At 45.0% G+C, this 57,671-nt stretch carries 29 protein-coding genes and 2 pseudogenes (1 of these 31 cut by a window edge); 15 read left to right on the top strand and 16 right to left on the bottom strand.

Going from position 1 to position 57,671, the window contains the following annotated elements:
• Window positions 1-817: 817 nt before the first annotated feature.
• Entirely contained in the window at window positions 818-3,406 is a 2,589-nt protein-coding gene (mutS, locus tag NXV01_RS04275) for a DNA mismatch repair protein MutS (RefSeq protein WP_217721022.1), read from the top strand.
• A 68-nt stretch (window positions 3,407-3,474) separates the two neighbouring features.
• Here mutS and NXV01_RS04270 read toward each other — a convergent pair.
• From NXV01_RS04270 to NXV01_RS04210, 13 genes and pseudogenes are all read right to left on the bottom strand, one after another.
• Window positions 3,475-3,576, bottom strand: a pseudogene (locus NXV01_RS04270) (chloramphenicol acetyltransferase); the annotation flags it as partial.
• Between the two features lie 57 nt (window positions 3,577-3,633).
• Window positions 3,634-4,467: a prolipoprotein diacylglyceryl transferase gene (gene lgt, locus NXV01_RS04265; protein WP_148367680.1), complete on the bottom strand. Its 834-nt coding sequence runs from the start codon at window positions 4,465-4,467 to the stop codon at window positions 3,634-3,636.
• A 49-nt stretch (window positions 4,468-4,516) separates the two neighbouring features.
• On the bottom strand, window positions 4,517-5,425 hold the full coding sequence (locus NXV01_RS04260) for a ketopantoate reductase family protein (protein ID WP_259021783.1): 909 nt from the start codon (window positions 5,423-5,425) through the stop codon (window positions 4,517-4,519).
• A gap of 47 nt (window positions 5,426-5,472) precedes the next feature.
• Window positions 5,473-6,576, bottom strand: coding sequence for a redox-regulated ATPase YchF (gene ychF, locus NXV01_RS04255; RefSeq protein WP_195648712.1), 1,104 nt, complete (start codon window positions 6,574-6,576; stop codon window positions 5,473-5,475).
• A gap of 65 nt (window positions 6,577-6,641) precedes the next feature.
• Window positions 6,642-7,784, bottom strand: a complete 1,143-nt coding sequence (araJ, locus tag NXV01_RS04250) for an MFS transporter AraJ (protein ID WP_148367677.1) — start codon at window positions 7,782-7,784, stop codon at window positions 6,642-6,644.
• 186 nt (window positions 7,785-7,970) lie between these two features.
• Window positions 7,971-9,386, bottom strand: coding sequence for an alpha/beta fold hydrolase (locus NXV01_RS04245; protein ID WP_259021782.1), 1,416 nt, complete (start codon window positions 9,384-9,386; stop codon window positions 7,971-7,973).
• A gap of 174 nt (window positions 9,387-9,560) precedes the next feature.
• Entirely contained in the window at window positions 9,561-10,772 is a 1,212-nt protein-coding gene (locus NXV01_RS04240; protein ID WP_148367675.1) for an alginate lyase family protein, read from the bottom strand.
• 60 nt (window positions 10,773-10,832) lie between these two features.
• Entirely contained in the window at window positions 10,833-12,083 is a 1,251-nt protein-coding gene (locus tag NXV01_RS04235; protein WP_259021781.1) for a glycoside hydrolase family 88 protein, read from the bottom strand.
• 8 nt (window positions 12,084-12,091) lie between these two features.
• A complete protein-coding gene (locus tag NXV01_RS04230) occupies window positions 12,092-14,473 on the bottom strand; it encodes a glycoside hydrolase family 95 protein (protein ID WP_259021780.1) in 2,382 nt (793 codons plus the stop codon).
• Window positions 14,474-14,478: 5 nt separating this feature from the next.
• Window positions 14,479-17,319: a beta-glucosidase gene (locus NXV01_RS04225; protein ID WP_259021779.1), complete on the bottom strand. Its 2,841-nt coding sequence runs from the start codon at window positions 17,317-17,319 to the stop codon at window positions 14,479-14,481.
• A 47-nt stretch (window positions 17,320-17,366) separates the two neighbouring features.
• Entirely contained in the window at window positions 17,367-18,977 is a 1,611-nt protein-coding gene (locus tag NXV01_RS04220; RefSeq protein ID WP_148367671.1) for a RagB/SusD family nutrient uptake outer membrane protein, read from the bottom strand.
• A gap of 12 nt (window positions 18,978-18,989) precedes the next feature.
• The gene (locus tag NXV01_RS04215) at window positions 18,990-22,139 is read right to left on the bottom strand and encodes a TonB-dependent receptor (protein ID WP_148367670.1); all 3,150 of its coding nucleotides are present in this window, start codon (window positions 22,137-22,139) and stop codon (window positions 18,990-18,992) included.
• 565 nt (window positions 22,140-22,704) lie between these two features.
• Window positions 22,705-26,781, bottom strand: a complete 4,077-nt coding sequence (locus NXV01_RS04210; RefSeq protein WP_259021778.1) for a hybrid sensor histidine kinase/response regulator transcription factor — start codon at window positions 26,779-26,781, stop codon at window positions 22,705-22,707.
• 261 nt (window positions 26,782-27,042) lie between these two features.
• Between NXV01_RS04210 and NXV01_RS04205 the strand changes: the two genes are divergently transcribed.
• Window positions 27,043-28,491, top strand: a complete 1,449-nt coding sequence (locus tag NXV01_RS04205; protein WP_259021777.1) for a hypothetical protein — start codon at window positions 27,043-27,045, stop codon at window positions 28,489-28,491.
• A 30-nt stretch (window positions 28,492-28,521) separates the two neighbouring features.
• Window positions 28,522-29,292 carry a hypothetical protein gene (locus NXV01_RS04200; protein ID WP_217720797.1) on the top strand — a complete coding sequence of 257 codons (771 nt, stop codon included), beginning with the start codon at window positions 28,522-28,524 and terminating at the stop codon, window positions 29,290-29,292.
• 134 nt (window positions 29,293-29,426) lie between these two features.
• Here the strand turns inward: NXV01_RS04200 and NXV01_RS04195 are convergent, their stop codons facing one another.
• Window positions 29,427-31,283 carry a BACON domain-containing protein gene (locus tag NXV01_RS04195; protein ID WP_259021776.1) on the bottom strand — a complete coding sequence of 619 codons (1,857 nt, stop codon included), beginning with the start codon at window positions 31,281-31,283 and terminating at the stop codon, window positions 29,427-29,429.
• Between the two features lie 308 nt (window positions 31,284-31,591).
• Here NXV01_RS04195 and NXV01_RS04190 point away from each other — a divergent pair, with 308 nt between their 5' ends.
• The 10 genes and pseudogenes from NXV01_RS04190 (at window position 31,592) to NXV01_RS04145 (ending at window position 49,086) form a co-directional block, all read left to right on the top strand.
• Entirely contained in the window at window positions 31,592-33,118 is a 1,527-nt protein-coding gene (locus NXV01_RS04190) for a sulfatase-like hydrolase/transferase (RefSeq protein WP_148367802.1), read from the top strand.
• 113 nt (window positions 33,119-33,231) lie between these two features.
• Window positions 33,232-34,890: a hypothetical protein gene (locus NXV01_RS04185; RefSeq protein ID WP_148367794.1), complete on the top strand. Its 1,659-nt coding sequence runs from the start codon at window positions 33,232-33,234 to the stop codon at window positions 34,888-34,890.
• A gap of 21 nt (window positions 34,891-34,911) precedes the next feature.
• Window positions 34,912-35,316 (top strand): hypothetical protein, encoded by a 405-nt coding sequence (locus NXV01_RS04180; RefSeq protein ID WP_148367793.1) that lies wholly within the window; start codon window positions 34,912-34,914, stop codon window positions 35,314-35,316.
• 21 nt (window positions 35,317-35,337) lie between these two features.
• Entirely contained in the window at window positions 35,338-36,969 is a 1,632-nt protein-coding gene (locus NXV01_RS04175) for a DUF1735 domain-containing protein (RefSeq protein ID WP_217720799.1), read from the top strand.
• Window positions 36,970-37,002: 33 nt separating this feature from the next.
• On the top strand, window positions 37,003-37,989 hold the full coding sequence (locus tag NXV01_RS04170) for a glycoside hydrolase family 43 protein (protein WP_195648723.1): 987 nt from the start codon (window positions 37,003-37,005) through the stop codon (window positions 37,987-37,989).
• 140 nt (window positions 37,990-38,129) lie between these two features.
• Window positions 38,130-41,315, top strand: a complete 3,186-nt coding sequence (locus NXV01_RS04165; protein ID WP_259021775.1) for a TonB-dependent receptor — start codon at window positions 38,130-38,132, stop codon at window positions 41,313-41,315.
• A 20-nt stretch (window positions 41,316-41,335) separates the two neighbouring features.
• Window positions 41,336-43,222, top strand: coding sequence for a RagB/SusD family nutrient uptake outer membrane protein (locus tag NXV01_RS04160; protein WP_148367789.1), 1,887 nt, complete (start codon window positions 41,336-41,338; stop codon window positions 43,220-43,222).
• Window positions 43,223-43,244: 22 nt separating this feature from the next.
• Window positions 43,245-46,332: pseudogene (locus NXV01_RS04155) on the top strand (SusC/RagA family TonB-linked outer membrane protein).
• Between the two features lie 25 nt (window positions 46,333-46,357).
• Window positions 46,358-48,154, top strand: a complete 1,797-nt coding sequence (locus NXV01_RS04150) for a RagB/SusD family nutrient uptake outer membrane protein (RefSeq protein ID WP_148367787.1) — start codon at window positions 46,358-46,360, stop codon at window positions 48,152-48,154.
• 29 nt (window positions 48,155-48,183) lie between these two features.
• On the top strand, window positions 48,184-49,086 hold the full coding sequence (locus NXV01_RS04145) for a BT_3987 domain-containing protein (RefSeq protein WP_148367786.1): 903 nt from the start codon (window positions 48,184-48,186) through the stop codon (window positions 49,084-49,086).
• 132 nt (window positions 49,087-49,218) lie between these two features.
• Here NXV01_RS04145 and NXV01_RS04140 read toward each other — a convergent pair whose 3' ends face one another.
• Window positions 49,219-50,595 (bottom strand): ATP-binding protein, encoded by a 1,377-nt coding sequence (locus NXV01_RS04140; RefSeq protein ID WP_148367785.1) that lies wholly within the window; start codon window positions 50,593-50,595, stop codon window positions 49,219-49,221.
• A gap of 76 nt (window positions 50,596-50,671) precedes the next feature.
• Window positions 50,672-54,682, bottom strand: a complete 4,011-nt coding sequence (locus tag NXV01_RS04135; RefSeq protein ID WP_195648728.1) for a hybrid sensor histidine kinase/response regulator transcription factor — start codon at window positions 54,680-54,682, stop codon at window positions 50,672-50,674.
• Between the two features lie 358 nt (window positions 54,683-55,040).
• Here NXV01_RS04135 and NXV01_RS04130 point away from each other — a divergent pair, with 358 nt between their 5' ends.
• Together NXV01_RS04130 and NXV01_RS04125 are read left to right on the top strand one after the other, a co-directional pair.
• Window positions 55,041-56,588 carry a sulfatase gene (locus tag NXV01_RS04130; RefSeq protein WP_259021774.1) on the top strand — a complete coding sequence of 516 codons (1,548 nt, stop codon included), beginning with the start codon at window positions 55,041-55,043 and terminating at the stop codon, window positions 56,586-56,588.
• 30 nt (window positions 56,589-56,618) lie between these two features.
• A protein-coding gene (locus NXV01_RS04125) for a family 43 glycosylhydrolase (RefSeq protein WP_148367782.1) crosses the window boundary here: on the top strand, window positions 56,619-57,671 show its 5' portion. 78 nt of this gene lie beyond the right edge of the window; the window shows 1,053 of its 1,131 coding nt (coding positions 1-1,053); it begins with the start codon at window positions 56,619-56,621; its stop codon lies beyond the right edge, outside the window.

The raw sequence follows: 57,671 nt of genomic DNA, 5'->3' as shown, positions 1-57,671 counted from the left end.
ATAGGTCGATGCGTTTTCTCCCTTTTCTTGGTTGAAGATAAACAGCAATTTGGGTTGTCCCATATATTGCGGGAAAGGATTCCCTCATTTTGTGGGAACAAATTCTCATAATATTAGGGAATACTTTCCCACAATATATGGGACAAAGAGAATATGTACTTCCCTGATAATGGTTGACTAGTTGTTTCTTTATTCTTGTTATAGGTTGACTGGAAAGATACTATGAGAAATGAATCCAACAAGTATGAGAAACAAGGTAAAAACCGGGGTATTTGGCGGAAAAACTATGAGAAATGCTGCTTTAGAAATCATTTCTCATAGTCTATTCTATTAGTTTTCTGCCACTTATGATTAATGAATGAGAATATGAGAAATGAAAATTAAAAATACACTCTAGAGGAGCTGAGACTGCGCCAAAAGCATCTCATGATTGAGAAAAGAGAGTCTGTTAGTTTATATCAAATAGGAACGAAGCATACGGGCATAAAAAAAGGAGCAACGCCTTGCTCCAACCTTTGTTAACCTTAAATCTAATACTATGAAAAACACATTGCAAAGATACGGACTCTTGGGAAATTAGCAAATTATCCAAGAAAAATAGCATGTTTTATAACACGTTTTAATAGTTTTCTCCTACTTATTAAGAAATAAACTCTCCTTTTTTCAAGGTATGCAACATTTATTTTGAAAATTGAATCGGAGCATACCGTTGATTCTCTGCCGAAAAACCGCTATCTTTGCAAGGATAATTCATTATATACTCAACAAAAAAGAAAAGGAGACACCCGTGAACGAAGAAGAGATTGTCCTCACCCCGATGATGAAACAGTTTCTGGATTTGAAGGCAAAACATCCGGATGCAGTGATGCTGTTTCGTTGCGGTGACTTTTATGAAACATATTCTACGGATGCTATCGTTGCAGCCGAAATTTTAGGAATCACACTGACAAAACGTGCCAATGGGAAAGGAAAAACTATCGAGATGGCAGGTTTTCCTCATCATGCCCTTGATACATATCTTCCGAAATTGGTTCGCGCCGGAAAGCGTGTCGCTATCTGTGACCAGCTGGAAGATCCGAAAATGACGAAAAAATTGGTGAAACGTGGCATTACCGAACTGGTGACTCCCGGTGTTTCTATCAATGATAATGTTCTGAACTATAAAGAGAATAACTTCCTGGCTGCCGTTCATTTCGGAAAGGCTTCTTGTGGAGTTGCTTTTCTCGATATTTCTACCGGTGAATTCCTTACCGCAGAAGGTCCTTTTGATTATATAGACAAGCTGTTGAATAACTTTGCCCCTAAGGAAATTCTTTTTGAACGTGGCAAACGTTTGATGTTTGAAGGTAATTTCGGCAGTAAGTTTTTCACGTTTGAGCTGGACGACTGGGTATTTACAGAAACGACTGCCCGTGAGAAGCTGCTGAAACACTTTGAAACGAAGAATCTGAAAGGCTTCGGAGTGGAGCATTTGAAGAATGGCATCATTGCTTCCGGTGCTATTTTGCAGTATTTGACAATGACGCAGCATACGCAAATTGGTCACATCACTTCATTGGCGCGTATTGAAGAAGATAAATACGTCCGTCTGGATAAGTTCACTGTGCGCAGTCTTGAGTTGATTGGCAATATGAATGATGGTGGGAGCAGTTTGCTCAATGTGATTGACAGAACGATCAGTCCGATGGGAGCACGTCTGCTGAAACGTTGGATGGTTTTTCCGTTGAAGGATGAGAAGCCGATCAATGAACGCTTGAACGTAGTTGAATATTTCTTCCGTCAACCGGAATTCAAAGAACTGATTGAAGAGCAGTTGCATTTGATAGGGGACTTGGAGCGTATTATTTCCAAAGTGGCTGTAGGTCGTGTGTCGCCTCGTGAGGTCGTTCAGTTGAAAGTTGCCTTGCAAGCAATTGAGCCCATAAAAGAGGCATGTATGGAAGCTGATAATGCCAGCTTGAATCGTATTGGTGAACAGTTGAATCTTTGTCTTTCTATTCGTGACCGGATTGCTAAAGAGATAAATAATGATCCTCCTTTATTGATAAATAAGGGCGGAGTAATTAAAGATGGTGTGAATGCAGACCTGGATGAATTGCGCCAAATCTCTTATTCAGGGAAAGATTATTTGCTGAAGATACAACAGCGTGAAAGTGAGTCGACGGGTATTCCGAGCTTGAAAGTAGCTTATAATAACGTATTCGGTTATTATATCGAAGTTCGTAATGTCCACAAAGATAAAGTTCCGAAAGAATGGATTCGTAAACAGACGTTGGTCAACGCAGAGCGTTATATCACGCAGGAATTGAAAGAATATGAAGAGAAGATTTTAGGGGCGGAAGATAAGATTCTGGTGCTGGAAACGCAGCTATATACGGATTTGGTACAGGCATTGACGGAGTTTATTCCCCAGATACAGATTAATGCGAATCAGATTGCCCGTCTGGATTGTCTGTTGTCATTCGCCAATGTGGCTCGTGAGAATCGTTATATCCGTCCGATTATTGAAGATAATGATGTATTGGATATCCGCCAGGGGCGTCACCCGGTGATTGAGAAACAGCTTCCTATCGGCGAGAAGTATATTGCTAATGATGTAATGCTGGACAATACTACGCAGCAGATTATTATTATTACAGGTCCAAACATGGCCGGTAAGTCTGCGCTTTTACGTCAGACGGCATTAATTACGCTATTGGCTCAAATCGGTTCCTTTGTTCCTGCGGAGAGTGCGCACATCGGTTTGGTAGACAAGATATTCACTCGTGTAGGAGCGAGTGATAATATATCGGTCGGAGAATCAACATTCATGGTAGAGATGAATGAAGCGGCAGATATTCTAAATAATGTTTCTTCCCGAAGTCTGGTGTTGTTTGATGAGTTGGGTCGTGGTACGTCTACTTATGACGGTATTTCCATTGCTTGGGCAATCGTAGAGCATATCCATGAGCATCCGAAAGCTAAAGCACGTACCTTATTTGCTACGCATTATCATGAGTTGAATGAGATGGAGAAATCCTTCAAACGTATCAAGAATTATAATGTATCGGTGAAAGAAGTTGATAATAAGGTAATCTTCCTTCGTAAGCTGGAGCGGGGTGGTAGTGAGCACTCTTTCGGTATTCACGTGGCAAAGATGGCCGGTATGCCGAAAAGTATTGTGAAACGTGCCAATGAGATACTGAAGCAGCTCGAATCTGACAATCGCCAACAAGGAATTTCCGGTAAACCGTTGACGGAAGTGAGCGAGAACCGTGGAGGGATGCAGTTAAGTTTCTTCCAACTGGATGATCCGATTCTCTGCCAGATTCGTGATGAGATTCTGAATTTGGATGTGAATAATCTCACTCCGATTGAAGCATTGAATAAGCTGAATGATATCAAGAAGATAGTCAGGGGGAAATAATTATTTCCCCTTAATTTAAAGTCTGTAATATGAAGCAATGGGGGAGAATGATAATCCTTGTTTGTGCTTTATTTTAGTAACTCTTCTACTTTCCTGTAAAACAATGAAAGATGATGCCCGTCTACAAATCCATGATGAATGGTCATAGCGATAGGCATTACTAATTTGCCTTCTTTGGTGATTGCTTTTCCTGTCCGCTCCCCAAGTTTCTATATCTATGATATGTTTCATTTCTTTTCTACTTTCTTCCGATCATAGAAGAACATGAAATAAACGCCTATGATGATAAATGGAACGCTTAACCATTGGCCCATATTGAACATCATGTGGTCTTCAAATGCTTCTTGGTTCTCTTTCAGGAACTCGATGAAGAAGCGGAAGACAAAGATGTAAGTCAAACAAAGTCCGAAGAAGAAGCCGCGGTGCAGTTTCTTACTGTAATTCTTGTACAGATAAATCATGATGAAGAATAGGATAAGATAGGCGATAGCCTCGTAAAGTTGTCCCGGATGACGGGGCTGCATATCTACACGCTCGAATATAAACGCCCAGGGTACATCAGTCGGCTTGCCGATGATTTCGGAGTTCATCAGGTTGGCAAGGCGGATGAAACAGGCTGTGATTGGAGTGGCTACGGCAATCATATCCAATACATCCATATAATGGAGCTTTGTCTTACGGCAATACAGCCAAAGTGCGACTATCAATCCTAGTGTGCCACCATGGCTGGCCAATCCCTCGTATCCGGTAAACTTCCAGTTTCCATCCGGCATAAACTTGATGGGAAGAATCATTTCCCAGAAATGTGACAGATAGTATCCCGGATCATAGAATAAACAGTGTCCCAGACGGGCGCCGATCAGAATACCAAAGAAACAGTAAAAGAAAAGCGGATCAAACTTCTTTTCTTCTATCTTTTTATCCCGGAACTGGTAGTGAACAATAACATAAGCAAAGAATATTCCTACTGCCCACAATAATCCGTAATAACGGATAGAAATACCGAACAGGTTGAATAGTTCGGGATTCGGGTTCCAGTTGATGTTGAGAAGTGAATACATAGGCTTGGTAGTATTATTTATTTAATAGGTTTCATTCTTTCTCTAGTGGCTATTCTTTGAATTTTTCTGCAACCATCCGGTAGGTCGGTATGTCAATCCCTTGTTCTTCGGCTGCTGCAATCATATCGAAAAGCAGTCCCTGTATCTCGGATTCGTGTCCGCGTGCCAGATCTTTCTGCATGGAAGCAGTGCTTTCGGGATCCAGTTTATCGATGATTTTCAGATTGTAAGTGACAGGGTCTTCCGGAAATTCCACACTTAGCTTCTTTCCTAAAGCAGCGCTCTCTGTAGTGAGTCCGATGAATGTATTCCGTATCTTTCCCGGTTTTTGAACTTCACCCATCGGAACATCGTAGTATGCCCCTGTTAAAGCCATTGCAGAAATAAACGACCATTTGATAAATGTATCCCGGTTGATATCCGGTGAAAGGTCTACTTTGATACCTGCTTCCTGCAAATCCTGTTGGATGGCTTCCAGTAATCCGGTTTTAACGATAGTGCCGCGATGAGCGCCATACACTAACCGGAATATTTTCCCCATCTGGGTGATTTCTCCTGTGCCGGATACAAACCCCACAATATAGATGCAACCATCCAGAACGGTAACTCCCGGAACAAGTTTCTGTATCCGCGGTCCTGTTCCATACACATTCAGTATGGGGATGACAACCGTGTCTTTGTGAGCGGCTCTTTGAATGAGTTCTACAATAGAATCGACCGAGTAACCTTTTACGCATACAAATATCACATCCGCTTTTCCATTGAATTCTTCAGCGGTAGTTGCCGGAATCCGGAGCGTATGTTCGCCTTTTAAATCCGACTTCAGTTTTAAACCATCCGTTTGTATTGCTTGCAAATGAGCACCACGGGCAATACAGGTTACATCTTTGCCTGCCAGCGACAAAAATCCTGCGATACTGCCGCCTACACCTCCAGTTCCTGCGATGAGATACTTCATGTTATTAGCGAATTAATAATTAATGAGTCGTTGGTGATGACTGATAATCACACATTGAAACGGAAATGCATGATGTCTCCGTCCTGCACTATATATTCTTTTCCTTCCACACCCAGCTTTCCGGCTTCTTTCACAGCTGCTTCCGATCCGTATTGAATATAGTCCTCGTATTTGATAACTTCGGCACGGATAAAACCTTTTTCAAAGTCAGTATGGATAACACCAGCACATTGAGGAGCTTTCCATCCCTTTTCGTAAGTCCAGGCGCGTACTTCCTGCACGCCGGCTGTGAAATAGGTTTCAAGATTCAATAGTTTATAAGCTGATTTGATAAGGCGTGCTACACCTGATTCTTCCAAGCCTACTTCGGCAAGGAACATCTGGCGGTCTTCGTACGTTTCCAGTTCGGCAATGTCCGCTTCTGTCTTGGCTGCAACAATCAGGATTTGAGCATCCTCGTCTTTTACAGCTTCACGCACCATATCTACGTATTTGTTGCCACCCACTGCGCTTGCTTCATCAACGTTGCAAACGTACATCACCGGTTTGCTGGTCAATAAGAACAGTTCGTGAGCAATCTTTTGTTCGTCTTTCGTTTCGAAAGTCACTGTACGTGCAGATTTACCCTGTTCCAGAGCATTTTTGTATTGGACAAGTACATCATAAGCTAACTTTGCAGCTTTGTCTCCACCCGTCTGCGCCTGTTTCTGTACTTTCTGGATACGGCTTTCAATCGTTTCCAAGTCCTTCAATTGAAGTTCGTAGTCGATGATTTCTTTGTCACGGACGGGGTTTACGCTACCGTCTACATGTGTCACGTTGTCGTCATCGAAACAACGGAGCACGTGGATGATTGCATCTGTTTCACGGATATTGGCTAGGAACTTGTTTCCCAGTCCTTCACCTTTGCTTGCGCCTTTCACCAGTCCGGCGATATCTACGATTTCTACAGTTGTAGGAACAATTCGTTGGGGATGTACCAATTCAGCCAGTGCGTTCAGACGTTCGTCAGGAACGGTAATTACACCTACATTCGGTTCAATTGTACAGAAAGGGAAGTTTGCCGCTTGTGCCTTTGCGTTCGACAAACAGTTGAAAAGAGTCGACTTACCCACGTTCGGTAGTCCGACAATACCACATTGCAATGCCATTTATCTATTTCGTTTTATTTAGTTATCGATAATCTGACTGCAAAGATAGGTATTTTGATAGAGTTTTAGTATTTTGCCTGGTATTTCTTATAAAAAATCAAGAACAAAGTGAATCCGATCAAGGCAAACGGTACACCTGTCAGGGCAGGATAACGGTATCCGCCACTAACAGCCAGTCCGCCTACATAGGCACCGATGGCGTTTCCGAGATTGAACGCAACCTGTACGCAGGCTGCTCCCAACATTTCTCCTCCTTTTGCTACACGGATAATCAATATCTGTTCCGGACTGGATACAGCAAACAGTCCAGCCGTACAAAGGCACATTAACAGGGCGGCTGCCCATTTGTATGGAGAAAGGAAGAAAATAAGCAATAACATCATGCAGATGAGTGCTTGTGCGGCAGTTCCCACCTTTCCGGGAGTGTAACGATCGGAGAGACGGCCACTAATCAGGTTTCCCATCACCATACCGAAACCGGCAAGGATCATTAAAGGCGTAATGCTTTCTGTGGAGAAGCCGGACACATGGGTAAGCAGCGGATTGATGTAGCTATACCAACAGAATACACCGCCGTTTCCTAAGGCTGTAGCACCGAGAATCAACCACGGAGCCGGAGTTTTAAGAAAACGGAACTGCCCTTTAAAGCCGGTGTCCTGCAAACCTTCTACATGGGGAACCCATCGCCAGATATAGTACATGATAACAATTCCCCAAATGCCGACTAAGAGGAAGGTGGCACGCCAGGAAAGCATGGTACTTAAAGAAGTTCCCAGAGGTACACCGAATAGGTTGGCAATGGTCATTCCCGCAATCATGATGGAGACGGCTTCCGAGCCTTTACCTTTATCGGCCAGTTTCTCGGCAACAATAGAGCCTACTCCGAAGTATGCGCCATGAGGTAAGCCGGAGATGAAACGGGCAACGAGTAGCACCCAGTAATTGGGAGCCATAGCCGCACAGATGTTACCTATCATAATCAAGGTAACTAATACCAACAGAATATGTTTTAATGGATATTTGCGGGCCAATGTCAGTACAGGGGCACCGACACAGACTCCTAATGCATAAGCAGATATGAAATGCCCTGCGGTAGGAATACTAATACCTAAATCTTTTGCCACATCGGGCAAAATTCCCATCATCACAAATTCGGCAATACCCAATCCCAGTGTACCGAACGCCAATGCAATAAGACTCTTCTTCATACCAAACTTTACCTAATACCTGTTGCTTTTTACCTTTTTACCTGCCGCTTTTTTTATTTCGGCTGCAAAGGTAAAACAAAATCTTTCAAGGTGAGTTCAGACCGGACGATTTTGATTTAAATCAATTTATACAATGCTAGTGTGTAGCAAGATGATTGCCGGGAGGTTGGAAGATGGATAAAGCGACTATTTCGTTTGCTTTAGAATCCATTCCGCGATATCTTTTAAAACTTCCGGGCTGATGGTTTCCTCCAGTTGCCCGTATTCTGCCAGTGTTCCTTTTTCGCAAGTCTGAAACAGATGGTTTAAGTTGGGATAGGCTTTGATAGTTACATTTGTATTTCCATTTCCAGTGATTCTTTCTTGGATGGCGGTCAGGTTCATGGCGGCATCCATTTGAATGTCTTTTTCTCCGTTTAGTGCCAGAACCGGACATTTTAGTTCCTTCAAGTCTTCGGCCGGATCATATCGCATAAAATGCAGATACCACGGAGAAGTCATCGAACTGATTTGTGCAGATATCTGCTGGATGGTATTTAAATCTTTCAGCTGTTCGGGAGACATTGTTTGGGTAATGTCTGCATATAATTCTTTCTGTAACTCTTCGGGAGTCTTATCCGTTTGTTGCAGTATGGCGTACCTGTTTCGTATAGACGGTTTCATCCCTTGCCAGACTGCATCCGGCATTCCCTGGGACTTAGATATTAACTCTACCTGCTTCAACATCAGACTGTCGCCTTTCACACCGGCCCCTGCCAATGAAACGACAAATGCGATCGACGGATCTTTTTTTGCAACGATGAATGCAATGATTCCGCCCGCACTATGTCCGATGATACCGATTTTCTTCGCATTAATTTCTTTTCTGCTGCGCAGATAATTGATAGCAGCCTCCGTATCTGTGGCAAAATCCTCATTGGTAGCTGTTGCATGATTACCTTGTGAAGCGGCAGTTCCCCTATCATCACACCTAAGTACGGCAATTCCGTTCCGGGTCAGATAATCGGCGATGACGAGGAAAGGTTTGTGTCCCATGATTTCTTCATCCCGGTTCTGTGCACCGCTCCCTGTCACCATAACCACTGCCGGAAACTTAGTTCCCTTTTGGGGAAGAGTCAATGTTCCGGCAAGGCTGATGCCATCCTGCTCATTCCTCACAATGACCTCTTCGCTTTTGTAAGGGAAAGGCGGTTGAGGCTCCTGTGGGCGCTTGGGGCGACCGGCTTCTCCCTTTTCCAAATTCAATGGAATAGGCATTCCCTGTGTAAACGTCCCACTGATTGTTTGATTACTATCCAATTTTCCTTTGTAAGAGGCATGGATAATGGGTATCTGGATCGTCAATATAGAATCATTGAAAGAAGTAGTCTGCGTCTTTATGCCGTTAGCTCCCTGGTCGGGGCTGTCCAATGTCGTCACATAAGTTCCCTGTTCTGTTTGACTGATATGGAATACAATAGTCAATGAACCGGTGGGAATGGAAAGTTTTCCATGCCAGGTTCCCGAAATATCCTGGGCAGAAACAGGGGATGAAAAGAACACTCCGGCTACTACTAGTCCGGTAATGAGGATAACGATGCGGGCGGCTTTAATTATTTTCATAAGAGGAAAAATTAGATTTAATCTTATTGCAAATATAAGATATAACAAAGGTAACAATTTTCCTCATTATAAAAATAAGACATTACCCAATCTTGTCAGAATCTGGTAATATCTTATTCAGAAACATCTTAATCTATTCCGATGTCGTGTAATATTTATAATATACCTATTGAATTATTCTAAACTATATAACAATCGCCTTCTGTCCGTGCTGGATGGCTTCAGATATTTTTGGCAGATCTCCTCCCAACCCGATTTATTGTCATAGAAAGAAGCACGGTGCAATATCCAACAACTTGTTTGCAACTCTTTTTCCCAATCCCTGCTTTGCTGGTATGGAAACTCACTTTGTGGCTTGCCGATAAAAGAAGCCATATACTTCAATGCTTTCGCGATGCAACGCCCGTCTTTGGAAGTGCTGTTGTAGACATCTATACCTAATGTATGGCCGATTGCACACATATCCATTATAAGAGCCAGATTGTAGTTTGTGTAACTAAGTCCGTTGGTGCGCTCCAGTTCTCTAAGTTGTCTGCCGTCGGGTTCGATTTGTGGGAACAATCGTAACTTTGCAAACTCACTGATTGTCTTCCGTGCCAGGACAGAATCTCCGGTGAAGAGCGCATACACCGTTTGTTGCACGTCGAAAGATACCCCATGATTATTTTCAGATGTCCGTGCCTCGTCGGCTACAGGACTGGTGCGAATCCATTCCAGATAATCGGTAAACCAATCTTTCAGACCGGAACGGTCTGCTGTTGTAAAGGCGGTGGAAGTATTCATCATCTCTACTGCATCCAGTAAATTGATAAACGAATAAACATCAATCATGCCGAACCCTCTGCCCTTGTTCCCATTATGACCCGGAATCATTTGTGCATAATTCATGTTGGGATTCATGCGAGTTTCAGGGTTCAGAAACCAGATGCGGGTGAGTTCAGCAGCTTTGGCTGCATATTTCTCATTGCCGGAGAAATAGTAGGCGATTCCTAAAGTCGATATATCATTAATTGTCTTTCCGATGTTCGTACAGTCACTCGTTGCATTAGGGTTGCGTACTCCGTCTTTGCGGATATAAGGCAGACCGTCGGGTTTCGTCGGATCGGGCCACCAGTAAGGTCCCATACTAATGTAGTCGTGTTTGTCCCCGCTACCCGCAACCATCGTTTTATCCATCACGGAGACAGGTTTACTTTTCAGGGCTTTGTCCGCCTCATTCATCAATTTAGTGATGGCAGATGCATATTCTTTTGACTCCATACGGGCTTTTACCTTAGCCAGTTTCTCTCCGTCGTATATTCTGGTAGATGGAATTTGAGCAGTTACCCTTCCTGCTCCGGTGAATAGGAAGAGAATGACCATCCATAATTTAGTAGATTTCTTCATGGTTTTATCTGTTAGTTTAAACAATTAAATACTCCGTTTTCTTACCGACATGATTTAATATTAAAACAGTTTACCCGTTTTTTCTAATTTGTTTTTACGCATCAACGCTTCTATGAAATAATAGTCGGCATAGACAATAGGTACGTCCACTTCCGTATTAGTCGGTTTGGTACCCGTGCTGTGCAATAACAGGAAACCGTTGTCTTTCTTTAGCGTAGCGCGATAATGCTTCGTCAGGTTCTCTATGATCTTATCCGCATTGCTCCTGTAGCGTTCCCCCTTTTCAAGATCATACAGGCTAAGTTCATAAAGTGCCGAAGCGATGACCGTAGCCGCTGAAACATCACGTGGCTCGTCGGGTATACCGGGCGCATCGAAATCCCAGTAAGGAATAAGATCCTCCGGCATATTGGGATGAGTAAAGAGGTACTTCTCTATGTTTTGTGCCTGCTCCAAAAACTCCGGTAACCGGGTTTCGCGATAACACATCGTATATCCGTAGAGCGCCCATGCCTGTCCGCGTGACCAGGCAGATTCATCGGCAAAGCCCTGATGAGTATTCTTTTTTAATACCTGCCCTGTAATTGTATCATAATCTATCACATGATAACTGCTGAAATCAGGCCGGAAATGATGCTTCATCGTAGTTCTTGCATGATCGACCGCTATCCGGTAAAACGTAGAGTCTTTGCTCTCCTTAGTAGCCCAGAACAGCAGTTCAAGGTTCATCATATTATCAATAATCACCGGACATAGCCATTTGGCCGTACTATGATCCCACGACCGGATAATCCCTGCCGCCGGTTTGAAGCGCATAGCGAGTGTGCGTGCTGATTGCAGCAAGACCTCTTTATAGTGTTCATCTTGCGTCAGACGGTATCCGTTGCCAAAGCTGCAATAGACTTTAAAACCCATGTCGTGAGTACTTCCGTTCATCTTTTCCTTCTCTAATATATCAGTATGTTGCTGGGCTTTCTTTTTCCAGAAATTGTTTTGGGTATATTCGTAAAGGAACCAAAGTTCTCCCGGAAAGAATCCGCTTGTCCAGTCTTTGGACGGCACCAAGTTCAGTGTCCCGTCCGGTTCCGAATTGCGGGGGTTGGTCAATTCTCCCCAACCGTTCTTTTCCCGTTTTGCGCGGCTTTCGGGTGACTCATTGACGATGGCATAATCTATCTCATCAAAAGCAAACCGGAGTTGTTGCTGTGCAAACTCCATGTTATCTTCAATGAGGTTGGTTGCCGGTTGGGGAGTGCAGCCGGCGAAACCTGCTCCCAGTGCCAGAATCGCTATTTGTTTTTTCAGTCTCATATCTTTTATTAATGGTTTAAGTAATAGGTATTTCCTTTTTGGGTGGCAAATCTGATGCGGTTCTTACTTTCCCGGATAGTTTTCACTTTCTTTCCTTTGGCGTCTTTGATTGTAAAATTGGCAATATCCTTGTATTGAATGACGCATTCGCCACCCGCTCTGGATAAGACATCCATTTGAGTCATGAGTCCCTGTTTCCAGAAAACGGAAACTACAAAGTTTCCCCGGGCTACCAAACCTTCATAACTTCCGTCTCTCCATGCAGCCGGCAGGGCGGGGAGAGGGTTGATATACCCTTCATGACTTTGAATCAACATTTCTGCTACTCCGGCAGTCCCTCCCAGGTTTCCGTCAATCTGGAAAGGCGGGTGCATATTCCACAGGTTTTCGAGGATGTATTTCTTCAATAACAGCTGGTATCGTTGGTACGCCATATCCCCGTCTTTTACCCGTGCCCATAAGTTTAAACGATGGGCGACACCCCATCCTGTCGATTTATCTCCCCGGTTGTTTAAAGTTACGGTAGCCGCCTTCAACCATTCGGGAGTCTCCGCATTAATCAGCGTACCCGGATAGAGTGCGCATAAATGCGAAATATGGCGATGGCGCGGATCTCCGATGTCACTATACTTTTTTTCTTCACGATATTCCTTTATCTGCCCCGATTCTCCGATCTGGATGGCATCCAGTTTGCCAATCTGCTCTTTTATCGTCCGGAGGAAAGGCGACTCCTCTTTCAGGATATCCGCTGCTTTCAATACATCATGAAAACTCTCCCAAATCATTCCCTGATCGAATGCACAACCTTTCGTCTGGTAGGTCGTACCGTTATGATATTGTTCAGGCGAAGAAGACGGATCAGCCAGCAAATATCCTTCCTCTGTCGGTTTCAGAGTTTTCGAAAGAAATTTGGCCATACCCAGCATGGCGGGATAAGAGTGTTTCTTCAGTATATCTTCATCCCTGGTGAAATCATAATAATCCCAGAATAATTTGGTGGTGAATCCTCCCGTTCCAGGTCCCGAATGTCCGCCGGGGCTATCTATTGAGAAAGCGTTTGCCCCTGTTCCGATGGTCCATCCGTTTTCTTCGGGGATGGCCGATAAGGCGTCAGGGTTATTCTTTTTGATATAACTTGTCGCTTTCTCGTTGGCCGATTGACGGAAAGCTTCATTGTATTCCACATAAGGAATAAATACTTCCGCCAGATTCGTGTTAAAGGCAGCCCAGTAATTCATTTGTATATTGATGTTATGCCAGTAGCCTCCGGACCAGGGCGCATATTCATACTGGCTCCATGCTCCCTGAAGGTGGGGTGGTAACGAACCCTTTCTCGACGAAGCGATTAATAAATAACGTCCGTACTGGAACAATAATTCATCCATATATAAACTTTCTTTTCCTCTCTGATAGTCGTGCAACAGGCTGTCAGTCGGTATACCGGGAGTCTCATCACAAAGACGCAAGTCCACCCGGCTGAAGAGAGACTGATAATCGGCTATATGCTCTTTGCACAATGCCTCATATCCTTTGTCGGCCGCTTTCTGTATGCATTGGCTGACAGCACGGTGCGGATGCTCGTTTCCGGTAAACTTGTTTTCCGGAGATGCCGTGAATACCGAACTTTTCAGTTGATAAGCAGTTTGTGCATTAATCAGTAACACTACGCTGTCAGCCTGTTGTATGCGGATGGTTCCGTTGTTTCCCGATTCGTCGTTCATCGCTTTTAGCTGTCCCCCACTGGGAATTACTTTAATCTGCGCTTCATACGGCAGCCGGAAAAACTGTATATCTCCGGTCAGGGTAATCAAGTCATTCTGTGCTGATACCTTGCCTGTACGTCCGGTTCCTTCGTCGTTATATTCGTGCAGGTAAGGAAGCACGGGACGAAGAGTGAACGAAATCTTTCCGGGTTGGTCCGCTTTGAGCTTTACGACGATTACATTGCTTGGGTAGTTGGCGAAATATTCCCTTGTATAGTTCACACCCTCGTATTGGTAGTTTACCGTAGAGATGGCATCGTTGAGGCGCAGTGAACGTTTGTAGTTCAATGGCTGGTCATGGTGAATACCCTCTATATATATTTCCGCAAAGTTGCCGATGCCCCCTTTCTTGTACGGTCCTTTGACGCCGAATGTTTTTTCTGTCAACTGAATACGCTCCGTATCCGTGCGTCCGAATATGCAAGCCCCCATATATCCGTTCCCTATGGGTAAAGACCATCTCTCCCAATATTTGTCATAAGGGAATCCGCGACTCTTTACAATGTTTTCAGCTCCTTCATTAGGTGCAGGCTGACTGTACCACAACGAATATTCTTTCTGTTGTGCTGATGCCGACGGCAGAATAAACAGATACATAATAAGTAAGAGGAATAGTCTGGTTTTCATATATCTTATTTTTTAATTTGAGGTAATTTGATTTCTGTAATGCCCACTCTGTCACTGCCTAACACGATACGCAGGTCGCTGGCAGTAGTTCCTTTAAAAGGAAAGTTCAACAGCTTATGATACTCTTTCACTGTGCCGGAGTACACCGTCAGGAACTGTCCGCCACCACTGGAAAGCTGTATTTCAAAATCGGTTTCCAGTCCGTTATCGCGATGAAAGGCAATGGAAATGCCATCCACTTTCGCTTCGTTCTGTAAGGCAAAGGTGATGTAATCCCCTTTGTTTCCCTCCCAGAAAGTGGTAGGGTTGTTATCCACCACGTTATTCACCGTTTCCTGATTCGTACTTGCACTTATCGGAGCTTCGTTTTCCTTGTTTTGCGGAGTAGAGTCGTTTATGCAGTCAACCACCGTTAACGTGCCGTTCAGACGAATATCCGTAGAAGAAGCCCCTACCATCAGTGTGAAATCACCGGGCTCTACTACCCAATGCATATCCGCGTTCAGCAATTCCAATGCCTTCCGGTCAATGGGAAAAGAAACTTCCTTTGTTTCGCCCGGCTTCAGATGGATTCGTTCAAATCCGGTCAGGTTCTTCTCGTACGTAGTGACGCTGCTCAACACATCGCGCACATAGAGCTGTACTACTTCATCTCCTGCCCGTTTGCCTGTATTCGTCACTTTGCAGGTGACATACGTCTTTTGATTAGGAGTGATAACTGCCGGAGTTATTTTCAGGTCGGAATATTCGAAAGAGGTATAACTCAAGCCATATCCGAAAGCATACAATGCACCGTTGGCACGTGACATATTGCCATCCATTCCCGGATTCTTCCCCCCATCAATTTGAGAAGACGGTTTGCACGGGAAATTGAAAGGAATTTGTCCCACTGTTTTCGGGAAAGTGACAGTTAGTTTACCGCCCGGATTATAATCTCCGAAAAGCACGTCGGCTACCGCTTTTCCACCTTTCGCTCCCGGATACCACGTTTCGAGAATGGCGGGAACAAACTTGTCAGCCCAGTTAATAGACAAAGGTCTTCCGTTGATAAGCACCAGTACGACAGGTTTGCCCGTAGCCACTACTGCTTTCAACAGGTCAAGTTGCCTCCCCGGCAGATCGAGACTACTGCGGGATTTGTTCTCTCCGCACGTACGCTGTCCGCCTCCCAATACAACTACCGCTACATCCGCCTCTTTTGCCTGACTGACAGCTTTGTCTATTTCCTTTTGCTCTTCTTCTGTCAGCGGAAAATCAATCAATTCCGATTCCGGCCAGTTCGCATCTACCAGTTCGCATCCTTTGCTATAAAGCACTTCCGCTTTCCCGTCCGTCTTCTCTTGAATACCTTTCAGTACGGAAGTCACCTCTACCGCCAACGGCCCATAATGTCCCAATGCATAAGAACATTCATCCGCATTCGGTCCGCAAACCGCTATCTTCTTGATACCTGAAATATCCAGCGGTAACACGTCTTGATCGTTTTTCAGCAGTACGATCGATTCCCGGGAAGCCTGCAGGGCGACTTCCTCGTTTTCTGCTTTCTCCACTTCTTCATCCGCCCCTTTCAAATCTGTCTGATACGGATGATCGAACAGTCCGACTAAAAACTTGACACGCAGAATATCCCGTACCCGGTCATTGATGACCTCCTCACTCAATCCTCCCTCTTTCACTAATTCCCTCAACGGCAATACATAAGAATCGGGAGAGCGGAACGTGCAACGGACATTTAATCCGGCTTCTACGCTTTGCCTTACCGCCTCTTTCATATCCTTGGCAGTATTATGTTTGGTATAAAGATACTCCACAGCATCACTGTCGGAAACAACATACCCACGAAATCCCATCTCTCCGCGCAGGCGGGTAGTCAGCCAGTAATAGCTGCTTTGGATAGGAAACCCGTCATAATCATTGTAAGAACTCATCACTCCCAGCAATCCCGCTTCACGGATCACCCGCTTGAAAGGATAAACATGAACCATCTCAACCTCGCGCGGAGACATCTGCGGATCGACGCGGGACATACCTTCACGCCCGCCTTTGTTGTTACTGTAAGCGATGAAATGCTTTCCCGTGGCAGCCACCTGATAATCCTGCTGCATCCCCCGTACCATTTCAATGCCCAGTTCAGCTACCAGATAAGGAGACTCCCCGTACACTTCTTCATAACGTCCCCACCGCTGGTCGCGCCCCACATCGAGTATGGGCGCGTAAACATTGGTATACCCCAGCATACGGGCTTCCCGTCCGGTGATGACACCGACCTGGCGGATGAGTTCCCGATTCCAGGTATGTCCTAATCCGAGTTGAGTAGGAAAGTTCGTTGCTTTGTAACTTTCTACCCCACGAATCCCTTCGTTGGTGAAATCGGTAGGAATACCCAACCGGGTTTCTTCTATAAAGAACCGCTGCACCTCATTCAACGCCCACGCATGACGGGAAGCAGGCCAGACATATTCATTGTCCGATGGAGGAAGTCCCCATTGTTGAAATCCGTTCAGGTGCTCGTCAATGGCTCCGATACCATCTTTCCACAACTGGTTCTTCCATTCGGGAGTGGGCAGATCATCCTTTAATACCCTCTTATATCCATACAGAGTGACCATCTGACAGGTCTTTTCTTCCAGCGTCATCTGCTTGAGCAAATCCTCGATGCGTGCATCGACAGGTGCTGAAGGATCTTCATAGATGTCCTTCACCCCGTTCTTGTTAAAGTCTATCCATCCCTTTTTATACATCTCGGTACGGACAGGTTTATATATGGCAGGTGTTTTAACTGTTTTTTGTGCAGCAAGAAATCCGCAACTTCCTGACAAAAGGACTGTAATTAATAGCTGTTTCATGGTTTTTCTGTTGGGGGTATAATGTTTCTCAAAACGGGGAGATAAGACTATTCTGCTGCGTTACTCCAATAAGAGTTTTGTTTCAGAAGTAAGTTCACTCCCAATTCTTTCATCGGAATAGGCAGGAACTGATGCCTTTCTTCCGTATTGGCTGCATATTCTTTAGCTGCTTTATAATACCCGCTGGTAGTCCACCGTTTGTCGTTCGTGGCTTCAGTTAGTTTGTTATGAGCGGCATCATAATAGATTCCCCAGCGGATAAGGTCGTACTTGCGCAGACTCTCGAAACAGAGTTCGCGGGCTCTTTCATCGCGCACTTCCTGTTGGAATTCCGCGTATGACAGGTTCTCCACTTTATCGATTCCGGCACGTTCGCGTACCTCATTGATTGCATCGTAGGCCAGGTCAGTAGGAGCTTTACCGGCTTCGTTCTCGGCTTCGGCCAGCATGAGCAGCACATCGGCATAACGCAGCACCGGATAGTTGATCTGGTCGTTGTTCTTCTCTTTAGGAGAAGTAGTGGTCCATTCCCTGCGGTATTTGCCGCAACGGCGTGTCACGATTTCCGTATCTTTCCAGTATACCGCGGCGTCGCTGGCGTCGAGCTTGTAAGTAGCCATTGATAAGTCGCGACGTAAGTCACCGGGGTTTTTCTCGAACAAATCCCATAAGATCAGTGAACCGCAATAGAACCCGTAGGCATATCCCTTACCGGTGGAAGAGGTGTTTTCCTGCCAGTTTCCGATAGTGTTTCCTATGCGTGAGTAGGTAAACTTGCCGTCTACGCGGGTACCGATGAATTCCACTTCCCACATACTTTCATTGTATTCCGTATCATACTTGTCGGAAGCGATGTTTTTCCAGATCGCATAGATGTCTCCCTGATACAGTTTGTGCTTATGCGAGTCATACACAGCCTTGGCATACTTGGCCGCTTTTTCATAAAACTCCTTGCCGCCATTGGAGGGCGATCCGGCACGCCATAAGCAGACGCGTGCCAATATGCCTTGAACAGTCGTCTTTTTGACGTGTGATGGAGACAGGTCGTATTTGGAGTCATCCACCAGGTCGATGCAGTCTTCCATCTCCTTGATAATCCAGTCAATGGCTTCTGCATGCGGAGTTGCCGCAAGGGAGCTGTTATTGATGTCGGTCACGGTTTCCGTGCGGATGGGTACTTCATACCAGCTCTGTACAAGCAGAAAGTGGTAGTAGGCACGCAGGAATTTGGCTTCTCCCTTAATACGGTTCTTCACGGCTGCATCCGGAATGTTGGCTGCATCGATATTGTCCAATAATACGTTGGCGTTGTTGATACCGGAATAGAGCTGCGTCCACGTCTGGTAAATATCATTATTACTTGAATTGTGTGAGTTGGTATAAACCTGACCGCTTTGGTTCAGGCGGGCATAGTAACTCAAGTCATCGGTATTGGATAGGATATTCGAGTACCTCTCACCGTATACATGGTCGGTAGCCAGTGTCCAATAAACTCCGGCCAGTGCCATCATACAGTCACTTTCATTTTTGTAGAAGATTTCGGGAGAGACGAAATCATGCGGGTTTTTATCCAGGAAGTCTGAACAGGATGACAGTAATAAGGACATACATCCTAATGCCAGTACAGCGGTCTTTAAATTGCGATATATCTTTTTCATGTTGAATACTCTTTAAAATGTTATGTTTACGCCAAATGATGCATTGAATGAACGCGGGCAGGAAGACCAGTCGAATCCGGGAGTCAATACGCTGTTGCGGACGGAAACTTCCGGGTCTGAACCGGAATATCCCGAGAGGGTGGCTATATTTTCAGCGGAGAAGTACACTCTGGCTGCCTGAATACCCAGTTTGTAGAGTGCTTTTCTTCCTAAGTTGTATCCTAAAGAGATGGTCTTTAACTTTAGGAAAGAGCCGTCTTCCACGTACAGAGAACTGTAATGTTTGGCGTCCAGAGCTTGCGCTCTCGGCATGTCACTGGTAGGATTGGCTGCGCTCCAGCGGTTGTTGTAAGAGGCGAACATATTCGTATTGGTCCGGTTGCTCGGATTTTCGAAAACCATTCTGTTTGCATTCAGAATATCGTTTCCATAGCTCCATTGCAGGAAGATATTCAAGTCCCAGTTCTTATAGACAAAGTTGTTGGTGAATCCTCCCGTGTGTTTCGGTTGTCCGTTGCCGATAATGGTACGGTCGTCGTCGGTGATTTTGTTGGTTCCGTCGTTGGACAGTTTTTTGTATCTGGGGTCACCCGGTTGTACACTGTCGGAGATTCTGGGGATTCCGTCTTTCAGTTTGTATGATATGGAGCCGTCCGAATTAGTGGTCTGGTTAAAATCGTCGTACTTGTAAGTACCCTCGTAGATGTAACCATACAGTTTTCCGGCAGATTCACCTACGCGGCTGATATAAGCAGGCATATTGTTGTAGGCATTATCCCATCTGACGTAGCTAAGCATTTCTTTCTGTCCGGAGTTGAGGGCGATAATTTCATTATTGTTGAATGCAATGTTGAAGTTAGAGCTCCATGTGAAGTCTTTCGTTGTGATATTGGTACTTTCCAGGGTGATTTCAAAACCTTTGTTACGCAGCTTACCGATATTCAGTGTTGCTGTGGCATAACCCGAACTTGCCGGAACTTCCGCGTTCAATAACAGGTCTTTGGTCGTTTTGATATAGTAGTCCAGTGTCAGGTTGATGCGGCCTTTGAGGAAGCCCAGATCGATACCGAGGTCGAACTGTTCGGTCGTCTCCCATTTCAGGCTGGGGTTGGCCATGGAACTCAGTACATAACCGGTAGTGAAAGAGCTGTCCCACGGATATTTATAGTAGTCGCTGTGTGTAATCAGCTGCGCCATGTAATCATAATTTCCGATGCGGTTGTTACCCGTCAGACCCCAGCTTGCGCGTAATTTACCGTTTGATAGCCAGGGAAGATTCCCGCTTACAAAACTCTCACGTGAAAAAGTCCATGCCAGCGAACCGGATGGGAAGTATCCCCAGCGATTGTCCTTGGCAAACTTGGAAGAGCCGTCGGCACGTATGGTAAAGTTTGCGTAATATTTTGATTTATAATTGTAATTGAAACGGGTAAAGTAAGACATCATAGCGTTGTCGCCCAGCGATGCAGTGGTCGTCGGAGTAGCTTCACTCTTACCGATACCTGCCATGCCGAAAGATTCGTTCGTGATGTAATCCTGCGTGATACTGGTCGTATAATCGGAGTATTTCTGGAAAGTCAGACCGGCCAGTGCGTTGAAACTGTGTTTGTTCTTGTTGAACTGATAAGTCAACGTATTCTCATTCAGGTAATTTCTGGTTTCCTGTTGAGTCAGCTTGGCATTGATACCCTTGCTTTGTGTATTCTTAGGATGCGAGTTACCTGTACGGGTCTGACTGCCGTTAAACTCTTCTCTTTTGATGTCCCGTCCCGTATATCCGGCGGTAGTTTTGAATTTCAGGTTCTTGATAATTTCCCATTCCACTCCTAAGTTGGCTTGCAGGTGATTAGTCGTGTTGCGACGGTATTCATTCCGTGCGGAAAGTACCGGATTGAAACGATAGTCATCGCTCATCGACACATCTTCATCATACATGGCCGCCAACAGGTCGGAACCCGACGGAGAAACCGGACGGTATCCCCAAACACTGTATAATAAGGAATGAGACATCGACGAAGCCTGTGCCGACGGACTGACTCCGTTCTGCACGTTACTGGCGAAATTCGCATTCGCATTTACCTTTATCTTCTTATTGATTTGCTGGCTGAAATTGAAACGTCCCTGATAACGGCTCAAATCCGTATTGATAACAATACCCTGCTGGTTGCTGTAAGAGAGCGAAGCCGAATATTTCATTTTGTCGCTACCGCCGTTCAATCCCACATAGTGATTGTGGCTGACGGCTGTACGGTAGATTTCATCCTGCCAGTCATAATCTCTAAAAGTTTTGTAATCTTCCAGAGTGACGCCATTCTTCAGATAATAATTGGAGAAGTCGTCTGCCGACATGATTTCCTGTTGTAACAAAGCGAAATCATAACCGCTCATCATATCCATCGTTTTGTTGACTTTGCTTATGCTGACGCTTCCGTTATAAGTCACTTTCGCCTTGCTGGCCTGTCCCTGTTTGGTGGTGATGATGACGACACCATTGGCACCGCGCGAACCGTAAATAGCTGTGGCGGACGCATCTTTCAAGATGTCGATAGATGCGATGTCATTCGGATTGAGGGCGCTCATGCTGGAATTTTCCTGCGGGAATCCATCTATTACATAGAGAGGAGCCGTGCTTTGCGTCAGCGAACCCGCTCCGCGGATGACGATATTGAAGTTATCCCCCAAAGCTCCGTCGGTAGAAGTCACCTGTACACCGGCAATACGGCCACCCAGACTTTCCGCGATATTGTTTACCGGGGTTTTCGTCATATCACTTATATTGGCCTTGCCGATAGAACCGGTCAGGTCCCGTCTTCTGACGTCACCGTAACCCACAGCCACTACAGTTACCTCTTCCAATGTCTGGGCATCTTCTTCCATTACAATATCGAATCTTTTCTTATTGCCCACTTTCACTTCCTGGGTTTTATAACCTACAAAAGAGAATTTCAGAACGTCGCCGGATTTTACATTTCCTAATTTAAATTCGCCGTCCATGTTTGTAGTCACTCCATTTGTTGTTCCTTTTACCACCACACTGACTCCTGCGAGTTCTCCGGAGGCATCGACAACTTTACCTGTAATTTGGCTTCCCGTCTGTGCTTGAATAGCAGATGTACACCAGAACGAAATAACCAATAGCATGAAAGCTACTTTCTGTTTCATAAATATTAGTTTAATAAATTGTTAAATAAAAGATTTCTGTTCTATTTCTGATAACTACTTCGATCGCAGAGACAAAACTCCGACGATGTTTTTCTGACTCAAAAATAGGACGTTCCGACGAGAGTCGATTACACAGGCCATTCTAATGCTTGTAAAAACGGACATTCCCTGAAAAATACGTCATTTTACAAACGTATGGTGGAATATTACAAACTAACGTGCGGAAATGCAATCTATCCGTTCCGCCGATGAGGCAATATTTCCAGTCTCCCTCTTGCTTTTTACTGTTTAATTTTGTATCTTTAGAGTTTCTCATCCTTCTAAAGACAGGTAGTCATATTATAAAGTGACTAATGTCATCTTATAAGGTGATATTTATCATTCTATAAGGTGACTATTGTCACCTTACAACGGGACGACTACCCGACTGCATAAAAGTTCACTAATTCCTGCACTGAAAATCCTTAATCTCTGCACTGAAAAACCTTAGATACAATGATGAAATAATAATCTGTTACGGTGCAACAATCAAACATTTAATCGTATTGAAGGATAACAGTAGGTGTTATTTCCCCTCCGCTTTGTTCTTGAACTCGGTTGGTGAAACGCCGTACAATGCCTTGAAGCAATTGGAGAAATAGGCCAGACTGTTATAACCCACCGCACAATATACTTCTGTAATTGTCATATCTGTCTCTTTCAGCATCTTGGCAGCAGTTTCCAACCGGAAGTTACGGATAAACTCATTCGGCGAATATCCGGTGATCTGTTTTATTTTCCGGTAGAGGTTCGATTTACTTAAACCGAGTTCTCTGCAGAAAGCATCCAGGTTCAGGTCGGAATTGGCAATGTTCTGCTGCAAAGTGGCATATAGATTCTGCATAAATTTCTCGTCCACAGATGTCATATCCACTCCCAGGGATTCGAGAGAGAAGTTTTTGCTGTACAGGTCTTTCAGCCTTTCCCGGCTTTGAATGATGTTGTCCACTCTGACTTTCAATATCGAAGCGTCGAAAGGTTTGGTGATGTACTCGTCCGCTCCGGCGGCGTATCCCTCCTTAATATCGTTCGTACCCGTCTTGGCAGTGACCATGATGATAGGGATATGGCTGGTATTCATGTCTTTCTTCAGTTGCCGGATCAGTTCGATACCGTTCATTTTCGGCATCATTAGGTCGGTGATAATCAAGTTTGGCAACAGGTTGATGGCCTTGGCGAGCGCTTCTTCACCATTGGTCACTCCTATTACGTTGTATTTATCCGCCAGACAGGAACAGATATAGTTGTTCAGGTCGCGATTGTCTTCTACTATCAGAATCGTGGCCTGCTTCTTGCCCGAATGCTCGGCTTCGAAAGCAGTGTCCGGAAGTTCCACATTAAATAATACGGTTTCATTGGCGGATGATTCTACCATCGTTTCCGGGTCGAAACCGTTTTTGTCGATAGGCAGGACAAATTGGAAGACTGCGCCGGAGTCGGGAGCGTTGTCTGCCCATATCACTCCGTGGTGCATTTCTATAATGGCTTTGCTTAGGCTTAGTCCGATGCCCGTTCCCGATTTGGAATGTTCGTTTTGTGCTACCTGATAGAAAGGACGGAAGATTTTCTCCAGTTCGTCGGGATCAATGCCGACACCGTTGTCCTGAATGGATACGGTGAGGTATTTTATTTCCGGGTCCTTATACTTGTTCAGTCTGGCAGGCACGAAGATAGCAAGTTCGGAGAGTGATTTCACATTCAGTTCCACTCGTATGGAACCTCCGTCCGGTACGTTCTTGAAAGCATTGGAGAGAAAGTTGAAATAAACTTTTTCCAGCAGGTTCCAGTCGAACCACACCGGTTGCTCGTCTACGGCATGTTTGAACCTTAAATGGATGTTCCGGTACAGTGCCAGATCCTGAAAAGAGCTTACCGCTTCGTGTGTGAACTTGACGATGTCATGCTCGGAAACTTGTAGTTTCATGGTTCCGCTTTCATTCTTTTGCAGATCCATCAGGTTGTTGACGATACGGAGCAGGCGCTGCGCGTTGCGCAGCATTAGCTGGGATTTGTAGTGGACATCATCCACCAGATCCGTTCGCTTTACGAATTCCTCCAATGGAGCCATGATTAAGGTCAACGGCGTACGCAGTTCGTGTGAGAAGTTGGTGAAGAGGCGGTTTCGTTCCTGATAAAACTCTTCGTGCACTTCCGCTTCCATTTGTTTGAGCCTGATGTTGTTTTGCAGGCGTTTCTTCTCCGTAAAATAGCGGATAATGAAAGCGATCAGGGCAATGGCGACGACACTGTATATCAAGTAAGCCCACCAGGTCTTCCACAGGGGAGGCAAGACAACGATTTCCAGTGTGGCTCCCTGTTCATTCCAGATTCCGTCGTTGTTGGAGCCTTTCACGATGAAGCGGTAAGTTCCGGCCGGAATATTGGTATAGTAGGCAGTACGTCGGTTGCCGACCTTGTTCCAGTCGGAGTCGAATCCCTCCAGTTTGTAGGAATATTCGTTCTTGCTGTTGAAGATATAGTTCAGCGCACAGTATTCAATGGTTATATTGGTCTGATTATGATTGAGTACGATCTTCTTTTGGGTGGAGATGTTCTCCTGCAGTACATTTTCTTCGTCGTTGGGGCATACCAGTTTGTTGTTGATATATAGTTTGTCCAATATAATGGGAGGGACGTTGGGGTTGGTGACGATATCATTGGGGTTGAACAGGGTAAAACCGTTGTTGCCGGCAAAGAAAATCCGGTTGTCGGACAGGCGGAATCCTGCACAGGGAGAAAACTCCTGTATCTGTATTCCGCTTTCTTTGTTGTAATTGGTGATGCTCCGGGTACGGAGGTCCAATCTCGAAATGCCGTTTAGCGTGCTGATCCATAAACTGTTGTCGGCTCCCTCCACCACTTTGCAAACTTGATTGCTTTGCAAGCCGCTTTTCTCATTGTAGGTGGTGAATTGCTCGGTCGTGATGTTGAATTCACTTAGTCCGCCATCCATGCTGCTGATCCATATCCTGCCGGAACGGTCCTTTAGAATACTGCTGATATGTTTGGCGGTTAGTCCGTTGGTGTGGTTGTAGGAAAGCAGGGAGTGATTGATCTTGTCATAAAAGAATAAGCCTTTCTCTTTAGTGCCGATTAGAAACACATCGTTACTGATTTCGCATACACAGATGACACTGGCAAAACGGAAAGTGCCCTCGCCTTTTATGGCAAATTCGGTCTGCACATGGAGCGATGGGGTATCTGAAATAAACATCAGTCCCTCTTTCGGACTTGTAGAACCTACAACCAGTTCTCCGGAAATGCTTTTACTGATGTGGTAAATCGGATTCCGGTCATTATTCTGAAAGATCAGTGAGAAATGGTGATTGTGCAGGTTGAATTCATAGATTTCCCCGATGCTCGTTCCGCATAAAATCCGGTTCTTGTCGTAATAGACGGTTTTAATGACGCTTTGCATCGACTCACCGGGATTGTGCGGGAGTATGTATTGCTGGAAAGTCTGCTGTTCGAGGTCGAAAGTAATCAATCCTCCTCCTTCGGCTCCAATGTATAAAGTCCCTTCGTGTTCGATGGCAGGACCTAAGATACCCAAAGTTTTGTTTAGGGATGAGCTGGGATTGTAAAAGTCGAAGAGATGTCCGTAAGGGTTATAGTAGCTGATACCTCCTGCATACGTTCCGATCCAGATGGTTTGCATCCGGTCGAACAGAATGCTGTAGATGGAATGATGACTCAATGTGCCCTGTGTGCCGTAGCGATAGGTTTGTATCCGGTTGGTCACCGGATTGAGGATGTTCAGACCGTCGAAAGTGCCTATCCATATTTCACCCGAGGGAGACTCGTTGATGCAACGGACGTTATTGTTGGATAGTCCGTTCCGGGTATTGTAACACACCACTTCCTCCGGATCGTGTTTGATGACATAGACGCCGTGTGTGTCGTTTCCCAGCCATATATTTCCTTTTCTGTCGATGTGCACTTTTCTGATCCGGTTTGACGGGATAGGCAGTGATTCGGAATTTTGTTGGAAAGAACGGACTACTGCCTGCTGCTGTAAATCGTAGATAAGCAGTCCTCTGTTGTAGGAGGCGATGTAGAGTTTGTGGTCCCTTTCAATAATGTCATTTACCCAGTTCCCTTTCAGCTCTTTGGTGGAGATGTTTTTCAGGGAATCTCCTTGGGGAGTGTAGGCAAACAGTCCTTCGGAGGCGGCTCCTATCCATAAGGTACCCTGCTGGTCAAGACAAAGTGAGGTAATCTTGTTCTTGTCCTTGTTTTCCTGCTGGTTGATATGATACCGTTTAAACTCGTTCTTGTTCTTGTCGAGCCTGTTCAGACCGTTTTCTGTGCCTATCCACAGGTTGCCTTCTGCATCTTCCGCCATGCAATTAATGATATTGCTACTGATACTGTGCGGATCGTCGGCATGGTTCCAGTAAACCTCGAAGGAATTTCCGTTGAATTTATTGAGTCCGTTGCGTGTACCAAACCATATATATCCTAATTTGTCCTGATAGATACAGGTGACGTTCAGTTGGGATAATCCATCTTTGACAGACAAATGAGAGAAATGATAAGGCTGATTGGCAAAAAGAAACTGTACGGAAATAGCAAACAGCAATGTACAAAAAAGTCTTTTCATAAGTGGATGATTTTAAGGAAAGAGTGTTTTTACTTGCAACAAAAATAGCAAAAAACAGTAAAATACCTCCCAAAGATTCCCATTATTTTGTACCCTTTTCCCCATCAAATAGATAGTTGAACGATTCTTATAAGGTTTCGACGGAAAATTATAAGTGCGAAAAGGAATCTGCAATTCTTTGGTGCATATTAGAAAATAGATTGGAAAGGAAGTGTCTATTTTTACCATCGTAGAATTTGTTGAATTGAAAAACATATTATTATGAAAAAAAGCATTCTTTTTAATCGGACACTGCATCTGGTGTCTTATGTATTACTGTCTCTTACGTCCTGCCTGTTTGTATCCTGCGACAAGGACGATGACTGGGACAAGAACTTGGGAAATAACCTGCTGGAGGGAATTTGGACACGCGAAAGCACATCACAGAAGTTTGTAGCGACCTTCAATGCCGATCACACTTCGTACATCTGTACCTATAATATAGAGACGGAGGCACTCGAACATGTGGATTTGCAGGGCAAATATCGTGTGGTGGATGAATCGGTATTGATTTATCAGAGCGGAGACAAGCACCGGTTCAAACTAAGTGAGGACGGCAATACGGTAGAGATTACTTACGGATATGATACGGGCAGTCCGGAAACGGAGAAAACATATACCTATCAGCGGTTTGTTGAAGTGCAGGAACCGGAGTCGGAACCCGAAGAAAAGGAACTTGAGCTTGCAGACGTGAATGCTGCAAAAGCCGCTCTGGGTAGTTTGAAAGCCGGTGCTTCGGTAACGGTGGGAATGAGTAACTGGGAAGAGGTGGTGGTAACGAAAGTCAGCCTGCGTAAGCTGCTTACTATCGAAGATACTCCGATGACCAACAGTAGTCTGGCAAGTGGAAATCTGACTTTCACCGTTCCGGAGAATATGCCGGTAGGCTCTTATTCTTTGATAGTGGCTTACACGATGAATGGCAAAGCGAAAGAGGTGATGTTTGATGCGGTGACTTGCACGGTGAAAGAAGAAGTGACGCCTCCCGAACCCGGAGCCAAAGTGCTGGTGTTCAAAAATCAAATGATGGGAAGTGCGCAGAATCGTGATTTCGGCTGTCTGTTGACAGTGACCGATGCCGGCCAGTTGGATATACAGACTGCCTGCTACATGAACGACGATCCTACATTAAATGCCGACGAGAACAAGAAACGCCGTTCGGAAATAGATTTGATTGCAAACACTTATTCCGGTCCTGCTTTTGCTTTGGGTAATTTCGATAAGATTGCTCATAATCTTAGGAACTTCAGATGTAACGGGACGAATCTTTTCACAACGTCCAAAGATGATGCCAAGGATAAAGAGACTGCTGTCACGATGTTCCCGGGATATGCCGATATTCAGACTAAATTCCTCGTGCTTCAGGAAAGCATCGAAAAGGAGAAGAACATTATAGATTTAGTCAGAAACGATCAGTTGGCGGAAATTTCGGAAACGGCGACTCCGGCTTTGTTCGATGGAACTTCGAAGATAGACCGTATCACTGTGCAGAGCATCAAGCCTGGTGAGTCTGTGGGAAGAGACCGGTTCGATCTGAATGGCGTAGTTGTTTTCAAGAGTTCGAAGAACGGTAAGATCGGTATTATGCTGATTCGTCAGATCAATGAACTGGATGGCTCCAATGATGCTGCTGATGCTACCATTGTTTTCGACCTTTATTATCAGAAATAAGTGTTTTATCCAAATTAAATGAAATATCGAATGATGAAGAAAGTATGTTTATTGGTAATCATGGTTGCTGTTGCTCTGATGGGGCATGCACAATCCTTAAGGAATAATTTGTTGAAAGGGTATAAACCCGGGGATCAGTTGGAAAAGGGAGTTTATACGAGCGATCAGGATACACCGCGTTTCAATACCTGGTATGGTGCGTTCAATGCGAAAGCGGTGGAAGTGGAAGAGGGGCCTGTTATCGGTGAGCCGCTTTCTTATAAAGGTTACAATGAGGGCGGACCGTCGATTAATCTGGCGGGCGAAGGGCAGTTGAACCGGGTGAGTGTTTATCCGTTGACGAAGAGCAATAAGGAGTATGCCCGTGGTGCGTATTATCTGGCTTTTCTGGTCAATTTCGAGAAACTGGGTTCCACTAAGTTTTATGATTTTGCAGGCTTGGATATTAATCCGCTTAGCAGGGCCGTGCGCGGCAAAGTGTTTGTGGCCGGTGAAGGGAAAGACAAGATTAAATTCGGTGTGGCGGTACGTACGGATTGTACCGAGGGTACTGAAACTTACGATTATAATCAGACGCATTTATTGGTACTGAAAGTGGATTATGACAAGAAGCAGGCTGTTTTGTATGTCAATCCGGATTTGAGTCAGGGCGAACCGGCAAATGGGCTGGTTGCAAATGCCGAAGGAGATGAACTGAAAAACGGGCTGAAGTCAATCTATTACAGGTATCGCAAGAACTATAAAGGAAACATCGGTAACTTCCGTTTTGCAACGACTTGGGATGCGGTAATCGGTAAATAGACATCTCACAGGTTGAAACTCCTCTAAAGAAAATCCCCTTATTTCTCCCTTTTAATTGATAAGACAGGGTTGAAATAAGGGGATTGTTGTATGTAATTGACAGGTAATGCGTCAACTTCTTTTGCGCAACTTCTTTAATGATAAAGTCTTCCCGTCCGCTTGCGTAATTCCAGCTGTGCTTCGAAAAGAGAGGCAGGTGATACGGTGGCATTGGCCCTTACCCAAACACCGTCCGGACGAACCGGATTCTTAAAGTCTCCTGCATGTTTGGTTCCTTTAGTTCCTATACTATAATTCTTCGCCGATACCCAGGGATTCTGAACACATACTTCTTTGGCGGTGCAGTTCCAAAGTACCTGATTGGCTCCGGCCCAACCGTGTCCTGTTCCCCAGTTACTGCGATCCTGTATATTGATCGGACCGTCGCTGTTGATGTTGTCATAGAGCGTGCCTACATTCCAACGCTGGTGAGGGCCTGTGTCTCCATGTGCATTCCGTATGTTGACTCTGACAAATGCGTTAGGACCGACTCCCTTGCTGCCCGTAACACAGTCATGGCGTCCCTCGGTGGCTTCACAGTCTATCACTAAGCACTGCTGTGCCTGATTCATATTGTAAGAATAGCGTCTTCCACCGGTAATGATGGATTTTGCATCCAGGCATTTGCAGTCTTTCACTGTTACATACCGGGTTCCGGAGTTCAAACTAACCAGTCCGTTGCCGAAATACCTGGAAGTGATATTACGCACCCAGCTCTGCTCCATCTTATTGAATTCTATGGCAACCCATCCGTGGTCTTCATCGGTATCAGACGTATATTCGCTTTCTATCAGCATATTCTCAACTCCGCACCGGTTGATTCTTCCTTTGAAGCTCGATTTGAATACGGCACCTTTATTATATGGGGTTTCCATAGCCATCATGATGGGATTGTCGAAGTGCAGCGCATCGTCTATAATATGAGTGATGGTGCGTTCGTAACTTAGGTTGTAGCTTTCGGGAGTCCATTGCACAATAGGGTCTCCGGTGGTTCTTTCCGGAATCTGATTCATTTTCAGATCACTGATCCACTGGGCGGTTCCGGGACGGTAGATGGTCACTTCATCCCCTACCTGAAAAGAGGACGGATTTAAAACCCTCACCCAGAACTGTCCTACCGGAACGTAATCATCCTTTATATTGAATAGAGAAGGACTACTGGGAGAAGAAGAACCCGTACCCTCGAATTTAATGAGAGTTCTTTGTCCTTTTCCTGCGGCAATCAATACGGTTCCCGTTTTAGAATCTTCTCCTTCACCACGAAGTACGATTCCTGATGATTGGATGTTCAACGTTCCTGAAATGCTGTAACGTCCTTTTTTCAGAAGGATGGCTCCTTTGAAACCATTGGTTGCGGAAGTGATTTGAGCTACCTTGTCGATCGCATTCTGGATTAACCGGGTGGCATCTGCCCCGTTTGCGGGCGCTTCGATGGTTTCTACCACTTTTACATCGGGAATCTCCTGCTCGCTACCCATATAGCCGATATTACTGAAATCAGGCAGAATATTCCCCTGTTCATCGGTTAATGAAGAAAGAGGCAGATCTGAATCCACTTGCGGATAAGTGGTGGTGGAGGATGAGGCTGCCCTTTGGTAGATTTCCACTCTTTTTTCTGTGGAGCCGGAAGAGATGATTAACCGGGTCAGGCGTTCTTTCCCGGTTTGATTGGCGTCTGTGGATACGGACAGGACAGAGGGTGCATTTTCTTTCATCTTGTAATGACACCATTCTCCCCCTTTGGCCACTGTGACGGTCCATTCCCCTGAAGATTCTATCTGCAGTTCCTGCGTCTCTCCCGTACCGTTAAAGTAGAGCACATCCGCATTGACTTGAATGGATGCGGTTCCTTCATCGGAACAGGCCTGTAAGTTTCCCGCTAAAAAGAGTAATAGCCCCAAGAGTTTTACTTTTATACTTTGTAGTGCCAAAGTATGAATGAGTTTTTTCATGATAGTGTGTTTTTTGAGTAAATAGTATGATGATAATTCTTCTTTTCCGGACGGTGATTCGTAGGAGTTTTTGATAGAAACAAAGGTAGATAATCTTATAGAGACTGTTTTTTGATATTGAACCAAATAGTTGCAATAATATCCCAAAGAAGAACTGACACCCTCTTTTGGGTATTTTCATGAGGTAAAAGATGTATTTTTCGGGGGAATAAGTATAGGATGGACATGACTCCCCATTATTAAACATTTGTTCTATATAAATAGATAAGCGGTGGCTAAATTTGCATCGTTATTAACTGCATAATATGATGAAAAAATTAATCTATCTTGTTCCTACATTGTCTTTGGTAGGTTGTACCTCGCAGCAAGTAGAAGAGAAACCGAATGTGATTGTGATTCTTGCCGATGATCTGGGATTTGGCGATGTCAGCGCTTATGGATCGACTACCATTCATACCCCGAATATCGACAGTCTGGCTCATGGAGGAGTCTGCTTCACGAATGGATATGCCACTTCGGCGACGTCTACTCCCAGTCGTTATGCCTTGATGACCGGAATGTATCCGTGGAAAAATAAGGATGCAAAAATCCTGCCCGGCGATGCTCCTCTTATCATCAATGAGCATCAGTTCACTTTGCCGAAGATGATGCAGCAATGTGGTTATGTGACCGGAGCTATTGGAAAATGGCATTTGGGTATGGGCGACGGAAATGTCAACTGGAATGAAACCGTCAAACCGGGTGCCAGGGAAATCGGTTTCGATTACTCTTGCCTGATTGCGGCAACCAATGACCGTGTGCCGACCGTTTACGTGGAAAACGGCGATGTCGTGGGACTCGATCCGGCTGATCCCATCGAAGTGAGTTACGAGAAGAATTTTGAAGGAGAACCGACTGCCATCTCTCACCCGGAGATGTTGAAGATGCAGTGGGCACACGGACACAATAACTCCATAGTAAACGGAATACCCCGTATCGGTTATATGAAAGGCGGCCAGAAAGCCCGTTGGAAAGACGAGGACATGGCCGACTATTTTGTAGATAAGGTGAAGAATTTTGTAACCGAACACAAGGATGCTCCCTTCTTCTTGTACTACGGCCTGCACGAACCTCATGTACCCCGCGCTCCCCACCAGCGTTTTGTGGGCAAAACAACCATGGGGCCTCGTGGTGACGCTATCGTTGAGGCGGACTGGTGTGTCGGTGAATTGCTTGCTCACCTGGAGAAAGAAGGATTGTTGGAAAACACACTGATTATCTTCTCCAGCGATAACGGTCCTGTATTGAATGACGGCTACAAAGACGGTGCTCCGGAGTTGGCAGGCAATCATCTTCCTGCAGGAGGACTTCGCGGAGGCAAGTACAGTCTGTTTGATGGCGGTACGCATATTCCTTTGTTTGTTTATTGGAAAGGAAAGATTCAGCCGGTTGTATCCGATGCGCTGGTTTGCCAGGTGGATATCCTTGCTTCTTTGGGTTCAATGGTACATGCCGATTTGCCGGAAGGGCTGGATAGCCGGAATTACCTCGATGCTTTCTTCGGAAAAGCTTCAACTGCCCGCAAAGATGTAGTATTGGAAGCGCAGGGACGTATGGCTTACCGTTCGGGCGACTGGATCATGATGCCTCCTTATAAAGGTTCCGAACGCAACCTGACCGGAAATGAATTAGGCAACCTGGGTGAATACGGATTGTTCAATGTAAAAGCCGACCGGACTCAACATCAGAACGAGGCGGCCCAACACCCCGAACTTCTGGATTCTCTGAAACAAAATTTCTTTGCCGAAGTGGATGGTTATTATCGCAGTGAAGTAGAAGAAGAACCATTAAAATAAGGTCAAATGTTTATTCTGAACATAAATCCCGTTGATAAAACAATCGTTCTATTCTACCGGGATTTATTTCTCTACCTTTGTTCTGTTCGATGTCGGACAATTAACCTTGAAGTATGTATATGAAAATGAAAGCTTTTTTAATGTTTGTATTGCTGTTCTTATGTTCAATGGGAACAAAGGCGCAGGATTTGGGGGCGAACTATAATGAAAATATAGACTACCCGATTACGGAAATAGAGATGCTGAAGCAGTCGAAAGTGAATTGGGTGAGAGGGTTTGTCAATGTCCCCGCTCTGTTTCTTCAAAATGAAAACGGGAAAATTGTAGGCGTGAAAGAAGAAGCCATTAAGACACATATTCCCACACTGAAATTTATCCAGGCCAAGAAAGCGTTGGGCGACCGCGTGAAGTTCATATTAAGCCTGAAAATACCTTTTGAATTATATACCGATACGGTTCCCAAAGTAGGGACGAAGGAGATGGAGTACATATTCCGGGCAACGGAAGTGTTATTGCAAACTTATCAGATGGCGCAGAATATTGACATTTTGGTTATGGGTAACGAACCGGAGTGGGAAAATGCATTGGATACCGATCTTTGTCATGCTGACGGTGATGATTACCGGGCATTCCTGAATGAGTTTGCCAATCGGCTGACTACTTGGAAGCAGGCGAATGGCTGGACATTTGACATTTATGCAGGGGCATTGAACCGTGTGTCCGAGTTGCCGAAGAGCGAAACGGTTCCTGCGGTAGTCTCTGTGGTTAATAATAATCCTAATGTGGTGGGACTCGACCTGCATGTTCACGCATTGAATATCAATCAGGCGGAAGATGATTTCCGGATCATCCGCAATAAGTACGGTGTAACCAAAAAACTGATTTGCACGGAATTCTCTATGGTGCGTGCTTTGAATCCTCATGTGGCCGATGCGTTGGGAGAATGGGGAACCAAGAATGGTTATACAGCCGGAATGAAAATCTACGAATATCTTAATCTGATAGCTGAAAAGGCGAATGCCGGTACACCGGTTAGTGCTGCCGAGTTCAAGAGTCTTTTTGAGAGTTACTCCTGGTATCCGAAGAATTGGTATAAGACTTTTTATGAGGTATTCAAGAAATATGATACGTATGCCATTACCGGGCGTTTTAGCGTTGTTCCCGGTGGGGCGAGAGCTGTTTACGATGCGAATACTGAAATGTGGGAGCTTGGAGGAATTTATTTTTCCCGTTATTTAGGACTGGATGCAAACGGGTTCTACAATCCCAATCCATTATTATATCCTGATTTCATCGCTGCTCAAAATGGGCTGGCAATTTCCAGTCTTGTCGAAGGACAACAGGAGTTATTTATTAGTTGGGGTAACGGAGCTGATAAGACGGGAGTGTTGTCGGTGACAGACAAGGACGGGACCGAGGTAGTGCGTCAGCCGCTTGATTCGGAAAGCGATTATACGCTGGTTAAAAATCTTGTTCCCGGCACAACATACCATGTAGCGTTGCTGAAGTCGGATGACAGTGTGTTGTGGGAAGATGATGTCAAAACTAAGCTTGTGACGGGAGAGTTCCCTCTGTTGAAATATCAGCAAGTGGATGGATATGCGTTGGTGCAACTGTTGAATTTGCCGGCTGATGTCGCTTCTTACAAGCTAAAGGTGGATGGACAGGAAATCGATATAGTGAATAAGAACCTGAACGGGCAAGTGCTTACGGCCGAAGTGACTTATAAGGATGGATCGGTAGAAACATTGTCGGCAACTATTAGAAAGTAATGATCTTAAATTTATTCGCTTATGAAAGTAATATATGTATTATTGGCATACCTGTTGGTTTTCGCCTCTTGCGCAAAAACGGATTATGCTGAAAACGGCGTTGATAGAAAGGATATAACGGGATATACCGAAATAGGATTTTATAGTTTGGATGGAGTTTGTATTTTTGCAGAGCAGGAACAAGTTCAGACTGCAATCAATTCCAAGCGCCTGACCTATCGTTTACAGAATTCGGATCAAAGCCAATACATTCATGTGAAGTTTACCGGGAAACCTGCAACTATCGGTCAGAAAATAAAGGCAGCGTTCTCATTCCGGGGAGTTTCTTTCCTCAAAGAAGAGATGGAAATGGAGGTCGTTCGGATAGATGGTGGAAAAGTGTGGTTGTCAGGTGACAATGTTGGTATGGTAATCCCTGTTTTTTAATCATTAAAAAAGAATTGAATTATGAAAAGATATATTCCTATTGTAGCGTCGCTGATGGCGTTTTCATTGGTTTCCTGTGGTGAAGTCATGGATTTGACGCAGCCGGAAAAGGCGGAAGTTACTTATTCCGGTATCACTTTGTCACTTAATCAGACTGGCAAGTATGACCTATATCTGGATGAACCTGAATATGAATATACCATTATGGTAGAGAAGAGCCATTGCGAAAAGGAAGCGAGAGCGGAATTTGCAGTAGTCGATGCTCATTCGTTTGGCGAGGAATACACGCTATTGCCTGCGGCTAACTATGACCTGGATGCCAACAGTCTCGACTTTAAAGGTGACGATGTGTTGCATGCTGTGGGTCTGCGTTTCCACGATCTTACTACACTGGACAACACCAAAAAATACGTGCTTGGTCTGAAACTGAAGTCTGACGATCTTGCCGTCAATGAAGAAAAGAGTACCATGACTTTCTATCTGCAACAAAAACAAGGTGGTATCGGTAATCCGTACATCATCACTGCGGCCAAAGACTTGGCCAAGCTTGGTGAATATCTCAAAGACGGACAGACTACTTACGTACGTCTGGGTGCGGACATCGACCTGCAAGGAACGGACTGGACTCCGGTGGAAGCCACTGCTGTCAGACCTGTGGATTTCGACGGCTGCGGACACGTTATCAATAATCTGAAAATTACATCTTCTTCATCCGGTTATCAAGGCTTCTTCGGTATGTTGACAGGACGGTGTGCCAATGTGACCTTTACGAACGCGCAAGTTACCGCTGATAAGAAACTTGCGGGTATTGTTGCTGGTCAGGCGGGTAATGTTTCCGGTGCGGGTATAGTAGAGAATGTTCGGGTGTCAGGTACTATCAGTCTGACTTCGGGTAATGCCGCATGGGACGACGGTCAGGCGGGTGGTATTTGCGGACGACTTCATGGAGCAGACAGTAAGATTTATCAATGTGGTTCGGAAACGAAGATTACTGCTTTGTGGTCGGCAGGTGGTATCTGCGGTGAAGTGCGTGAGGGAGCTGCTATAGAACAGTGCTATCATATAGGTGATATCACTACCCAGTCATGCGTCGGTGGTATTGCCAGCCGGTTGCTTGGAAGCAAAATTTCCCACTGCTATTCACACGGAGTGATGAAAGCGGTTCCCATGGTGGTGGCTAATCCGGGTGGTGGTATAGCAGGATGGGTGCAACCTATGTCCGGTGCTTCTACAACCTCTACCATATCCTACTGCTGGAGCGACTGCGATGTATCTGCACAAAACCAGGTGGGAGGTATTATGGGTAATGCCAACAATACTACCGGGAGCGGTATTACTGTTCATCACTGCGTGGCATGGAATACGTATTTATTCTCTCAAGCTGCGCCCAAATCGGGTAAGGTATGCGGACGGTACAGCGAGAACGTCGCTTATTCCTGTTACGCTAATCCTGCTATGGAATGTGTGTTCCCCAATAATCCCATGTTGCCTGACCAAGCCAGCGTAAACGTGGACGCTGTCATTACGGTAGACCGTTACAATGGCCTGACTACCATCAATAACTTGATGGAAGCTGTCCGTACTCTTGACTGGGATAACTCTATATGGAACCTTGACGGTGAACAACCCCGTTTGGCATGGGAACTGGATTAATAAGAAGTGATATAATAATTAAGATATAAACTGATGAATACATTCAATAAAATCCTCTTACGAATGACACTTGCTTTGGGAGCGACATTCATATCTGTCTCCCAACTGCAGGCTGATGATTGGAAAGAAATATCTTTTGCCGACCCCACTATCTTTGTGGAAAATGGAAAGTACTACCTCACCGGTACGCGCAACCAGGAACCGTTGGGCTTTTCCATCCTCGAATCGACCGATTTGGAGCATTGGACGGTTCCCGACGGCAGTTCCCAGCAACTGATTCTTCGGAAAGGTGACCGTACGTACGGTGAAAAAGGCTTCTGGGCACCTCAATATTTTAAGGAGAAAGGAACCTATTATTTCACTTATACCGCCAATGAGCAAACGGTGATTGCTTCTTCAAAATCGGTATTCGGTCCTTTCCGTCAGAAAGAAGTCAGACCGATAGACGCTTCCGCCAAAAATATCGACTCATTCCTGTTTAAGGATGATGATGGGAAATACTACCTGTATCATGTTCGTTTTAATAAAGGAAATTACCTTTGGGTAGCCGAGTTTGACATGAAGAAGGGAGGCATCAAACCGGAAACGTTGAAACAATGTATGGACTGCACGGAGCCTTGGGAAAAGACTCCGAATTACAAGTCCGCACCAGTAATGGAAGGACCGACGGTTATGAAATGGGACGGAGTGTATTACCTGTTCTATTCTGCTAATCATTTTATGAATATTGACTACTCGGTGGGCTATGCTACTGCTTCTTCCCCTTTTGGTCCGTGGAAGAAACATCCGAACAGTCCGATCATACATCGTAGTCTCGTAGGAGAAAACGGATCGGGACATGGAGATGTGTTTAAGGGGTTGGATGGAAAATACTATTATGTCTATCATGTCCATCGTTCGGACTCCACGGTGCAACCTCGTAAAACGCGTATTGTTCCGCTTATGCTGGAGAAAGGAAATGACGGCGTATATAGCATCACCGTAGACAAAGATCACGTCATAAAGCCAATGTGGAAATGATTTGTTCAGAAATGTAGTAGAGAAATCTATTTTGCACATTTGTACGGGTTTTAAGGAGATTCTTCCCTTTCATTTGAAGATTTTCCCGCTTAATTTGTGCTATGAGATAAAGAATTTGTTAACAGTTAAAAATAATGTTTATGAAAAGGAACAGACTTTATTTTTCTTTCTTCTGTCTTTGTTGCTTTTTGCTTTGTACATTGAGCGTACATGCACAACAAATCTATTGGAAGGGACAAGTGAAGGATGCACTATCCGGTGAGCCGATGATAGGTGTCAGCGTTCGCGTGAAAGGTACAGGCAGCGGTACGATTACTGATTTTGACGGTAATTTTTCCGTGAAAGCATCGAAAGGAGACATACTTGTCATTTCTTATGTGGGCTATAAAACTCTGGAACTGGATTTAAGGAATAAGACGACGCTGGGAGTCATTTCTTTGGGAGAAGATGCGGAAACGTTGGAGGAAGTGGTAGTGGTAGGATATGGTGTTCAGAAAAAGGTATCTAGCGTTGGTTCCATTGCTACGGCAAAGGGAGACGACTTGTTAAAGGTAGGTAGCGTGAACTCTGTGTCCGAAGCCTTGCAAGGTCAGATGCCCGGTGTGGTTGCCATCAACTCCACTTCGAAGCCGGGAGCCGATCAGGCCTCTTTGTTGATTCGCGGTAAGTCCACTTGGGGAGAAGCTGCGCCGCTTGTACTGGTGGACGGCATCGAGCGTGATTTCAACGATGTCGATGTGAATGAAATAGAATCCATCTCTGTATTGAAAGATGCTTCGGCCACTGCGGTTTACGGTGTGAAAGGTGCAAACGGCGTTATCCTGCTTACCACCAAGCGGGGACTGGAACAGAAACCGGAGATTTCGTTCACTGCCAACTTTGGCTTCAAGCAACCGTCTGCCGCTCCCGAATGGGCGGATTATGTGACTTCCATGAAACAGTATAACAGAGCCCAGGCGAATGATGCCAACTGGGGGGCACTGGTTCCCGAATCTACCATTGCTGCATGGGAAAATGCGTATGCTACCGGAAATTATGGCCCTTACAATGATGCTTTCCCGCAAGTGGACTGGTGGAAAGAAATGGTAAAGAATGTAGGTTACGAGCAGAACTACAACCTGAATGTACGAGGTGGTACAAAGAAAATGAGTTATTTCGTTTCTTTGGGTTATTTGCATGACGGTGATATCTTTAATACGACCAAACAGGAGGAATTTGATCCTTCCTTCTCCTATCGCCGCTATAACTGGCGTAGTAATTTCGACTTCAATATAACGAATACTACCAAACTGTCATTTAATGTAGCCGGTAAGATGGGGTATCAGAATCAACCTTCTTATTATGAGAATGTCGATTCTCCGGATGAACGCTTTTTCGGAACGTTCTTCACGGCTCCGAGTAATGAGTTTCCGATTAAATACAGCAATGGAATATGGGGAGACGGGTTAAGTTCCGATCAGAACATTGTCTGTCTGATGACAGAAGGGGGGAGTCGTAACATTAAGCAACATCAAGGTTTCTATGATGTGATCCTGAATCAGAAACTGGACTTTGTCACTAAAGGATTATCATTGAAAGCATCCTTGTCTTATACCACTTCTTCATCATGGAGTACCCAGATTATGCCGGGTAAGATTCTGGGTAAAGATGATTTGGTTGCTCAACGTACGCATATTCGTATCAATCGTGTGTATGATTATGCCAATCCTATTTACAATCCCGATGGAACCATTACTTATAATTATACGGAGAAACGCTATCCGGATGAAAACGCCCCTGGAGATTTACCTGTCGGCGGTGCTTATGACGGATTCAAGGCTTACGGACGTAAGTTGTATTATGAAGTGGCATTGAATTACAACCGTCAGTTTGGCGACCATGATGTAAGTGCCTTGTTTGTGTTCAACCGTAAGATGAACGAGTCGACTAGTGATAATGTGGCCGTCATGAACTTCCCGGCTTACGAAGAAGATTGGGTGGGTCGTGTGACTTACAACTTCAAAGAACGTTACCTGGCCGAGTTTAACGGTGCTTATACCGGCTCGGAAAAATTTGCTCCGGGACATCGCTTCGGTTTCTTCCCGTCCGCTTCTATCGGTTGGCGTATCAGTGAAGAGCCTTGGGTGAAGAAATGGACCAAAGGAATACTGACCAACCTGAAAGTGCGTTATTCGTATGGTGTGGTGGGTAATGATAAAGGGGCTACCCGTTTCAACTATATTCAGAAATTCGAGCAACTCTCCGATAACGCACAGTTCGGTAAATACCAGACCAGTAATTGGGGACCTTTATATAAAGAAGGCAAACTGGCCGATCCGGATGCCACCTGGGAAGAATCCGTTAAACAGAATATCGGTATTGAGATAGGTTTGTGGGGCAAATTGAACTTTACGTTGGACTTGTTCGATGAAAAGCGAAATAATATTCTGATGACTCGTAATACAATTCCGTCTTGGGCGGACAGTGGTATTGCTTTCCCGCAGGTGAATCTGGGTAAAACTAAAAATCATGGTTTCGAACTGGATGTTACTTGGAACGATCGTATCGGAAAGTTTAATTATTATGCAAAGTTTAATTTTGCAACTAGCGAGAACCGTGTCGTCTTTATTGACGACCCGAAGAATCAGAGTGAATATCTGAAGAAAGCCGGGAAATCAATCGGATACGTCAACAAGTACCTGGCAACAGGTAACTTCCAGTCGTTGGATGACATTTATAACTCGGCGCAGTCTACCATTGCCAATGGTGCACACAACACACTGATTCCCGGTGACTTGTATTACATTGATTACAACGGAGACGGTATGATCGATGCTAAAGATATGGTTCCGATGAAAGACCTGAACTATCCGGTAACTACCCTCGGATTTACGCTGGGAGGTTCTTACAAAGGATTTGGATTCAATATGTTGTGGTACAGTGCCATGGATGTTTATAAGGAAGCGATACCGTCTTACTTGTGGGATTTCCCTGCAGGTAACATCAAAGCTCAACCCAATACATTGAACACATGGACAGCCGATGCCCCGATTCAGAGCGGAGCCGTCCGCCCTAGTATTCATGTACAGAGAAATTATAACTCGGTGGGCAGTACTTATACGTATACCAACCATGCTTATCTTCGTCTGAAGAATCTGGAAGTGAATTATGAGATTCCGAAACGCTGGTTACAACCTGTGCATCTGACAAAGCTGCAGATATATATCAACGGTACCAATCTGCTGACATTCTCGAAAGGCGATTCACGTCGTGACCCGGAGCATTCGGGACAGAATGTGTATCCGATGGTGAGACGTTATAATATTGGTTTTAGATTAGGATTATGAGACACTTTAAATTTACTGATATGAGAAGACATAAGTTGAATTGGATATGGATCATTATGCTGGGGTTGTTTTTCGGAAGTTGTGAGGACTACCTGGACCGTTCCCCTGATGACGGACTTTCCGAAGATGATGTTTATAAAGACTATAACAGCTTGTTAGGGTTCATGGACCGCATTTTTCTGAATGGTGATATATTGATCTTCACACATGGCATCAACTCCTATTCAAATACGTATGTAACGGTAGGTAATTTGTCCGATGAATATGCATCTGTCCGTGATGATGACCCGTCGAAGTTTGTCAATGCAGGCAACTGGCTGGAGAATGCGAGTACACGTTTCGAAATAGGAAGTAAAAGTGATGGAGCGAATTTCAAAAGTGCTATTTCGCGTGCCTATACCGGACTTCGTATCGTGAACCGTGTGATTAACGGAGTCGACCAGGTGAAATCGATTACCGAAGACCAGAAAAGAAAATTGCTGGGACAGGCTCACTTCCTGCGTGCTTACTTCTATTTTGAAATCATCAAACGATATGGCGGAATGCCTATCTTTGACCAGCTTTGGGGAGCATCAGACAACTTCGATCTTCCCCGTAAAACTTATCAGGAATCCAATGCATGGATGCAGACTGATCTGGATAAAGCCATTGAATATTTGCCATTAAGTTGGTCGGATGTAGAGCACGGTCGGCCTGACAGAGTAGGTGCTATGGCATTAAAAGCAATGACGCAGCTTTATGCGGCCAGTCCTTTGATGCAGAACGACCTGAATACCATTGAAAACAAAGGATATGGAAAAGAAATGGCTGCCGAGGCTGCCCGCAGTGCGCAGAAGGCTATCAACGCTATCGAAAGCCACGAATATTATCGCCTGATGAATCATGACGAATATCGCAGTATTCAGTTAATGCCTAATTCCAACCAATTCGCACAACCGGAATACTTATGGTTTCTGCGCTGGCATCACGGTAACTGGTCGGCTTTTGTCAGAGCGCAGTGGTTGACACAACCTTATGATAACAAGACCGGTGCCGAAGGTACTCCTTATAATGCTCCGACACAAAATGCGGTAGATATGTACGAACGCATGGGAACTGATGGTAAGTACTATCCGATCACTGATCCGCGTTCCGGTTATGATGCGGTGAAGACTACCGATCCATACTCGGATAGAGATCCTCGTTTCACTAACAATATCCTTGTCCCCGGTGAACAGTGGGGAAAGAACTTGCAGGGTGTTCCTTATTATGTAACCACTTATTCGGGCGGTTATTCCGAGAACTTCATTTCTACCAACCAGTTTACGAGAGGTTCCCAGCAGACCGGATATATGTGTAAGAAGTTTATCTGGCCGGAAGCAAGTGTGCCTTTGTTTGGCGAAGCAGGTTTCCAATTATATCGTCTGGTGGCTGTATACATTCGTGTTTCACAGGTTTACCTCGATATGGCAGAGGCTTCATACGAAGCAACAGGTGATCCGGATGCAATAGTGACAGGTTGTACGATGTCGGCCCGTCAGGCATTGAATAAAATCCGTGTAAGAGCCGGAATCGGTGAACTGCCGGATGGAGTGGACTTTAGAGAAGCTTATCGTCGGGAGCGCGGTGTGGAATTGATGTTCGAAGGACACCGCTGGTACGATATTCGCCGTTGGATGATTGCTGAAGACTTGTTTAAGGGTGAATATCCGATTATGGGCGTTAAAGCTACCCCGATCAACCATTCTTATACCGCCGACCAGTTGAAAGTGGAAAAAGCCTGCACTTATAAGTTGACCGACTTCACCTATGAGTATGTTCCGGTAAAGACAGCCGTGCGGACGTTTAACAAGCGTAATTATTGGTATCCGTTGCCGATGGATGAAGTGGCGGCTTTGGATAATCTTCAACAGAACCCCGGATGGTGATACCTAAAATAAAGAAAAGTATATGAGAAACAAGATTAGATATATAAGACTGATAGGGCTCATATTTGTCCTTATCGTTGGCTCTAGCCTGACTTTCGCACAAAATAAATCAAAGAGAAAGTCGGCGAAGAAGCCTTTGGTGGAAATAGTTTCTATTGTTACCGACGAGAAAGGTAGTCCGCTGAAGAATGTTTCTATCATTTGTGGAGAAGGTGCAGTCGTTCTATATACAGATGAAAAGGGACGTTTTCAGACGAAAGTGGAGAATGACGCAACCGTTATGATCGAAGCTTTGGGATACGAGGATAAAGTGTATAAACTGACAGGTAGCAATATCGTTCCTGAAAAGATTGTCCTGAAGAAAGAGCCTCTGTTTCTGACCGGAGAATCCTTGGTGAACAGAGCCGATGGCGGAAAGACATATAAAGGGAATGAAGTAGGTGCAACGAGTGTACTGGAGAACGGGCAGTTCGGAACGTTTCCGGATTTGACTTTGACGAATATGCTGCAAGGTAAAATGTTAGGTTTGCAGGTCCGCTCTACGGTCAGCGGATTGGGAAATAATACGCCTGATTTATATATCCGTGGCCAGCACGGTATGTCGGAAAATACGGCTATTGTTATTATCGACGGTGTGGAACGTCCGGTTGCGGATTTGATTCCTGAAGAAATTGAACGTATCGAGTTGCTGAAAGATGCCACTGCTAAGATTCTTTACGGAGCACGTGCAGCGAATGGAGTACTTTGGGTGACTACCCGCAGAGGAAAGGCCAACCGCCGTATTTATAATGCCACTGCCGAGGTGGGAGTGGTGCAGATGACACGCACACCGGATTTCCTGAATTCCTATCAGTATGCTAATCTGTATAATGAAGCGCGTGCCAATGACGGGATGACTCCTTACTATAACCAAAAGCAACTGGAAGGATATAAAAACTCCAAAGGAGCCAATGACCTGTTATACCCGAACGTTGATTTATATGATCAGTTGTTGAATAAGAATGCCAATTACCGGAAAGTATCATTCGATATGACGGGAGGTACCGACAGAGTGCGTTACGCACTGATTGCCGGATATGTAGGAGGTAGCGGATTTGAAGACGTTGCCTATACTCCACAACTGAACCGCTTGACGCTTCGCGGAAACCTCGACTTTAACGTAACGGATTTCCTGACTATATCCGCAGACGTTGCCGGACGTATGGAAATGCGCAAATGGGGACAACTGGACTGTGGACAGGTATTTACGGCCTTGTCTACTCACCGCCCGAATGAATACCCTCTGACAATGTCAACGGAAGAAACCGGACTGGCAGGCGGTTCGGACGGGATTCCTTTGTTCGGTGCAAGCCTCCGGCAGCCGATGAATGCTTATGCGGAAACCATGTACGGAGGATATACAGACGAACGCTATACGCGTAGCCAGACCAATATCGGTTTGAAATTTGATCTTGATATGCTGACGAAAGGATTGAAAGCCGGAGCTTTCCTCTCTTTCGACAACTATGATTACCTGCAACTTTCCTTGAGCAAAGTCTATCCGACGTATGCCATCAAGACATACCGTGACTTTGCCGGTGAGGAAAAAATCATGTACACCCAGATGAAGAAAACAGATGTAGCCACTTCACAAAGCCGGAAGTCGACTACCCTGCAACAGACATTGGGATGGAATGCTTTTGCCGGTTATGAGAATACATTCAATCAAAAACACGATGTATCGGCACGCCTGACTTATATGTACTCGAAAACAACCAATCAGGGAGTAACCCAAGACATCATCAATGCCAACTACGCATTGCGCCTGAACTATATGTACGACCACCGTTATGCTGTGGAAGCCGACATGGCATTGATGGGAAGCAACCGTTTCAAACCGGGAAACAAATATTTCTTCTCGGCTGCGGGGGGGGCTTGCCTGGATTCTAAGCAATGAAGATTTTCTGAAAGACAATGAATACGTGAACTTCCTGAAACTGAAAACCAGTGCCGGTATTCTGGGATATGACAGAAGCACGGAACATTTATTGTATGAACGTGCCTGGGCACAAGACGGCAGTTTCCGATTCGGAACAACGAACAACGGTGCTACGGCTTACTATTCTACTTTTGTCCGTGCAGGCAATCCGAACCTGAAATGGGAAAAGGCGGCAGAATGGAACATCGGTGTGGAAGGTCTGTTCCTGAACAACCGCTTATATACCGAAATAAACTATTTCCGTGAAAAACATACAGACATCATCGGTTCTGTCGATGCATCTTACGGGGATTATACAGGCAACTTTACTTACCAGGATAACATGGGTTCTGTCTTGAATCACGGTATAGAAGGAATGTTCACCTGGAGCGACCGCGTCAACGACTGGTCTTATTCGGTAGGAGCCAATTTCGTATGGTCAAAGAACAAAGTATTGAAATGGAATCAGGTGAAACATGGTGAAGAATACCGCTACACCGTAGGACGCTCTACCGATGCTATGATGGGATTGGTTGCCGAAGGATTATTTGGTAAGGACGTAGCTATCAACGGACATGCAACCCAGACATTTGCCGATTATCAGGAGGGCGACATTGCCTACCGGGATCTGAACGGTGATAAGGTTATCGATGGTCGTGATGTGAAAGAACTTGGAAACTCATTCCCGCGTACTACACTGGGTATTGACTTCAGCGTAAGCTACAAAGGTTGGGGGCTGTATCTTCAGGGATACTCCGAACTGGGTGTTCACACTTGGGCAACGAATGCCTATTATTGGAACAACGGAGAAAGTAAATACTCCAAACTGGCATTAGACCGTTACCATCCGGTAAACAACCCGACCGGAAGCTATCCTCGTCTGACAACAACTGCCGGTGAGAACAACTTCCGTAATTCTTCCTTTTGGCTGGAGAATACAAGTTTCTTCCGTATGAAGAATGTCGAGTTGAGCTATACGTTCAATCAGTTCTCTCCGAGTTCGGTGGTGAAAAAGATCAAGGTTTTTGCCCGTGGTGCCAACTTGTTCGTGCTTTCTTCCGTGAAGGATCTGGATCCTGAACTGCTGAATGCCGGTGTGACCAACTATCCGGTGACACGTAGCTTTACAGGTGGAGTCTCTTTTGTATTTTAATTTTGAACAATTAATAGATGGCAATATGAAACATATATTAGGAAGTTGCGTTTTAGCAGGTCTGTTTCTCTTTTGTGCTTGTGACGACACATTGGATACCAAGGTGACGTGGCAGATCGGAGACTCCGATACATGGAGAGTTCCGGAGCTTGCTCAAGGCGTACTATATAAAGCTTATAATGGCATAGCCAACCGTCCGGATTGCTTCGAAGATAACTTTCTGGATTGTGCTACTGATAATGCAATGACCAATTTGCGTAGCTCTTCTGTCTATAAATTAAGCATGGGCGGTATGACAGCGTTTAACAATCCGATTGGAAACTGGAGCAATGCATACAACATGCTGAATTATGTAAACTCTTTCCTCGAAAACGGCTTGACCGACCAGGTGCAGTACAACCGTACCGATCCGGAAGTGGACAAGCAAATCAAGTTACGTCTGAAAGGTGAATCGTATTTCCTGCGTGCATGGTGGCATTTCGAACTATTGAAGATGTACGGTGGAAAGGGTAAGAACGGAAAAGCATTGGGTATTCCGTTGGCAGATCATTTTATCTCGCAGGAAGAAGCTGCGCAGAATGGTGAGTTCCTCCGCCCTACATATCAGGCAACAGTCAATTTTATTGTAAACGATTTGAATAATGCCATCGAACTGTTGCCGAACGCATATCAGGGAGATGACCTGGAGTTTGGTAATACACAAATCGGGCGTGCCACGAAAGCTGCTGCGGCTGTTCTGAAAAGCCGTGCGCTTTTATATAGCGCCAGCCCAGCCATGCAGGATGATGACGTGACAAAGATTACCGGTATGGGACAATTCGAAATACTGAACCCAACAGTTTATCAGGCAAGATGGGAAGCGGTAGCTAAAGAGATTAATAAGATTCTGGGTATGGAAGGTTTCGGTACTTTTGTTCCTGTCACGGCTTCTTCCATAGCCGATGTCCAGACGGAAAGTTCCGATTATGCTTTCCGCAGGTATTTTAATAATAACCTGCTGGAAGGTTTTCATTTCCCGCCGTTCTATTATGGAAGTGCCCGTGCCACTCCTTCTCATAATCTGGTAAAGGCTTTTTATACGAAGAACGGTTATCCGGCAACTGACGTCCGTTCGGGTATCGACTTGTCTGATCCAGACTTTGATATGATGCAGCTTTATGCCATACTGGATAATCGTTTTGCATTGAATGTTTATTACCACAGTGCTACATTTGGTGATTCCGGTCAGTCACTGGATATGTCCGAGGGTGGAAAAGATTCTCCGTCGTTTAGTGAGAATGCTACACGTTCCGGTTATTACCTGGCTAAATTCGTATCCAAGAAATCGGCTATGCTGAATCCGATCCAGACGTTAAGTTCGGTTCATTACAATCCTTTATTACGGAAATCGGAAGTTCTTCTTAACTTTGCCGAAGCTGCCAATGAGGCATGGGGCAACCCGACGGTGAAAGGGGAGGGCTGTCTGTATTCTGCTTATGAAATAATGAAAACGATCCGTTTGCAGGCAGGAGGCATTAACTTTGATCTTTATCTGGATGAAGTAGCTCAAAGTAAGGATTCGTTCAGAAAGCTGATTCAGAATGAACGCCGCTTGGAGTTTGCTTTCGAGAATCATCGCTATTTTGATATGCGGCGCTGGGTATTGCCGTTGAACGAAGAGGTGGAAGGAGTTGCCGTCACCCGCAATGAAGACGGTACATTCAGCTTCAAAGTACAGAAGGTGGAGCAACGGAAATATGAAGTGAAAAACTATTTCACTCCACTGCCATATTCAGAGCTGGAAAAGAATAAGAATCTAATTAATAATCAGGGTTGGGAATAACATGTGGTTGATATAAATACTTATTTACAATGAAGAAACTAAATATATTATGGATAGGGCTGATAAGCGTTCTGATGACTGCTTGTTATGATGATTATGAAAAGGACTACGATAAGAGTACGGTGTACTTTGCTTCGCAGAAACCTTTGCGGACACTGGTAGCCGACACAGATATGTCGATAAAGGTAGGAGTGGCCATTGGTGGCAAAAGAGAAGTGCATACCGATGATTGGGCTACGTTCGAGATCGATCCGTCTTTATTGGATGGTACGGGCTTGACACTAATGCCGGAAAACTATTATCAGTTGGCTGATCCGAACAAGATGACGATCAGCAACCCGAACCTGGCAATCGCAGATGTGAAAGTGACTTTCTCCGATGCTTTTTATAACGATGATGCCGCTTTGGATAAACACTATGCCATCCCTTTCCGGTTGGTCGATCACAATCAGGATGAAGTAAGTACCGACGTGAATGGCAATTTGAAGGATTACAGTATTGTAGTTGTCAAGTTTGTCAGCCAGTATCACGGCACCTACTTTGTGAAAGGGAAAGTAACCAACTTATCCACCCAGCAGGTGACTGAATACAATAACAAGGATTTGAGTCAGAATATGACCCGCGACTTTGTTTCATTAGGCAGAAACAAGGTACGCAGACCGGGCTTCGGACAAACGTTGGAAAACAATGAATCGGTGAATCTGACAGTCAATTCAGATGGAAGTGTAACTATCGAAGCCGGGGGAAGTGTCGCTATCGCAGATGCATCCGCCACATTAGATCCTGCAGCCGAATCACTGGAATTTGTAGGGAAACAGCCTAAGTTTACACTTTCTTATAAATACACGAAAGGCGGTGTTACTTATCAAGTCAATGAAGAATTGATTCGTCGTCAGAATCCGGAAGCCGATTTACGCTTCCAGGAATGGTAGAATAGGTATTAGTCGATTATAGGTGTCTATCTGTCACCGGTAATTAGCTGAATCAACGATGTTGCAGGCTGATTACCGGTGATATTTTTAGACATTCTGTTAAATTTATATCGCTTAAATTAGCTTACGACTCTACTTTAGAATAGATTTTCCTTTTTCTGTTATCATCCAATAACCTATCTTTTTCGAGCCTTTTCGAATAATGCAGCCATTCACTTTTAAGTTGCGGAATGCTCTCTTGATCGTAGCACTGGAAACAGATAAAGATATGGCTAAATTATCATATGTTGACTGATTATCTTTTACTATCAATTTTAATATATCTTTCTCTAATGATGATAGTTTTAAAGGGTCATTTAAAGGGTCATTTAAAGGATCATTTAAAGGGTCATCGTTCTTAATTCTGTTAGGTCTATATATGATAAGTGTAACGCCACCGGCTTCATTTATAAACTCCGGTTTGCGGAGCCCTGCTTTCGTCATACCCTCATAAATTTTATGAATACCTCGTCCCCATGATTCAATAAATCCGGCACGGTAAAAAGTTTCGGCGATAAGGCGATTCCGGGGTTGTGAAGCGTGGTCACCTAATAATTGTTCGATAGTCATACCTTCGGGAAGTGTCCCCGGATTCCAAAGGCGGATGCGGTCATTATACACTTTCATTTGTATATGTACTCCCGTGTACAACTTATGCACAATACTATTGAATAAACTCTCCCGCAATGCATCTTCTGGAATTTCTAAAGGTTCAATGCGCTGCAATCCTTCATAATGGACAGGTGAAATGAGATACTTGGATTTCAATACTTCTATCACGCGATCGGTCATCTGAATGATATTTCCATCCACTACATCTTGAAACATCAGGTCGGCTTCATCACGACCAAACCTCCCAATACGAAATTGTACACTGGTGAAAAACTTTGCAGGATTTTTGCCGAATAGAAGTAAAGCAGCATTGCGCAACTTACCTTCCCCACCGATAAGATTCAGATTAGAGAGTACTTTTTCCGTAGTTTCATTCAATGAATCTACTGGCATACGTCCGGCATCGACGGCTTTACGCAAAAAGAAATCAATAGCTTGGCGGTCGATGTCATCCAATGTAGCTCTTTCGTTTTCAATATCATCCCACGAATGCCCCATTTTGCGAAGCAAAAACTGTTGCAAGGCTGCACCTTTCAACTCCTGTTTGGTAGAACCGCTGCGATAATGATATATACCGTGATAAGCGATAGGCAAATTACACGGTTGCACGGCAATCTCGATGTAGTCTTTATCCTCTTTATGCAAAAGATTTACATCAGCTACAATGCCCAGGTAGTTAACGATCTTATTAGGAATGTCTTCCATCAGTCGTTTGGTGTCTGCTACACCAACCACTTGTTGGTTATCGTCTATACCGATATAGATACGTCCACCTTGTGCATTTGCAAAACCACAAATCCACTTTAGATATTCGTCTCTCCACGATTCCTTATATTCAATATTCTGACTTTCACTCATAATTACTACAAAGTTACATATTCTTTTTCAAACTTTGTAGAGTATAAGGAGATTTACAAGTGCCAGTTCCGGCGAATTACTTCAATTGCTTGAGAAACTCTGTCGGAGTGATATTAAATTCCTTTTTGAAACATTTTGTAAAGTAGTTCGGGTCTGATATACCGACAGCGAATGAAGCTTCGGAAACATTCATGCCGTTCAGTAAATGGGTTTTGGCTTCCTTCATCTTGATGGTACGTATAAACTGTGTGATGGAGCATCCCGTGAGTGATTTCAGTTTCATGTGCAGCAGACTACGGCTGATGCGGAGATGGGCTGTGATTTCAGTTACTCCAAAATCTTCCTTGGTGAGGTTCGCCATGATCAGCTCTACCAGTTCTTTCATAAACACCTCATCCCGTGGATTATTGGTGATTTGCTTGATGTTCAGTTCCTCCGCCTGTTTGAAGTGCTCGATATTCTGTTTCCGGCTCTTCTGGATATTCTGTACCAGCAACTCCAGGTTCTTGGCGTTGAAAGGTTTGGTGATATAGGCGTCCGCTCCCCGCAGATAGCCTTCTGTATGGTCGTTTTCATCCGTCTTGGCAGTCAGGAGGATGACGGGGATATGACTGGTCGTTACATCTTGCTTGACGCGTTCCGTGAATTCCAGTCCGTCCATTACCGGCATCATTAAGTCCGATATAATCAGATTCGGCAGTTGTCTGGCTATCTTCTTGCAGGCTTCCGCTCCGTTGTAGGCACGTATGATGTCGTATTTCTCGCCGAATATACTGGCGAGGTAATCATTCATTTCTTTATTATCCTCCACAATCATGATAGATTCTCTGCCGGAGTCTTTCTCTTTGTTGGTCAGCTTTTCGGGGATGAGTTCGATTGTTTCCTTGATTCGCTGGTTGTATTTTTGTATTTCTTCGGTCGTGATGTTTTCGGAAGAGCGTTCGTCGGGTGCGTAGGCATCCTCCGATACGTTCAGGGTGACGATAAAGTCCGAACCTTTGTTGACTTCGCTCTCTACCCGTATTTCCCCTTTGTGCATGTGGATGAGCGAACGGGTGAGCGACAGTCCTAGTCCGAATCCCTCGCGGTGGTCACGCTTCTCTACCTGGTAGTAGCTTTCGAATATTTGTTCTTGGGCTTCCTTAGGGATGCCTCTACCACTGTCTTTCACGGAGATTTGCACAAATGTCTCTTTTTCTTCTTTTATCAGTTTGGCGCTCAACTTGACATATCCTCCTGGTTGTGTGTATTTAAATGCGTTCGAGAGCAAGTTATAAAGAATCCGTTCCAGTTTGGAAGGCGAGAACCATACTTCCTCTTCGGTGTCTTCCAGATTGACAATAAAGTCTATTTCCCGTTCTCCGGCTACGATGTCGAAGATGTGAGACAACTCTTCCAGAAAATGCATGATGTCTCCTTTGCGGACGCTGATATGCATCTGCTTCATTTCGATTTTACTGAACGTCAGTAATTCGTTAATCAGATAATTCATCCGGTTGGCATTGCGGTAGATGACTTCCAGCTTCTCTTTGTCGTTGTTGTTGATCTGTGGCTGCTGGATCAACCGTTGAAGAGGTGACAGAATCAGGGTTAGCGGTGTTTTCAGGTCATGGGAGATGTATGTGAAGAAATTGATCTTTTGTTGGTTCATGTTTTCTATGTTGACACGCTGTTCATGCTCTGTTTTCAGTCGCATGAGCAGGATGATACGTGTTTTGGTATATCTGTATGCGGCGTAAATGATTAACAGGGAGAGTAGCGCATAGGCAAGGTATGCTCCCGATGAGAGCCACCAGGGAGGAAGGATTCTGATGGCAAGGTCTTTTTGTCCCGTTTCATCCCAGTGGATGCCGTCTTTGCTGGCTTTGATCTTTAAGATATACCTTCCTGAAGGCAGGTTTGAGAAACGTACCTGATGCTGGTTGCCTACAAACTGCCAGTCTTTGTCGATACCTTCCATTTTCATGGCATATTGGGTGTTGTAGGTGTATTGATAATTCAGTCCGGAATATTCGAGACGCAGGGATTGGGCCTGGTCGTGTGTCAGGGTAATCTCTGTCAGCTCGGAGATGGAGGAAGGGATGGACGCCTTTTCATTATTGGGTGACATATATTCGCTGTTGCTCCATATAGCAGTCAGGGCAATGTTGAAATGGGGATTGACGGAGCGTACCTGTTCCGGATAAAAAGAAATCATGCCGTTGATGGTTCCGAAATACAGTTCTCCGTCAGGTTTCTTGCAGGCGGAGGAGTAGTTGAACTGGTTGATGGGCAATCCGTCGGCAGTGGTATACCGGTCTATATTTTTTGTTTGGGGATTGATACAGCAGAGTCCGTTTCCGGTTCCTACCCAGATATTACTCATTTCATCCTCAATGATACCTTTAATGGCGTTGGAACCCAACTGTTCTTTGCTGTAAAAAGCGATGATGCTGCCGTTGCGGTCTGATACATAAAGCCCGTTGTTGTCTGTCCCTATCCATATCCGTTGGTGCGAATCGGGGTAGATATAGGTTACATAGAGATCGGTGTGTGGTAAGATAGGGAGCGAGGTAACTTTCAGTGTACGGGTGTTTATCTGGAACATACTGCCTTTTCGGGTTCCTGCCCAAAGTATGCTGTCATTGAATTGTACCAGATTGAAGACGCGCAGCGGTGAGACCTTTTCCGGACGGGCATTGATTTTTTTCTTGTCGATCAGGAACAAGCCTGAAGGACCTCCGTACCAAACGTGGTCGTTTTTGTCTTCGATGATGCAGAAGCCGGACGAGACCTCTTCCGACAATAGATTATAGTTCACCGTACGGTTCAGATGCGGTATATAGTGAAGAGCTCCTTTCAGGAACAGTCCGAGCCATAGGCTGTTATCTTTGTCGAGCCATAGAGAGTGTATGTTCTTGGCGTAGATTTGCATCTGTTTGTGAAGCCGTTCGGCGCGGGTAATCTCTTTTTTACTGTTCAGGTAATTCAATCCGCCATCCTCCGTAGCGATGTACAGGCCGTTGTCCGGAGCATTGATAATCTGGCGGACAGCTTTTCCGCTCAAATGGTTGAAACTGCTTCCGTAAGGATATATCTGGAATTGGTCGGAGCCGAATATATAATAGTTGACTCCTCCGAAATAGGTTCCCACCCACATATTATGTGCCTTGTCCTGATAAAGACTGTAAATGGGCGAATCGTTCAGGGCACTTAAATCCCGTTCGGATTGTTCGTAGTGCGCAATCAGTTGGTAGAGTTTGTTGAACACGAAGATGCCGTACTCCGTTCCTACCCATATATTTCCGGTATAGTCGGTTGACGCACACCGGAAATCTTTCACTTCGAGGTCTTTCGAGAGGTTACACAGGGTGTTGCTTTGTATGTGGTAGACGAAGAAATCACTATTAGTATTCAACAAAAGCTGGTTGGACGAGATCAGGACAGCATTGTTACATTGTTGTGCAAAAGGCTGGATGAGAGTAGGGAGGGAAACGAATTGTTTCTTTTCCAGACTGTATCGCATCAGTCCTTTGTTGGTATCTATCCACAGGGTTTTGTCTCCGTCCTCTGCGAGGTATCTCACATGGGGCTTCTCTTCATTGAGCAGGAAAGGGACGAACAGGCTGTCCTGTTCATTGTAACGGTAGAGTCCGTTGCTGCAGGCCGCCAGGAGCATACCGTCGCTGGTGTTCAGGAAACAAACATCATCTTTGGTGTTCCCTTTGATCCGGTAACGGGTAAAATCTTCCGTCCGGTAGTCATAGCTGCAGATGCCCTGATCGGTAGAGATCCATAGAACGTTGCGGAGTGAGTCATTGTACAGACGGGTGATGAAGTCATGGCAGAGTGAGGTACTGTCGGCTTCATTGTGTGCGAACAGGTTGATATTATAACCGTCAAACCGGCACAAGCCGTTGCGTGTACCAAACCAGATGAATCCGTGATTGTCCTGTGTGATTGCATTAATGGTGTTATGCGGAAGTCCTTCGGTTATACTTAACTGTTTGAAACGTATGTTGGTATATTGTATCTGTCCCGTAGACAGGTTTATGTTTAAGAGCACGAGACTAAATAAGAGGATGATTTTAAGTGATGTGGTTCTCATGGCTTTTCTGATTAATTTTCACGACCAAAGATACGTCTTTTTTTGTTTTGGACGGTCGTAGGATTGTTCAAACGGACAGTATTAATGTTCAGTTTGTTGCCCGACAACTGATTTTTATACATGATTGCAGGTATTAAATACTATTTTTCTGTTTTTCTTGGATAGAAAAGACCACATTTGCAAGGTGAAACTCTAAAAGTCAGAAAAAGGATCACACGTTTGATGTGTGTCCGGATGCGGCGATTAAGGATATGGAAGGTATGCAGAAAATTTTTGTGACGATGGGACATGATATGAAGTCGGTTCCATGATTGTACACCGTTTTGAATAAAAGACTATAAGATTAAAATAAGCAAATATGAAAAATACACTCTTTTGTATCACAGGACTAGCTATACAGGGATTGCCTCTGTCGGTCACAGCGCAGAACGGTAAACCGAATATTGTGGTTATCATGACCGACCAGCAGCGTGCCGATCTCTGCGGCAGAGAGGGGTTCCCTCTTGACGTGACTCCTTATGTAGACCAACTAGCACAGGAGAATGTATGGTTCAACAAGGCATATACCGTGATGCCTGCCAGTTCCCCCGCCCGTTGCTCCATGTTCACCGGACGTTTCCCTTCTGCCACTCACGTACGTACGAACCACAATATCCCCGACATCTTCTATCAACAGGATTTGGTAGGAGTATTGAAAGAAAACGGATATCAGACAGCATTGGTCGGCAAGAATCATGCTTACCTGAAACCTGCCGACCTGGACTTCTGGTCTGAATACGGACACTGGGGAAAGAACAAAAAGGCGACTCCCGCCGAGAAAGAAACTGCCCGTTTCCTGAATCAGCAAGCCAGAGGGCAATGGCTCGAACCCTCTCCAATCTCCCTGGAAGAGCAGCATCCCACCAAAATCGTGAACGAAGCACTGGCATGGATTGAGAAGCAGAAAGAAAATCCTTTCTTCGTATGGGTATCTTTCCCGGAACCCCACAACCCTTATCAGGTATGCGAACCCTATTACTCCATGTTCTCACCAGACAAACTTCCCGTATTGAAGACATCGCGCAAGGATTTGGCAAAGAAAGGAGAGAAATACCGTATTCTGGCAGAACTGGAAGATGCATCCTGCCCCAATCTGGAACAGGACCTGCCCCGAATCCGTGCCAACTATATCGGAATGATCCGGTTGATAGACGATCAGATCAAAAGATTGATCGAATCATTGAAAGCCGGCGGACAATATGAAAATACCATCTTTGTTGTACTCTCCGACCACGGTGATTATTGGGGAGAATACGGATTAATCCGTAAAGGAGCCGGACTTTCCGAGAGCCTGGCACGTATTCCGATGGTATGGGCGGGCTATCAGATCAAGAATCAGCCTGCACCTATGGATAGCCACGTGTCGATAGCCGACCTTTTCCCCACCTTCTGCTCTGCCATCGGTGCCGAAATACCGGCAGGCGTTCAGGGACGTAGCTTGTGGCCGATGTTGACCGGGAAGGCTTATCCCCAAGAAGAATTCTCCAGTATAGTGGTTCAACAAGGCTTCGGCGGGGCTGACGTCGGACTGGACGCTTCCCTGACTTTCGAACAGGAAGGCGCATTGACTCCCGGCAAGATAGCCCACTTTGACGAACTGAACACCTGGACGCAAAGCGGCACTTCACGCATGATAAGAAAGGATGACTGGAAACTGGTGATGAATCATTATGGAAACGGTGAACTTTACAACTTGAAGAAAGACCCTTCGGAAGTTCATAATCTGTTTGGCGAGAAGAAATATAGCGAAATTCAAACGGAACTTCTGACCTGCTTGCTGGCATGGGAATTACGTCTGCAGGACCCGCTGCCTCTTCCGCAAAGACGCTATCATTTTAAACAGAACCCATTTAACTATCTTAAATAGGAAGAATACGTAAACATAAAACAGGAATATATGAAATTGATTGGACGATTAGGATTGATCTTGCTTACAGGATTTATTTCCATCTGTACAGCATCAGCGCAGTTATATGGAACGGCAAATACAAACGCTCCGGAACTACGTGTTCCGAAATCTGTAAAGCCGGCATTTGATTATTGGATGAGGGACACCTGGGCTACGTTGGGACCTGACGGTTATTATTATATCACAGGAACTACCTCTACCCCCGATCGTCATTTTCCGGGACAGAAACATTGCTGGGACTGGAATGACGGTTTGTACCTGTGGCGTTCCAAAGATATGAAGTCGTGGGAAGCTATGGGACAAATCTGGTCGATGGAAAAAGACGGCACCTGGCAAAAGAAGCCGAAAGTATATAAAGCAGGAGAGAAATATCAGAAAAAATCCATCAACGGTGATCCGATGGACAACCGCTTTCATGCAGTGTGGGCTCCGGAAATGCATTATATCAAAAGCGCGAAGAACTGGTTTATCGTTGCCTGCATGAATGAGTCGGCAGGCGGGAGAGGTTCTTTTATTTTGCGCAGTAAGACCGGAAAACCGGAAGGACCGTACGAGAATATCGAAGGCAACAAAGAGAAAGCCATCTTCCCGAACATCGACGGAAGTTTGTTTGAAGATACGGACGGCACAGTTTATTTTGTCGGGCACAACCATTATATCGCCCGTATGAAACCGGATATGAGCGGATTGGCCGAGGAACTGAAAACGTTGAAAGAGAAGAAATACGATCCGGAACCGTATATTGAGGGAGCGTTTATTTTCAAATACGATAACAAGTATCATCTGGTACAAGCAATATGGTCGCACCGTACGGCAGAGGGAGATACCTATATCGAAAAGAAGGGAGTGACTTCGCCGAAAACACGTTATAGTTATGACTGTATCATATCGACAGCCGATAATGTGTATGGGCCATATAGTGAGCGCTACAATGCCATCACGGGAGGAGGACACAACAATCTTTTTCAGGATAAGGCTGGAAACTGGTGGGCTACCATGTTCTTCAATCCACGCGGGGCACAGGCGGCAGAGTATAAAGTG

Source organism: Bacteroides sp. BFG-606, assembly GCF_024788145.1.
Lineage (GTDB): Bacteria > Bacteroidota > Bacteroidia > Bacteroidales > Bacteroidaceae > Bacteroides > Bacteroides vicugnae.
This window is presented reverse-complemented; position numbering and strand designations above follow the sequence as displayed.

Excerpts from the sequence above, each read along its gene's own strand:
- mutS (WP_217721022.1), top strand. The coding sequence starts at position 818 with ATGATGAAACAGTTTCTGGATTTGAAGGCAAAACATCCGGATGCAGTG.
- lgt (WP_148367680.1), bottom strand. The coding sequence starts at position 4,467 with ATGTATTCACTTCTCAACATCAACTGGAACCCGAATCCCGAACTATTC.
- NXV01_RS04260 (WP_259021783.1), bottom strand. The coding sequence starts at position 5,425 with ATGAAGTATCTCATCGCAGGAACTGGAGGTGTAGGCGGCAGTATCGCA.
- ychF (WP_195648712.1), bottom strand. The coding sequence starts at position 6,576 with ATGGCATTGCAATGTGGTATTGTCGGACTACCGAACGTGGGTAAGTCG.
- araJ (WP_148367677.1), bottom strand. The coding sequence starts at position 7,784 with ATGAAGAAGAGTCTTATTGCATTGGCGTTCGGTACACTGGGATTGGGT.
- NXV01_RS04245 (WP_259021782.1), bottom strand. The coding sequence starts at position 9,386 with ATGAAAATAATTAAAGCCGCCCGCATCGTTATCCTCATTACCGGACTA.
- NXV01_RS04240 (WP_148367675.1), bottom strand. The coding sequence starts at position 10,772 with ATGAAGAAATCTACTAAATTATGGATGGTCATTCTCTTCCTATTCACC.
- NXV01_RS04235 (WP_259021781.1), bottom strand. The coding sequence starts at position 12,083 with ATGAGACTGAAAAAACAAATAGCGATTCTGGCACTGGGAGCAGGTTTC.
- NXV01_RS04230 (WP_259021780.1), bottom strand. The coding sequence starts at position 14,473 with ATGAAAACCAGACTATTCCTCTTACTTATTATGTATCTGTTTATTCTG.
- NXV01_RS04225 (WP_259021779.1), bottom strand. The coding sequence starts at position 17,319 with ATGAAACAGCTATTAATTACAGTCCTTTTGTCAGGAAGTTGCGGATTT.
- NXV01_RS04220 (WP_148367671.1), bottom strand. The coding sequence starts at position 18,977 with ATGAAAAAGATATATCGCAATTTAAAGACCGCTGTACTGGCATTAGGA.
- NXV01_RS04215 (WP_148367670.1), bottom strand. The coding sequence starts at position 22,139 with ATGAAACAGAAAGTAGCTTTCATGCTATTGGTTATTTCGTTCTGGTGT.
- NXV01_RS04210 (WP_259021778.1), bottom strand. The coding sequence starts at position 26,781 with ATGAAAAGACTTTTTTGTACATTGCTGTTTGCTATTTCCGTACAGTTT.
- NXV01_RS04205 (WP_259021777.1), top strand. The coding sequence starts at position 27,043 with ATGAAAAAAAGCATTCTTTTTAATCGGACACTGCATCTGGTGTCTTAT.
- NXV01_RS04200 (WP_217720797.1), top strand. The coding sequence starts at position 28,522 with ATGATGAAGAAAGTATGTTTATTGGTAATCATGGTTGCTGTTGCTCTG.
- NXV01_RS04195 (WP_259021776.1), bottom strand. The coding sequence starts at position 31,283 with ATGAAAAAACTCATTCATACTTTGGCACTACAAAGTATAAAAGTAAAA.
- NXV01_RS04190 (WP_148367802.1), top strand. The coding sequence starts at position 31,592 with ATGAAAAAATTAATCTATCTTGTTCCTACATTGTCTTTGGTAGGTTGT.
- NXV01_RS04185 (WP_148367794.1), top strand. The coding sequence starts at position 33,232 with ATGTATATGAAAATGAAAGCTTTTTTAATGTTTGTATTGCTGTTCTTA.
- NXV01_RS04180 (WP_148367793.1), top strand. The coding sequence starts at position 34,912 with ATGAAAGTAATATATGTATTATTGGCATACCTGTTGGTTTTCGCCTCT.
- NXV01_RS04175 (WP_217720799.1), top strand. The coding sequence starts at position 35,338 with ATGAAAAGATATATTCCTATTGTAGCGTCGCTGATGGCGTTTTCATTG.
- NXV01_RS04170 (WP_195648723.1), top strand. The coding sequence starts at position 37,003 with ATGAATACATTCAATAAAATCCTCTTACGAATGACACTTGCTTTGGGA.
- NXV01_RS04165 (WP_259021775.1), top strand. The coding sequence starts at position 38,130 with ATGAAAAGGAACAGACTTTATTTTTCTTTCTTCTGTCTTTGTTGCTTT.
- NXV01_RS04160 (WP_148367789.1), top strand. The coding sequence starts at position 41,336 with ATGAGAAGACATAAGTTGAATTGGATATGGATCATTATGCTGGGGTTG.
- NXV01_RS04150 (WP_148367787.1), top strand. The coding sequence starts at position 46,358 with ATGAAACATATATTAGGAAGTTGCGTTTTAGCAGGTCTGTTTCTCTTT.
- NXV01_RS04145 (WP_148367786.1), top strand. The coding sequence starts at position 48,184 with ATGAAGAAACTAAATATATTATGGATAGGGCTGATAAGCGTTCTGATG.
- NXV01_RS04140 (WP_148367785.1), bottom strand. The coding sequence starts at position 50,595 with ATGAGTGAAAGTCAGAATATTGAATATAAGGAATCGTGGAGAGACGAA.
- NXV01_RS04135 (WP_195648728.1), bottom strand. The coding sequence starts at position 54,682 with ATGAGAACCACATCACTTAAAATCATCCTCTTATTTAGTCTCGTGCTC.
- NXV01_RS04130 (WP_259021774.1), top strand. The coding sequence starts at position 55,041 with ATGAAAAATACACTCTTTTGTATCACAGGACTAGCTATACAGGGATTG.